General features: G+C 70.9%; 53 protein-coding genes and 1 pseudogene (1 of these 54 cut by a window edge). 22 read left to right on the forward strand and 32 right to left on the reverse strand.

The features are described 5' to 3' along the window. Positions 1-138: 138 nt before the first annotated feature. Positions 139-885, reverse strand: coding sequence for a GAF and ANTAR domain-containing protein (locus tag AB0F52_RS10590; protein WP_360167500.1), 747 nt, complete (start codon positions 883-885; stop codon positions 139-141). A 949-nt stretch (positions 886-1,834) separates the two neighbouring features. Here AB0F52_RS10590 and AB0F52_RS10595 point away from each other — a divergent pair. Continuing rightward, complete coding sequence (locus AB0F52_RS10595; protein ID WP_360167503.1) at positions 1,835-4,207, forward strand: BTAD domain-containing putative transcriptional regulator; 2,373 nt, start codon at positions 1,835-1,837, stop codon at positions 4,205-4,207. On the opposite strand, the gene AB0F52_RS10600 is transcribed toward AB0F52_RS10595, so the two are convergent. The 5 genes from AB0F52_RS10600 to AB0F52_RS10620 are packed head-to-tail and all read right to left on the reverse strand — an operon-like array spanning position 4,158 to position 9,628. Then, positions 4,158-5,096 carry a lysylphosphatidylglycerol synthase domain-containing protein gene (locus AB0F52_RS10600; RefSeq protein ID WP_360167506.1) on the reverse strand — a complete coding sequence of 313 codons (939 nt, stop codon included), beginning with the start codon at positions 5,094-5,096 and terminating at the stop codon, positions 4,158-4,160. The two genes, AB0F52_RS10595 and AB0F52_RS10600, sit on opposite strands and share 50 nt — an antisense overlap. After that, positions 5,093-6,214 (reverse strand): endonuclease/exonuclease/phosphatase family protein, encoded by a 1,122-nt coding sequence (locus AB0F52_RS10605; protein WP_360167509.1) that lies wholly within the window; start codon positions 6,212-6,214, stop codon positions 5,093-5,095. The genes AB0F52_RS10600 and AB0F52_RS10605 overlap by 4 nt, the downstream gene beginning before the upstream one ends. A 21-nt stretch (positions 6,215-6,235) precedes the next feature. Further along, positions 6,236-7,141 (reverse strand): UbiA prenyltransferase family protein, encoded by a 906-nt coding sequence (locus tag AB0F52_RS10610; RefSeq protein WP_360167512.1) that lies wholly within the window; start codon positions 7,139-7,141, stop codon positions 6,236-6,238. A 13-nt stretch (positions 7,142-7,154) separates the two neighbouring features. After that, positions 7,155-8,204 carry an NAD-dependent epimerase/dehydratase family protein gene (locus AB0F52_RS10615; protein WP_360167515.1) on the reverse strand — a complete coding sequence of 350 codons (1,050 nt, stop codon included), beginning with the start codon at positions 8,202-8,204 and terminating at the stop codon, positions 7,155-7,157. Next, positions 8,198-9,628: an aminotransferase class III-fold pyridoxal phosphate-dependent enzyme gene (locus tag AB0F52_RS10620; RefSeq protein ID WP_360167518.1), complete on the reverse strand. Its 1,431-nt coding sequence runs from the start codon at positions 9,626-9,628 to the stop codon at positions 8,198-8,200. The genes AB0F52_RS10615 and AB0F52_RS10620 overlap by 7 nt, the downstream gene beginning before the upstream one ends. A gap of 181 nt (positions 9,629-9,809) precedes the next feature. On the opposite strand from AB0F52_RS10620, the gene AB0F52_RS10625 reads away from it, so the two are divergent. The 3 genes from AB0F52_RS10625 to AB0F52_RS10635 all read left to right on the forward strand — a co-directional run bounded on the left by AB0F52_RS10625 (position 9,810) and on the right by AB0F52_RS10635 (position 11,933). Further along, positions 9,810-10,817 carry a glycosyltransferase family 2 protein gene (locus tag AB0F52_RS10625; protein WP_360167521.1) on the forward strand — a complete coding sequence of 336 codons (1,008 nt, stop codon included), beginning with the start codon at positions 9,810-9,812 and terminating at the stop codon, positions 10,815-10,817. A gap of 82 nt (positions 10,818-10,899) precedes the next feature. Next, on the forward strand, positions 10,900-11,400 hold the full coding sequence (locus AB0F52_RS10630) for a helix-turn-helix domain-containing protein (protein WP_360167524.1): 501 nt from the start codon (positions 10,900-10,902) through the stop codon (positions 11,398-11,400). Between the two features lie 2 nt (positions 11,401-11,402). Beyond that, positions 11,403-11,933: a pyridoxamine 5'-phosphate oxidase family protein gene (locus AB0F52_RS10635; protein WP_360167527.1), complete on the forward strand. Its 531-nt coding sequence runs from the start codon at positions 11,403-11,405 to the stop codon at positions 11,931-11,933. Between the two features lie 132 nt (positions 11,934-12,065). Here AB0F52_RS10635 and AB0F52_RS10640 read toward each other — a convergent pair whose 3' ends face one another. The 3 genes from AB0F52_RS10640 to AB0F52_RS10650 all read right to left on the reverse strand — a co-directional run bounded on the left by AB0F52_RS10640 (position 12,066) and on the right by AB0F52_RS10650 (position 15,499). Beyond that, positions 12,066-13,352 carry a GGDEF domain-containing protein gene (locus AB0F52_RS10640; RefSeq protein WP_360167530.1) on the reverse strand — a complete coding sequence of 429 codons (1,287 nt, stop codon included), beginning with the start codon at positions 13,350-13,352 and terminating at the stop codon, positions 12,066-12,068. Positions 13,353-13,733: 381 nt separating this feature from the next. Continuing rightward, positions 13,734-14,390, reverse strand: coding sequence for a response regulator transcription factor (locus AB0F52_RS10645; RefSeq protein WP_360167533.1), 657 nt, complete (start codon positions 14,388-14,390; stop codon positions 13,734-13,736). Continuing rightward, entirely contained in the window at positions 14,387-15,499 is a 1,113-nt protein-coding gene (locus AB0F52_RS10650) for a sensor histidine kinase (RefSeq protein ID WP_360167536.1), read from the reverse strand. Before AB0F52_RS10650 ends, AB0F52_RS10645 begins: the two co-directional genes overlap by 4 nt. 186 nt (positions 15,500-15,685) lie before the next feature. Here AB0F52_RS10650 and AB0F52_RS10655 point away from each other — a divergent pair, with 186 nt between their 5' ends. From AB0F52_RS10655 to AB0F52_RS10680, 6 genes are all read left to right on the forward strand, one after another. Then, positions 15,686-16,087, forward strand: a complete 402-nt coding sequence (locus tag AB0F52_RS10655) for a hypothetical protein (RefSeq protein ID WP_360167539.1) — start codon at positions 15,686-15,688, stop codon at positions 16,085-16,087. Between the two features lie 11 nt (positions 16,088-16,098). After that, entirely contained in the window at positions 16,099-16,545 is a 447-nt protein-coding gene (locus AB0F52_RS10660) for a hypothetical protein (RefSeq protein WP_360167542.1), read from the forward strand. A gap of 118 nt (positions 16,546-16,663) precedes the next feature. After that, entirely contained in the window at positions 16,664-16,888 is a 225-nt protein-coding gene (locus tag AB0F52_RS10665; RefSeq protein WP_360167545.1) for a hypothetical protein, read from the forward strand. A gap of 20 nt (positions 16,889-16,908) precedes the next feature. Next, positions 16,909-18,795, forward strand: a complete 1,887-nt coding sequence (locus tag AB0F52_RS10670) for a RiPP maturation radical SAM C-methyltransferase (protein ID WP_360167548.1) — start codon at positions 16,909-16,911, stop codon at positions 18,793-18,795. 11 nt (positions 18,796-18,806) lie between these two features. Further along, positions 18,807-19,439: a DUF5825 family protein gene (locus tag AB0F52_RS10675; protein WP_360167551.1), complete on the forward strand. Its 633-nt coding sequence runs from the start codon at positions 18,807-18,809 to the stop codon at positions 19,437-19,439. Then, complete coding sequence (locus AB0F52_RS10680) at positions 19,436-20,689, forward strand: MFS transporter (RefSeq protein ID WP_360167554.1); 1,254 nt, start codon at positions 19,436-19,438, stop codon at positions 20,687-20,689. Before AB0F52_RS10675 ends, AB0F52_RS10680 begins: the two co-directional genes overlap by 4 nt. Positions 20,690-20,919: 230 nt before the next feature. Here AB0F52_RS10680 and AB0F52_RS10685 read toward each other — a convergent pair whose 3' ends face one another. Further along, entirely contained in the window at positions 20,920-21,777 is an 858-nt protein-coding gene (locus AB0F52_RS10685; RefSeq protein ID WP_360167557.1) for a GDSL-type esterase/lipase family protein, read from the reverse strand. Positions 21,778-21,804: 27 nt separating this feature from the next. Next, positions 21,805-22,896 (reverse strand): glycosyl hydrolase 53 family protein, encoded by a 1,092-nt coding sequence (locus AB0F52_RS10690; protein ID WP_360167560.1) that lies wholly within the window; start codon positions 22,894-22,896, stop codon positions 21,805-21,807. Positions 22,897-22,960: 64 nt separating this feature from the next. On the opposite strand from AB0F52_RS10690, the pseudogene AB0F52_RS10695 reads away from it, so the two are divergent. Next, positions 22,961-23,269: pseudogene (locus tag AB0F52_RS10695) on the forward strand (hypothetical protein); the annotation flags it as partial. 102 nt (positions 23,270-23,371) lie between these two features. Here AB0F52_RS10695 and AB0F52_RS10700 read toward each other — a convergent pair. Next, positions 23,372-24,100, reverse strand: a complete 729-nt coding sequence (locus AB0F52_RS10700) for a GntR family transcriptional regulator (RefSeq protein WP_360167563.1) — start codon at positions 24,098-24,100, stop codon at positions 23,372-23,374. Positions 24,101-24,177: 77 nt separating this feature from the next. Between AB0F52_RS10700 and AB0F52_RS10705 the strand changes: the two genes are divergently transcribed. Genes AB0F52_RS10705 through AB0F52_RS10720 form a run of 4 tightly spaced genes read left to right on the forward strand, consistent with a single transcriptional unit; the run spans position 24,178 to position 27,988 of the window. Next, positions 24,178-25,452: an MFS transporter gene (locus tag AB0F52_RS10705; protein WP_360167566.1), complete on the forward strand. Its 1,275-nt coding sequence runs from the start codon at positions 24,178-24,180 to the stop codon at positions 25,450-25,452. A gap of 49 nt (positions 25,453-25,501) precedes the next feature. Then, entirely contained in the window at positions 25,502-26,869 is a 1,368-nt protein-coding gene (locus AB0F52_RS10710; RefSeq protein ID WP_360167569.1) for an acyclic terpene utilization AtuA family protein, read from the forward strand. Next, positions 26,862-27,185 (forward strand): DUF4387 domain-containing protein, encoded by a 324-nt coding sequence (locus AB0F52_RS10715; protein WP_360167572.1) that lies wholly within the window; start codon positions 26,862-26,864, stop codon positions 27,183-27,185. The genes AB0F52_RS10710 and AB0F52_RS10715 overlap by 8 nt, the downstream gene beginning before the upstream one ends. Then, complete coding sequence (locus AB0F52_RS10720) at positions 27,182-27,988, forward strand: alpha/beta hydrolase (protein WP_360167575.1); 807 nt, start codon at positions 27,182-27,184, stop codon at positions 27,986-27,988. The genes AB0F52_RS10715 and AB0F52_RS10720 overlap by 4 nt, the downstream gene beginning before the upstream one ends. A 50-nt stretch (positions 27,989-28,038) precedes the next feature. Here the strand turns inward: AB0F52_RS10720 and AB0F52_RS10725 are convergent, their stop codons facing one another. Beyond that, on the reverse strand, positions 28,039-30,645 hold the full coding sequence (locus AB0F52_RS10725) for a hypothetical protein (RefSeq protein ID WP_360167578.1): 2,607 nt from the start codon (positions 30,643-30,645) through the stop codon (positions 28,039-28,041). Positions 30,646-31,058: 413 nt separating this feature from the next. Here AB0F52_RS10725 and AB0F52_RS10730 point away from each other — a divergent pair, with 413 nt between their 5' ends. Together AB0F52_RS10730 and AB0F52_RS10735 are read left to right on the forward strand one after the other, a co-directional pair. After that, complete coding sequence (locus AB0F52_RS10730; protein WP_360167581.1) at positions 31,059-31,559, forward strand: SigE family RNA polymerase sigma factor; 501 nt, start codon at positions 31,059-31,061, stop codon at positions 31,557-31,559. Beyond that, positions 31,559-32,602, forward strand: a complete 1,044-nt coding sequence (locus AB0F52_RS10735; protein ID WP_360167584.1) for a hypothetical protein — start codon at positions 31,559-31,561, stop codon at positions 32,600-32,602. Before AB0F52_RS10730 ends, AB0F52_RS10735 begins: the two co-directional genes overlap by 1 nt. 399 nt (positions 32,603-33,001) lie before the next feature. Here the strand turns inward: AB0F52_RS10735 and AB0F52_RS10740 are convergent, their stop codons facing one another. Further along, a complete protein-coding gene (locus tag AB0F52_RS10740) occupies positions 33,002-33,904 on the reverse strand; it encodes an alpha/beta hydrolase (protein ID WP_360167587.1) in 903 nt (300 codons plus the stop codon). Between the two features lie 94 nt (positions 33,905-33,998). On the opposite strand from AB0F52_RS10740, the gene AB0F52_RS10745 reads away from it, so the two are divergent. After that, complete coding sequence (locus AB0F52_RS10745; RefSeq protein WP_360167590.1) at positions 33,999-34,454, forward strand: MarR family transcriptional regulator; 456 nt, start codon at positions 33,999-34,001, stop codon at positions 34,452-34,454. Positions 34,455-34,560: 106 nt separating this feature from the next. Here the strand turns inward: AB0F52_RS10745 and AB0F52_RS10750 are convergent, their stop codons facing one another. Beyond that, a complete protein-coding gene (locus tag AB0F52_RS10750) occupies positions 34,561-34,917 on the reverse strand; it encodes a helix-turn-helix domain-containing protein (protein WP_360167593.1) in 357 nt (118 codons plus the stop codon). A 104-nt stretch (positions 34,918-35,021) separates the two neighbouring features. On the opposite strand from AB0F52_RS10750, the gene AB0F52_RS10755 reads away from it, so the two are divergent. Beyond that, complete coding sequence (locus AB0F52_RS10755) at positions 35,022-35,861, forward strand: NAD(P)H-binding protein (protein ID WP_360167596.1); 840 nt, start codon at positions 35,022-35,024, stop codon at positions 35,859-35,861. A 173-nt stretch (positions 35,862-36,034) separates the two neighbouring features. Here the strand turns inward: AB0F52_RS10755 and AB0F52_RS10760 are convergent, their stop codons facing one another. Continuing rightward, a complete protein-coding gene (locus AB0F52_RS10760; protein WP_360167599.1) occupies positions 36,035-36,508 on the reverse strand; it encodes a hypothetical protein in 474 nt (157 codons plus the stop codon). A 154-nt stretch (positions 36,509-36,662) separates the two neighbouring features. Further along, positions 36,663-37,064 carry a VOC family protein gene (locus tag AB0F52_RS10765; protein ID WP_360167602.1) on the reverse strand — a complete coding sequence of 134 codons (402 nt, stop codon included), beginning with the start codon at positions 37,062-37,064 and terminating at the stop codon, positions 36,663-36,665. 168 nt (positions 37,065-37,232) lie between these two features. Between AB0F52_RS10765 and AB0F52_RS10770 the strand changes: the two genes are divergently transcribed. Further along, a complete protein-coding gene (locus AB0F52_RS10770; RefSeq protein WP_360167605.1) occupies positions 37,233-37,355 on the forward strand; it encodes a hypothetical protein in 123 nt (40 codons plus the stop codon). A gap of 169 nt (positions 37,356-37,524) precedes the next feature. Here the strand turns inward: AB0F52_RS10770 and AB0F52_RS10775 are convergent, their stop codons facing one another. From AB0F52_RS10775 to AB0F52_RS10840, 14 genes are all read right to left on the reverse strand, one after another. Beyond that, complete coding sequence (locus AB0F52_RS10775) at positions 37,525-38,277, reverse strand: ATP-binding protein (RefSeq protein ID WP_360167608.1); 753 nt, start codon at positions 38,275-38,277, stop codon at positions 37,525-37,527. Between the two features lie 59 nt (positions 38,278-38,336). Further along, positions 38,337-40,208 (reverse strand): CheR family methyltransferase, encoded by a 1,872-nt coding sequence (locus tag AB0F52_RS10780; protein WP_360167611.1) that lies wholly within the window; start codon positions 40,206-40,208, stop codon positions 38,337-38,339. A 10-nt stretch (positions 40,209-40,218) separates the two neighbouring features. Further along, on the reverse strand, positions 40,219-40,929 hold the full coding sequence (locus AB0F52_RS10785) for an ATP-binding protein (protein WP_360167614.1): 711 nt from the start codon (positions 40,927-40,929) through the stop codon (positions 40,219-40,221). A 50-nt stretch (positions 40,930-40,979) separates the two neighbouring features. After that, complete coding sequence (locus AB0F52_RS10790) at positions 40,980-41,987, reverse strand: chemotaxis protein CheB (RefSeq protein ID WP_360167617.1); 1,008 nt, start codon at positions 41,985-41,987, stop codon at positions 40,980-40,982. Between the two features lie 94 nt (positions 41,988-42,081). Beyond that, entirely contained in the window at positions 42,082-42,216 is a 135-nt protein-coding gene (locus AB0F52_RS10795) for a hypothetical protein (protein ID WP_360167620.1), read from the reverse strand. A gap of 247 nt (positions 42,217-42,463) precedes the next feature. Further along, positions 42,464-42,742 (reverse strand): hypothetical protein, encoded by a 279-nt coding sequence (locus AB0F52_RS10800; RefSeq protein ID WP_360167623.1) that lies wholly within the window; start codon positions 42,740-42,742, stop codon positions 42,464-42,466. A gap of 881 nt (positions 42,743-43,623) precedes the next feature. After that, complete coding sequence (locus AB0F52_RS10805; RefSeq protein ID WP_360167626.1) at positions 43,624-44,685, reverse strand: hypothetical protein; 1,062 nt, start codon at positions 44,683-44,685, stop codon at positions 43,624-43,626. Positions 44,686-44,778: 93 nt separating this feature from the next. Beyond that, positions 44,779-45,708 carry an alpha/beta hydrolase gene (locus tag AB0F52_RS10810; RefSeq protein ID WP_360167629.1) on the reverse strand — a complete coding sequence of 310 codons (930 nt, stop codon included), beginning with the start codon at positions 45,706-45,708 and terminating at the stop codon, positions 44,779-44,781. A gap of 74 nt (positions 45,709-45,782) precedes the next feature. Beyond that, entirely contained in the window at positions 45,783-46,643 is an 861-nt protein-coding gene (locus tag AB0F52_RS10815) for an NAD(P)H-binding protein (RefSeq protein WP_360167632.1), read from the reverse strand. A 140-nt stretch (positions 46,644-46,783) separates the two neighbouring features. Continuing rightward, entirely contained in the window at positions 46,784-47,707 is a 924-nt protein-coding gene (locus tag AB0F52_RS10820; RefSeq protein ID WP_360167635.1) for an endonuclease/exonuclease/phosphatase family protein, read from the reverse strand. A 163-nt stretch (positions 47,708-47,870) separates the two neighbouring features. Beyond that, positions 47,871-48,047, reverse strand: a complete 177-nt coding sequence (locus tag AB0F52_RS10825; protein WP_360167638.1) for a hypothetical protein — start codon at positions 48,045-48,047, stop codon at positions 47,871-47,873. A gap of 75 nt (positions 48,048-48,122) precedes the next feature. Beyond that, positions 48,123-49,988, reverse strand: a complete 1,866-nt coding sequence (locus AB0F52_RS10830; protein ID WP_360167641.1) for an RHS repeat-associated core domain-containing protein — start codon at positions 49,986-49,988, stop codon at positions 48,123-48,125. Between the two features lie 158 nt (positions 49,989-50,146). After that, positions 50,147-50,818, reverse strand: coding sequence for a hypothetical protein (locus AB0F52_RS10835; RefSeq protein WP_360167644.1), 672 nt, complete (start codon positions 50,816-50,818; stop codon positions 50,147-50,149). After that, a complete protein-coding gene (locus tag AB0F52_RS10840) occupies positions 50,811-51,098 on the reverse strand; it encodes a hypothetical protein (protein WP_360167647.1) in 288 nt (95 codons plus the stop codon). The genes AB0F52_RS10835 and AB0F52_RS10840 overlap by 8 nt, the downstream gene beginning before the upstream one ends. 125 nt (positions 51,099-51,223) lie before the next feature. Between AB0F52_RS10840 and AB0F52_RS10845 the strand changes: the two genes are divergently transcribed. Then, positions 51,224-52,351 (forward strand): hypothetical protein, encoded by a 1,128-nt coding sequence (locus tag AB0F52_RS10845; RefSeq protein ID WP_360167650.1) that lies wholly within the window; start codon positions 51,224-51,226, stop codon positions 52,349-52,351. A 42-nt stretch (positions 52,352-52,393) separates the two neighbouring features. On the opposite strand, the gene AB0F52_RS10850 is transcribed toward AB0F52_RS10845, so the two are convergent. Next, positions 52,394-53,359, reverse strand: coding sequence for an Lrp/AsnC family transcriptional regulator (locus AB0F52_RS10850; RefSeq protein ID WP_360167653.1), 966 nt, complete (start codon positions 53,357-53,359; stop codon positions 52,394-52,396). 115 nt (positions 53,360-53,474) lie between these two features. On the opposite strand from AB0F52_RS10850, the gene AB0F52_RS10855 reads away from it, so the two are divergent. After that, a protein-coding gene (locus AB0F52_RS10855; RefSeq protein ID WP_360167656.1) for an FAD-dependent monooxygenase crosses the window boundary here: on the forward strand, positions 53,475-54,628 show its 5' portion. It continues 298 nt past the right edge of the window; only the first 1,154 of its 1,452 coding nucleotides appear in the window; its start codon is at positions 53,475-53,477; its stop codon lies off the right edge, out of view.

A 54,628-nucleotide genomic window follows, 5' to 3' on the forward strand; every position in this document is an offset into this window, starting at 1 on the left:
CGGAATGCTGACGTACTGGGCACGGCACGACCGCCGGCAGCCGCGGCGGCAAGTCGCAGTGGTTCCGCCGCAGGAGTGATCCGTCGCCAGCGCTTGCCAGAGCCTCCTCGGCGCGCCCGACCGCCTGGGGAACGTGGGTCACCCCCGGTTCGGGGAAGCCGTGACCTCGGCGACGAAGTTGGCGGCGACGTCGCGCAGTTTCCTGTTCTGCTCCTGCGACGCCTTGACGAGCAGGTCGAACGCGTCGTGGGACTGGATGCTGTGCAGGGCCATGAGGATGCCCTTCGCCTGGTCGATCACCGCACGAGAAGTCAACGCGGTGCGCAACTGCCCCATGGTTTCGCGGGCGGCTTGGTGCCGGCGGGTGCTGCGCAGCGCGGATTCGGCGGCGGCGGTGTAGAGGTCCAGCAGCGCTGCGTCGAGCGCGCCGAAGCTGTTGCCGCCGGTGTCGTACAGGTTGAGCGAACCGTGGTACTGGTGGTCGACGAACAGCGGGGCGGACAGGTAGGCGACGACCGAGCATTCGTCCGCGGCGGCGGCGAACTCGGGCCACTGGTGTGCGGCCTCGGTCACGATGACGCGCTGGAGTTCGCCGGTCCGGGCGGCTTCCAGGCACGGCCCTCGGCCGGCGTCGTACTGTGCCTGATCGATGTGGTGCGCGCTGTCACCGGTCGCGGTCGCCGTGTAGGGGGCGCCGTCGCGGAGCAGCGTGATGCTGGCGATCTCCGCGTCCGGTACCGCGTGCATGACCTGCTGGCACACTCGCTGCAGGACCACCAGCAGTTCCTCTTCTTCTGCGAAGGTGCCGGCCAGGCGATCGAGAGCGTCGGTGACGTCGTCCACTCTCCGTGCGGCGTCCCGCTCGTACAGCAGGTTGTCTTCCATGTGGTGCTCCATCGAGGTGGGGACGGGAGTCCGGGACAACAGTAGATGTTGCCGGGCGGCTCGGCAGCAGAGGCCGGCTCGGTATCACCCGCCGAGCTCTTGTGGACCGTGCGGCACAATCGCCGGCCATGTCCGCGAAAAACCGGCGCCGGAGCAAGAACCGCAGGGCTGCCGCGCGCCGTTTCCTTGCTGGGAAGAGGAATGGCTCCTCTTCATCGCCAAGCGTGGGCAGGAAAGGCGTGCCGAAGACATCCGTGCGGCGGTGGGCGTGATCGGCCACCACGACATCCCGCCGGACACGAGCGCCTATGAATACTCCGTCGACCTGCGGCCCCTCGTCTCTCCGAGATGGACCTGGTGGGAATGACTTCATCGAAGCTCTCGTCGGGGCCAGTCCTGCAACGGCCGTTGAGTGAGGGGGCAGCTGCCGCGGTTGTTTCCGCTTGGTGATCTGCGTGTATCCCACTGAATCTTTCGCCGGTGAATATGCACCCGATCTCTTTCGGGCTGCTCTTCGGGATCCGAAGTATGACGGTTCAACTGGGTCGGGTACCTGAGCTGATCGCGGGCCGGTTCGCGCGGTCGATCGCGAGCTGTACCTGCCCGAGCCGTGGATCGCCGATGCCGGCGCGGGCCTTCGCCGCGAACGTGCCGCTCACCGGGCTTGCTGCCGACGAGGCGTGTGGGCGGTCGAGTACCTGCGGCTGTGGCCGGAGGCTCCCGAGGCCGCGCTACTCCTTTTCGGTGAACAACCCGAACTCGTTCCGTGATATCCCGGCGGTCGTCGCCGAAACCCCCGTCTGCACAGCAAAAGTCGCACCTCCGAGCGGCGTCGGCGGCCTTCCGGTCAAGAATTCACAAAGCCGGTTTCGCGGGTTACCATCGGCCCCTTGGGGTGGTTGTCCGATCACGCGGTGATCTCACTCGAGATTTTCGGCAGGACGCCGGAATGGGGGAATTCGTCATGGGTTTTCACGTCTTGGGCCCGCTTGAAGTCACCGGATCGCGCTCGCCGGTGAACCTGAGCGCGGGCCGTCAGCAGGTCGTGCTCGCCGTCCTCCTGCTGGAGGCCAACCGCCTGGTGCCGGTGCACCGGCTGGTCGACGCCGTGTGGTCGGACGCGCCGCCGACCACCGCCCGCGGGCAGATCCACACCTGCGTTTCCGCGCTGCGCCGCCGCTTCGAGGCGGCGGGCCTCGGCGGACGCATCGGCACCCGGCGGCCGGGCTACGTGATGCGCGTTGCGGACGGCGAACTCGACCTGCACCGGTTCGACAGCCTCGTCGCCGACGGACGCGCGGCGGCTGCCGCCGGCCGGCCCGCCGAGGCGGTGAACCGGTTCCGGACAGCGCTCGGGCTTTGGCGGGGCGAAGTTCCGTTGAGCGGTATTGAAAGCGATCTCTTGCGCGCGGCGGTGGCGAGCCTGACCGAGCGCCGGCTGAGCGTCCTGGAGGACTGCCACGCCGTCGAACTCGCGCAGGGCCGCCACCACGAGCTGGTCGATCAGCTGCTGCCCCTGGTCGAGCGCCACCCCCTGCGCGAACAACTGCACCACCAGCTGATGCTGACGCTCCACCGCTGCAGACGGCCGGGTGACGCGCTCGCCGCCTACCGGGCCGCCCGCCGGACGTTCGTCACCGAACTGGGCATCGAGCCGAGCGGAGCGCTGCGCGAACTGCACGACTCGATCCTGCGCAACGACTCCACACTGGACCCGCCCGCGCCGCGGATCGCGGTCGCGCCGGCGCCGGCGCCCGCGGTGATCCCGCGCATGCTGCCGGCCGCGAACCCGTACCTGGCCGGCCGCGACGACGTCGTCACGACGGTCAGCGGCCAGCTGCGCGGCGGCGGGCCGGACGGGGTGACCACGGCGGTCCTCGCCGGGCGCGCCGGGGTCGGGAAGACCGCGCTGGCCGTCTCCATCGCGCACCGGATCGCCCCCCGGTTCCCCGACGGTCAGCTCTACGCCCGCCTGGACGACGAACACGGCGCTCCGGTACGGGCCGAGGCGGTGCTCGAACGGCTGCTGCGGGCGCTCGGCGTGCCCGCGGCAGTCGGGAGCCGGGACGAACTGGCCGCGCGGTTGCGCAGCACACTGGCGGGACGACGGGTCCTCATGGTGCTCGACGGCGCGGTCGACGAGGCACAGGTGCTGTCCCTGCTGCCCGGCTCGGCCACCTGTGGGGTGCTCGTCACCAGCCGGCACCGGCTCACCGGCCTGTCCGGCGCCAAGGTCGTCGAGCTGGCGGAGCTCACCATCCAACACGCCACCGAACTGCTCATCCGCCTGCTGGGGATCGCGCGCGTCTCCGCGGAGCCCGCCGCCACGTACGACCTGATCGACCTGTGCGGCGGCCTGCCGCTCGCGCTGCGCATCGCCGGGGAGCGGCTGGCCGCCCGGCCGCACTGGAGCATCGCGGAGCTCACCGAGCGCCTCGGCGACGAGCAGCGCCACCTCGACGAGCTGAGCCACGGCCCGCTCGACGTCCGCCCCGGCATCGCCACCGCCTGCGACCGGGTGGGCCCGTCCGCGCAGCGGCTGTTCCGGCTGCTCACCCTGCTCGACGGGCCGGACTTCCCGACGTGGGTCGCCGGGCCACTGCTCGGCGACCCGGGTCACGGCGCCGTCGACGAGCTGGAGACCCTGGTCGACGCCCAGCTCGTCGACGTCGGGCGCCGATCCGGCCCCGGTGCCCACTACCGGATCCCGAAGCTGCTGCGCAGTTACGCCCAGGAACTGCTCGCCCGCGAGGAAACGCCGGCGACCCGGGCGGCCGCGGTGAACCGGCTGCTCGGGGCGTGGCTGCACCTGGCCGAACAAGCGCACAGCCGCGCCGTGGGTCATTCGGTGCCCGTCGTGCACGGCGACGCCGAGCGGTGGCCGCTGCCCGCACCGCTCACCGACCAGCTGCTCCGCCGCCCGCTGGAATGGTTCGAGGCGGAGCGCGCCGGTGTGGTCCGCGCCGTCGGGCAGGCCGCCGAACTCGGTTCCGCCGAGCTGTGCTGGGACCTCGCAGGCACGCTGGCCGGGCTGATGCAGGCCCGTGACCACCTGGAAGACTGGCGCGAAACGCACACCACCGCGCTCGCCGCCTGCCGGCGGACCGGCGACCGCCGCGGCGAGGCCGTCATCCTGCACTCCCTGGGCACCCTCGACATGGTCGAGCAGCGCTACAACGAGGCGTCCGGCCGGCTCGCCCTCGCGCTGCCCGCCTTCGAAGAAATCGGCGAGGACAAGGGCCGCACCCTTTGCCTGCGCAGCATCGCGTTCCTCAGCCGGGTCGGGCCGGGTTCGCCCCTCGGCGGCCGCGCCATGCGCTGACCAGCAGCCCGCCCGCACACAGCAGTTCCGCGACGACCAGGCAGGCCCGGCTCCCGATCGCCGCGACGGTCGCCGCGGGCACCGGCAGCACCGGCCCCAGTGCGGCGATGATCACCAGCTCCCGGACGCCCGCACCGTCGGGAAGGACCAGAACCAGCGCCCCGGCAGCCGACGCGAAGGCGTACCCCCCGACCCCGGCCGCCAGCGCCGGCCCGGGAGGTGCGCCCAGCGCGTACGCCAGGAGCCACAGGTGCAGGCCGCCCGCGAGCCACGCCGCGGTCTGCACCAGCAGCGCCCGCCGGAGGCCCCGCGGATCCGGCCGGTCGGCCGGCGGGGCGCGCCGGAGCAGCCGGGCCGCCCGATCGGTCAGCCGCAGCACCGTTTCCGGTCGCCACACGACGTACGCGCCGAGCAGCAGCGGCACGGCCAGCCACGGCCAGGACGCGCCCAGCACCAGCGGCGCGGCCAGCAGGCCGACGGCCGTCGCCGAGAGCAGGTTGACCACGGCGACCAGCAGGTAGGCGGCGACGACCCGGCCGGCCGGGACCCCGGTCTGCCTGCCGGTGTGCGCCGCGGCCAGCGCCTGCCACCACGGCCCGGGCAGGTACGTGCCGGCGATCGCCGCGAAACAGATCCGCGCCCCGGCGGCGAACCCCAGCCGGCTGCCGAGCGAAGCCAGCACCCCCCGCCAGGTCTGCACGCCCAGCAGCAGCCACGCCGCGAGCGCGGCCAGCGCCGGCACCAGGGACCACCTGGCCGCGGGCCGGGCGAGCAGCGCGGCGATCTCCGCGCCGTGCCCGCCGACGACGACGGCGGCACCCACCGCGACGGCCACGAGAAAAGCGGCCACGAGCACCTTCCGCAGCACCGCGCGAACCGGGCCGGTCATCGCGCGGACCCGCACGGCAGGGACACGGTCAGGTCCTGGGCCTGGTGGTCGGACAGCCGCGGGCTCGACCGGAACGCGTACCGCGCCAGGTCCACCTCGCCCCGGGTGAACACCCAGTCGAGCCGCCACAGCCGGGGCATCCCCCACCCCGTGCCCGCCACCGGGAACGACGCCGGCAGCGGCGCCCCCTCGGTGAGGTCCCGGGCTTCGACGCCGTCACCGAGCGGAATCAGGCTGCCCATCCACGGGGAGTTGAAGTCGCCCGCGACGAGCAGGGGATTGCGGTTGCCCGCCAGATCCGCGCGCAGCGCGGCCAGCTCGGTCTCGACCCGGTCGTACTGCCCGTGGGCGAACGAGTAGAACCGCCCGTCGAACGCGCTGAGCCGCGTGTCCACCGGCTGCGGCAGATGGACGTTGTACAGCGAGAACACGCATCCGCCGGCCCGGACGTCGGTGCGCTGCGCCTTGTTGCCGTGCCAGTACCAGTCGTCGGGCGCCGGCCCTTCCCGCCGCGGGTGGGTCCCCACGACCGGCAGGCGCGACAACGTGACCAGCTCGCCTTCGACGTTCACCTGGTAGCCCGGGAACCGGGCGCGCAGCGTGGGTTCGTCGTCGAGCCGGACCGGCCCGTCGTGCCAGTGCAGGTGCTCACCGAGCAGGTAGACGTCGGCGTTCTGCTGTTTCAGGTACGCGTAGATCGCTTCGGTGCTGTCGTCCCCGCGGAAGTCCTGGTACCCGGTCCCGGAGTCCCAATAGCCGGTGTTCCAGCTGAAGATCCGGAGCACCGGCGCGCCCGGCTTCGGCGCGGCGGCCGGGCCGAAGCCGCCGAACCCCGCCGGCAGGGTGCCGGCCACCAGTACCGCGGCGAGCACCAGCGCCGTCCACCGCGGCCGCGGCCGCACGAAGGCGGCGAGCACCAGGAGCAGCAGCGGCACGGCGAACAGCAGCAGTGGCGGGAGCGGCTCGACGAACATCCACAGCCACCAGTGCCCGGTGAGCAGCACGTGTGCGGCGAAGAACACCACCCACAGCGCGGTGACGACGCGGAGCGTCCGACTCCACCGCCGCCGCGACGGTGCGGGCGCTTCCGCGTCCACGGAGGACTGAACTTCGGTCATGTCGGTACCTCACGGGAGTCGTTACGGGGAAAGGAGACCAGCGGTGGCCAGCGCGGCCACGACCACCGCGCCGGTGCCGAGCAGGACCCGGTCGCGCAGCAGCCCGCGAGCCGGATCCGCGCCGCCGGCCCGCACGAGCACGACGTGCAGGTAGCGCAGCAGCCCGAACAGCACCGGTGGCAGGACCGCCGCCAGGACCAGATCGGCACGCGGACCCCAGAGTTCGAGGGCGAAGAACAGGAACGGCACGACGGTCAGCCCGGCCGTGAGGACGAGCAGCTGCTCGAGGAAGGCGGCCGGGTAGCCGCGCAGCACCGGGCGGCGCAGCGGCTCGGGCAGGTCCAGCTCACGCCGCCGCTTGCCCAGCACGGGCAGGAAACACAGCAGGAACACGCACAGCAGCAACCAGCCCGACGGCCGCACGCCCGTGGCCAGGTACCCGGCCAGCACGCGCAGCGCGAACCCGGCGGCGACGGCGAACACCTCGGCCACCGGCACGTGCTTGAGCCGGCGGCTGTAGGCGACGTTCAGCGCGATGTACGCGCCGAGCGGCGCGAACAGCACCGGCCGCGTGACCGCGGTGGCCACCACGAGGGCCGCGAGCAGCGCGGCCCCGAGCGCCACCGCCGTCCGCACCGGCACCCGCCCGGAGGCGATCGGCCGGAGCCGTTTCGCCGGATGACCCCGGTCGTACCGGGCGTCGGCGATGTCGTTGCCGATGTAGACGACCGAGGAGGCGAGGACGAACAGCACCACCGCCTCCGCCAGAGCGGCCGGCCGGGGCCAGGTCCAGGCCGCTGGGTGCAGCAGGACCAGCGGGACGACGAGCACGCTCTTCGGCCACTGGCCCGGCCGGACCAGCGTGAGCAGATCCCGCGGGGCGGTTCGCGAACGAACCGCCACCGCGTGCGGGTGAAGCGAGAACATCCGGGGCCTCCCGTCAGAAGAAGACCTTGGCGAGCTTCAGCGCGCCTTGGCGCCAGGGCTCACGGCTGGTCACGCCTTGCTTCGCCGGGGCGTGGACGCGGCCGGACCGCCACCACGTGAAGGCTTCGAGCAGGGCTTCGGAATTCGACAGCCGCGGCACGAACCCGAGGCGGCGCGCGGCCTTCCCGGTGCTGACGAACGAGTCGTCGAGCAGCTTGTGCAGCAGCCGTCCGTAGACCGGCGACAGCTTCCAGCGTTCGAGCAGCCCGAGCACCGCGACCGCGGGCCTCGCCGGAATGGGCACGACGTGCTTGCCGTGCCCGGCCGCGTCGAGCACGGCCTGGAAGTCCTCCCGGATGGTGCCGAACCGCTCCGCCGCGATGTTGTAGGTGTCGTCGGCGACCTCCCGGGGCGCCACCAGCGCGGTGACCACGGCCGTGACGAGGTCGTCGAGGCCCAGCATCTGGATGCGGACGTCCCCACGGCCGAGCACGGGGAAGTGCCGCCCTTCCGACGCCCATTCGAACAACATCGCGAACAGGCCCATCCGGCCCGTACCCACGAACGTCTTGGGCCGCAGGATCGTCAGGCACAGCCCCTGGGCACGCAGCCGCTCGGCGCACTCCTCGGCCTCGGCCTTCGCCGCGCCGTAGGTGTCGACCGGCTCACGGGGGTGGCTCTCGGGCGTCGGCACCGTCTTGGGCAGGCCGTAGACCGACGTCGACGAGATGTGCACGGCCCGCGCGAGGCCCGCCGCGGCGGCCGTCCCCAGCACGTTTTCCGCGCCGCCGACGATGATCGAGCGGATCTGGTCGGCCGGGTAGCTCGGCAGCGCCGCGGCACAGTGCACGACGGCATCGGCGCCGGTCATCGCATCGGCGACGACCCGGGGATCCCGGACGTCGCCGATGTGGTGGCGCAGCCCGGGCTCGGCCGGGATGTCGCGCAGGTCGACGCTGTGCACCCGGCAGCCCTCGTCGAGCAGCCGCTGGACCAGGCGGGCACCCAGCACGCCGGCGGCGCCGGTGACGACGACGGTCCCGGGCAGTTTCGCGTTCACCACAGCCGGCTCACCTTCTCCTGGACGAAACGGGTCAGCAACCGGGACATGCCCTGCTCCAGCACGGCGTCCAGGGCTTCGAGGAAGCGCTCTACGTCGGCGTCCTCGGCCACCAGCGGCGGGCTCACCACGAGCGGGCTCCGGCCGTTGAGGGTGTAGTAGGTGTAGATGTCGTGGTCGCGGTAGAGCGCGTCGATCACCGCGCAGGTGATCAGCTTGGTCCGCAGCAACGGGTCTTTCGCCAGGGAAACGGGCACCAGCCTGCCGATCAGGTCGAGCAGCTTCGGCCCGCCGGAGAGGAAAACTCCGTGCAGCGCACCGGTGCCGCGGACCTCGGCGACTTCGTCGGGATGCGCTTTCCGGATCCGTTCGAGCCCGGGCACCAGCAGTTCTTCGAGGTGGCGCGCGCGGGCCGGGAAGTCGTCGGTCACCGCGATCTCCACGGCTTCCAGTGCGGTCGCCGCCTCTTCGCCGAAGCCGTAGTAGGTCGTGCTCGTGCTCTGCAGCAGGGCGTCCCGCATGCTGTCGTAGGCCTTGCGGAACACCGGTTCGCGCGCCACGAACGCCGAGATCGAGGACTTTCCGCCGCCGAAGGACTTCGACGTCGTCACCACGTCCGGCACGAGCCCGGGGTGGCGCATGAAGTAGAACATCGTGCCCGTCTTGCCCCAGCCGGTGTAGATCTCGTCGAAGATCAGGACGATGTTCTCGTCCGTGCACAGCTTCCTGACCCCGCGCAGGAACTCCTCGGAACAGTGGTTCATCGTCGAAGCGCTGAACGGCTCGATGAGCAGCGCGTAGACGTCGCAGCCGCCACCGGGCCGCCGCGCCGCGGCGATCGCGTCCCGGACCGAGCCGAGGTCGCCGTAGCGGAACGTGCCGATGCCCGGGATGGTCGGGAAGGCGAACTGGCCCGGCGCACCGCCGGTGAGCCCGCCCGAACCGAGCAGCTTGCCGTGGAAGGCGATGTCCGCCCGCAGCAGGCGGCCGCGCTTGCCGCGGTGGTACTTGTAGGCGAGTTTCACCGCTCCCTCCACCGCTTCGGCGCCGGAGTTGGGGAAGAACGACATGTTCAGGTCGGCCGGCATGACCTGGGCGAGGTTGTGGCCGAGCGCCGCCAGGTACGGCGAGAAGTAGGTTTTGTGCACCTCCATCCGGGACCGCTCCTGGAAGCGTTTCCTGGCGGCCACGATCCGCGGGTGGTTGTGCCCGTGGTTGAGCACGCCCACCCCGCCGGTGAAGTCGAGGACGGTGCGCCCGTCCCGGGTGTGCAGGTGCGCGCCTTCGGCCCGGTCGACCAGTTCCCGGCCGAAACCGAACGACGTCATCAGCTTGACCTGGGATTTGTTGACGTACTTGCGATAGAGCTCGTGGACCTCGTCGACGTCGAGCCGCTCGGCCTGCTCGAGGGTGATCAGGTGTGGCATCGATCTCTTCTCCCGTCGGATTTTGTCGGCGACTCCGAGACTGGGCGGGCGATCTCCTCGACGGCTTTCGCGGACCTCTCACCGGCGGGCGAGGGGTGGGGGATCGCGGTGAGAGGGTTGTGGCAGACGGCAGGGCTGCACTCGGGGAGACATTTCTTCACCGAGCAGCTGGAGGTCTGCCATGGGGCAGCTGGTCTCGATCGTCGTGCCCAACCACAACGGGGCCGGGACGCTGCCGCAGTGCCTGACGGCACTGTCGGCCCAGACCTACCCGGACCTCGAGGTGATCGTCTCCGACGACGGCAGCACCGACGACTCGGTCGAGGTGGCCCGTGCCCACGGCGCGCACGTCGTCGCGACCGGCGTCAACGGCGGCTGCGGCGTCGCGCGCAACGCCGGCCGGGCCCGCGCGCGCGGCGAGATCATCTTCTACGTCGACTCCGACGTGGCGCTCGCCCCCGACGCGGTCGCCACCGCCGTCCGCATCCTCGAAGCGGAGCCGGACACGGGCGCGGTGTGCGGCATCCAGGATCCGGAACCGCTCGTCGAACCCACCCTGATCGCGCGGTACCGCGGACTGCAGTACCACTACTGGTCGGTGAGCTCCCAAGGCGCGGTGTCGTTCTTGTTCCCGTCGCTGTGCGCGATCCCGGCCAAGGTGCACGACGAAATCGGCGAGTTCAACCCGCGGCTCAAGCAGACCGAAGAGGTCGACTTCGGGCACCGGTTGTCGCGGCGCTACCGGCTGCGGCTCACCCCCGAAGTGCACGGGAAGCACGCCCACGACCGGCACCTGCGGGTCTTGCTGCGGAAGCTGTTCCACCGTGCCCGCCTGCGCATCCCGCTGTACGCCCGCCGGCGGCGGTTCGCCACCGGCTTCGAGACACCGGAGCGGGCGTGGGCGAGCCTGGCCGCCGCGGCATCGGTCCCGGCGCTCGCGACGGCGTTCGTGAGCCCGTGGGGACTGCTCGTGCCCGGCGTCCTCATCGCCGCGTCCATCGCGGGGGACAGCGGGATGTACCGCTTCGTCCGCCACCAGCGCGGCGCGGCGTTCGTCGTGTATTTCGCCGCCGTGCACTACCTGGTCAACCTGACGATCGTCACCGGAGCGGTGGCCGGGGTGCTGCAGTGGACGGCATCACGGGCGTTCCGCGGCCTTTACGACCACGCGACGCCCGCGAACGCCTGACGTCGCTCCCGCTCCCGGTTTGGCACCGGTCGTTCCGGGGTATTACTGCTCTCGTAACGCAACCAGTTTCGAGGTGAGAGCGGTGAAGGAAGCGCGGTCACGGTGTCCGATCAACCTGTCGCTGGAGATCTTCGGCGACCGGTGGACGCTGCTCGTCCTGCGTGACGTCGTTTTCGGCGGGGCGCGGCACTTCCGGGAGCTGCTCGGCGGTGAGGAACGGATCTCGTCGAACGTGCTGGCCGACCGGCTGGCCACGCTCGTCGAGCACGGGCTGCTCACCCGGGCCGGGGACGCGTCGCACAAGCAGAAGGTCACCTACAGCCTGACCGACCGCGCGATCGACCTCGTCCCGGTGCTCGTGCAGCTCAGCGCCTGGGGAGTGCGGCACCTGTCCGTGGCCGACGCCTACGCGGCCCGCGCGGAAGTGCTCACCGCCGGCGGTCCGCCGCTGTGGGAAGCCTTCATGGACGAACTGCGCGAGACTCACCTCGGCACCCGCCGCGGGGAGGCGCCGGACGGCCCGACCGTCGCCGAGCGCCTCGACGCCGCCTACGCGGCATCCGTGACCGACCGAACGGAGTGATGATGGAAACCCGGCTCGACGAACGGTTCAGTGACCCCGGCTCCAAGGCCACCGGCTGGGCCGAAACCACGCGGGCGCTGGAAGAGGCCCAGATCAGCTGGCTCACGACCGTCCGTGCCGACGGCCGGCCGCACGTGACACCGCTGGTCGCGGTGTGGCTCGACGGGGCGGTCCACTTCAGCACCGGCGAGAACGAACAGAAGTACCTCAACCTCACGACGAACCCGAACGTCGTGCTGACCACGGGCCGCAACGCCTGGGACGATGCCCTGGACGTGATGGTCGAGGGCGCGGCCCGCCGCGTCACGGGCCGCCCGACGCTCGAACGGCTCGCCAAGGCATGGCGGCAGAAGTGGGACGGCAGCTGGGCTTACGAGGCGACCGAGAACGGGTTCCGGCAGGGCGACCACGACGTCCCGGTCTTCGCCGTCGAACCGGCGAAGGTCCTCGTGTTCGGCCGGCAGCGGACGAAGCCCTCGGAGCCGTCGACGCATTCCTCCGTGGAGTTCACCCACACCAGCCACCGGCCCTGACGGGTCAAGCGGGCCGCGTCGACGCGCTCGTTGGTGTGATTGCGCGCGACCCGGCCCCGCACCCGTCATCGCGGCAGCGGTGCGGCATCAGCTGGATGGTGATCGTGCGCTACGTCGCGGCGGTCTGCTTCCTCACGGGGCCTTCGCGGTGGCGATCCGGTCGCGGCCGCTGTCCTTGGCGCGGTAGACGGCGTCGTCGACGGCCAGCAGCAGGGTGGTGAGGTCGCCGCCGTGGTCGGGGAACACCGCGGCGCCGATCGAGGCGGTCAGGGTGATCACCGCCGGCTCGCCGGTGCGGCGGTCGGTGGCGTCCACGGTGACCGCGGCGATCGTGGCCCGGGTCCGTTCGGCGACCGCGGCCAGTGCGGCGGGGTCGAGTCCGGGCAGCAGGACGACGAACTCCTCGCCGCCCCAGCGGCCGACCAGGTCGCGGCCGTGGCCGCGGACGCAGCCGCGGAGCGCGTCGGCCACGGCGCGCAGCACGGCGTCACCGGCGAGGTGCCCGAACCGGTCGTTGATCTGCTTGAAGTGGTCCAGGTCCAGCAGGAGCAGCCCGACGTGGTCGCCGAGCCGGTCCGCGCGCTGAAATTCCCGTTCGGCCACTTCGTGCCACCAGGCCGGGTCGGCGAGCTGGGTGCGCCGGTCGGTGCGGGCGGCGTGCTGGAACTGGGGGAGCAGCAGCCCGAGGTGCAGGCCGACGACGAGGACCAGGACGAACACCAGCGTCCAGGGCCGGGTGACGGCGACGAGGGCGTAGACGTAGCCCAGGCCGATCGCGGCGGCGATGATCAGCTGGTCGCTGGCCGGGCCGAGCGCGCGGTGCGCGGGCTGGTCGCGGTTGTCCATGATGATGGCGATGACGACCAGGCCGTAGTTGACCAGCCGGTAGATCGCCCCGGCCACCACGATCGCGGCCACGCCGCGCGGGCCGTCGAGCACGGTGATGTAGGGCGCGGCGGCGTCCGGGTAGAGGGCGGACAGTGCGAGTGTCGCGCCGGCCACCCCGAGTACCACGGTCGAGGCGGAGAACACCTTCCGGTGGACCGGGGCACGGCGGGCGAAGACGCGGAACCACTCGTAGGTGAAGGTGACGGCGATGAGGACGGCCTGCAGCGGCAGGGGCAGCAGGAGCAGCCCGGCGATGTACCAGGTGGACTGCAGGTGGGTGTAGGGCGTGCCCTCGGGCAGCTCCCGGATCCGCTCCAGCCCTTGGGTGAGTTCCAGGTGCGCGATCGCGCAGGCCAGCAGCAGCCCGAGCCACGCCCAGTCGGTGCCGGTCACCGCGGTGGCGGCCGTGGTGGTGGCCACGACGGCCACGGCCAGGCCGACGACGGCACCTACGTAGGCGATCAGGCTGTGGGGGAGGACGAGGAAGGCGCGCAGCGGGGATTCTCGATCGCGTGACGATGCCTGGCCCACGGCGTGCCGCCCCCCTCCCCGGAACAGAATATTCACTGTAACCGGATGACCACGCCCGGTCGTGCGTCATCCGGGTGACCACCACACCGGGCAACCATGCCCCGCCACCAGGAGGTACATCGTGATCATCACCCGCACCCAGACCCAGCCGACCCGTCGTCCGCGTCCCGGCCGCCCCACCGAGTGGAACCGCTGATCACCTCCTTTCGTCAGCGCCGCGGCCGCGGCCCGGTGAGCGACGTCTTCAGGTGAGCGGCGACATCGAGCCGCAGTCGGCCCCGGCGGCGAGGAACCCCCCGCCTTGCCGCCGGGCCCGTGAACAGCCGATCCATCCAGCGGCACGCGGGCAGCTGACCCCGGCGAACGTCGTCCTTCTTGCCGTCACGACCGTACGGCCAGCCCGGCCCGGACGGCGAGGACGACGAGCTGGGCACGCGTGCGGGCGTTGAGCTTGGCCATCGCCCGGGCCACGTGAGTGCGAACCGTTGCGGGAGAAAGGAACAGCGCGTCCGCGATCTCGTCGTTGGACCGGCCGGTGGCGACCCACGCGGCGATCTCGCGTTCCCGGCCGGTGAGGGTGTCGAGGCCGTCGACGGTCGCCGGCGCGGACCACCGCTCGGCGAAGGTGGTCACCAGCAGCCTGGTCACCGACGGCGAAAGCAGTGCGTTCCCGCCGGCGGCGGCGCGGACGGCGCGGGCCAGCTCGGCGGGCGCGGTGTCCTTGAGGATGAACCCGGCGGCGCCGGCGCCGAGCGCTTCGAAGACGTAGCCGTCGATTTCGAAAGTGGTGACGACGACGACCCGCACCGTGCGCAGCGCCGGGTCGGCCGCGACGTGGCGCAGCAGTTCGAGGCCGTCCATGCCGGGCATCCGGATGTCGAGCAGCAGGACGTCCGGCCGGTCGCGCCGCAGCCGGGCCAAGGCTTGCGTGCCGTTGTCCGCCTCACCGACGACCCGCATGTCGTCCTCACGGTCGATCAGGGCCCGCAGGCCCATCCGGACCAGCTGGTGGTCGTCGGCGAGCAGCACCCGGATCACGAGTCCGCCTCCGGCAGGGGAACCCGGGCCGCGACCCGGAACCCGCCGCCGTCGCGGGGACCGGTTTCCAGGTGGCCGCGCAGTTCTTCGATCCGGCGGCGCATGCCGGTCAGGCCCCGCCCGGGTGGCGCCACCGTCGACGGCGTCCCGCGGCCCCGGTCGGTCACTTCGACGAGCAGTTCGCCCCCGCGCCTGCCGACGGTCACGCGGGCGGTCGTGGGCCCGGCGTGGACCAGCACGTTGGTCAAGCTTTCCTGCACCACGCGGTAGACGGTGGCGGCCAGCGGCGCGGGGACGGGCCCCTCGACGGCGACGTCCACCGGGAGACCGCCGGTCCGGACGCGGTCGATCAGCGCGGCGAGCCCGGTCAGGCCGCTTTCGCGCGGGTGGAACGCCGCCAGCATCCCGCGCAGGTCGGCCAGCGCGCCCGCACTGGTGTCGCGGACGGCTTCCAGCGAGCGGCGTGCCTGGTCCGGTTGCTCGTCGAAGGCGAGCAACGCCAGCCCGGCCTGCATGGTGATCAGGGCGAACCCGTGCCCGGCGATGTCGTGCACCTCCCCGGCCAGCCGGATCCGTTCCTCGAGCGCCGTGCGCGCGATGAGGTCGTGGCGAGCCCGCCGCCGGGCCGCGTCCCGCACGTGGACCAGCGCGCCCAGCGACCACGGCAGCACGATCCAGCTGGACCAGGCCAGCGCCAGCAGGCCGGGATCGTGCCGGTCGCTTAGCACCCGGACGAGGATGGTCGCCGACGACAGCACGGCGGCCGGCGCGCACACCGCCGCCGAGCGGAGCGGCGTCCGCTGCCGTGCGGTCTCGAACACCGCGATCACCAGGCACAGCAGCACCGGCCCGTACGGATAGCCGGCCAGCAGATAGCCGTTGACCAGTACCACGGCGCCGGCCAACGCCACCGGCGGAGTGGTGCGGCGCAGGCCCGTCGTCACCACCGCGGCCGCGACCAGGAGCGTCACGCCGAGCGCGTCCAGCGGGATGGCCGGGGCGGTCGCCCGAGAGGGGACGGCCATCGTGCCGGCGACCACGGCGACCGCGAACAGCCCGGCGGACACGACGTCCGGCCGGGGGATCCGCGCGCGGAAAGCCATGGGCATGCCCGCCAGCATGGCGACCGGCCGGACGCTTGTCGTCGGCTTCGAAGCGACACCCGAGCTACGTCAGCTGACGTAGCTCGTCCGGCGGCAACGCCGCTTTGCGTCCGATGTGGTCACCGGGTCCAGGCCCCACTCTGGAAGCACCGAGGCGACGCCCGCTCCGGCCACCCCGCAGGAGGACATCCCGTGACAACGCGCGCAAACCCGCCGCCGGCCCGGACCGCGATCGGGCGGGCCACCGGCCGGCACCGGACGTTCCTGATCGCCACCTGCGCGGCACTGGTCCTGGCCGCGATCGCCGACGAAGCCACCGGCTACGACGGCCCCGGACCGTTCGTCTACCCCGCGTTCGCGGCGCTGGTCGCACTGCTGCCGTGGCGGTTCACCCCGCTGCTCGTGGTCCTCATGAGCGCGTTGTTCGTCTTCGGCGGACTCGCGTCGCCGGAGTTCGTGCACCGGCTGACCACGCCGGGCCAGGTGCTGGACTTCGCCTCCGCGTGGCTGCAACTGCTCGGTTTCGCCGCGGCCGCGGGCTTCGCGGTGGCCGCGGTCGTCGTTTCCCGCCGGACCCCCGGATCCCGTTCGTGAAGGAGCACACCGTGTCCCGTTTCCGCCGGCTCAGCCGGAGCACCCTCGTTTCGTTCGCCGGGCTGTTCGGCGGCATCGCCGGCCTGCTCGTCCAGTGGGCCGCCGACCCGGCCAGGTTCTCGGCGGCCCAGCAGTCGTTCGGGATCCCGTTCCCGCCCGGCATCCTGTTCATCGCCGGGGCCGGCTTGCTGATGCTGGCCACGTCCCGCTGGTGGTGGCACCCGATCTTCGCCGTGTTCATCGCGTTCTGGATCGCCGGCGTCGGAACCCTCGCCGGCCAGCTGACACCCAACCTGGTCTCACCGAACGCCGGCACCGTGGCCGGGACCGTCGTCATGGCCGCCGCGCTGCTCCTCGCCGCGGTAGCCGGTGTCGTCAGCATGGTTTCGGGACGGCGGAGGTCCGCGGTCCCGGCACGGAACTCGGGAAATGGCGGATCTTCGGAGATCCTCGGATGAGGAAACGCTTTACTGACGAGGCCTGCGGGAATTACCCTGTAGCTGCGGGCTGGCGGGCGGACGACTTCACCGGCACGTCACCAATGTTTCGGAATTCGTATCGTAATGAGGGGGAAAGATGAAATCCACGTCCGCTGCCACACCCACGGTGACGAATCTCGCGGAATCCGACGACCGTTCCGGTGCCGGCTGCGGCGTTCGGGTGGGCTTCGCTCCGGCGTCCGCGCTCACCGTGACGCCCCTTGCCGAGCGTGACCGACACGGCGGCACCGGCCGCGGCGTCACCATGTACAACGAAGCCGGAAAGGCCGGCCCCGGTTCGACCGCTGCGAAACCGCACTGAACGGCGGAGCAGGCGTTTCGATGCCCCGCGGGCATGTTCCCCGCACCTGCCTGGTGTCCATGCCGTGGCACTCGCTGCACCGCCCCTCCCTCGCACTCGGCGTACTGCGCGCGGCGTGCGAACGGGAGGGACTTCCGGTCCCGGTTTCCTACCACGGCAGTCTCGCCTTCGCCGACAAGATGCTGCGGGCCGGCCTGACCGTGGGCGACTACGCGGAACTGGCGGACACCGGGTTCCACCATTCGCTCGGCGAATGGATCTTCGCGGGCGCGCTCAACGGACCCGATTTCGGCTATGCGGGCATGCGGGATCTGGCCCGCCGCGCCGGCCTGCCCTTCCGCATCGCCGCGGCGGCTCGTGAGCTCGCCGACGAATTCACCGATCAGGCCGCCGACGCCATTCTGGCCCACGAGCCGGAACTGGTCGGCTTCAGCGCGACCTTCAGCCAGACCATCGCGAGCCTCGCGGTGGCCCGGCGGATCAAGGACCGGCGGCCCGGCGTGCGGATCCTGGTCGGCGGCTACTCGACCGACGGCCCGATGGGCGTGGCGCTGCACCGGGAGTACCGGTTCGTCGACTACGTCCTGCGCGGCGAGGCGGACGTGACTTTTCCGAAACTGCTTCTGGCCCTCGCCGAATGCGATGCGACCGGAACCCGCGACGGCCTCGACGACGTGCCCCAGCTGTGCTGGCGTGACGACGACGGCGCCACCCGGGTCAGCCCGTGCCCGTCCCGGCCGGTTTCGCCGACGTCGATCACGACACCGGACTACGACGACTGGTTCGCCGCCGTTCCCGCTTCCGTCGCGGCCCGCGTCGAACCCGAGCTGGTCGTCGAGTCCTCCCGCGGCTGCTGGTGGGGCGCGAAACACCACTGCGTCTTCTGCGGCCTCAACGGCACCGCGATGGCCTACCGGGCCAAGCCGGCCGAGTCCTTTGTGGATGAGGTGCTCGGGCTGGTGCGCCGGCACCGGATCCTCGACGTCACCACGATCGACAACATCCTGCCGAACGAGTACTACCGGTCGGCGCTGCCGGAGCTGGCCGACGCCGGCCACGACCTGCGGATCCACTACGAAATCAAGGCCAACGCGCAGATCGAGGACGTGGCCGCACTGCGGAGCGCCGGCGTGTGGGACGTCCAGCCCGGCATCGAGAGCCTGGTCGACGACGTACTGCACCGGATGCGCAAGGGCGTCCGCGGGGCACACAACGTGCGGATGCTGCGCGACGGTGCCTCGGCCGGGCTCAACATCACCTGGAACTGGTTGTACGGGTTTCCGGGCGAACGCGTGGCGGACTACGCCGCGGTCGTGGCCCAGCTGCCCGCCCTGGTGCACCTGCAGCCGCCCAGTGGTGCGGCACGGATTGCCCTGCAACGGTTTTCGCCGAACTTCGACGACCCGCGGCAGGGTTTCACCGAGCGTCGGCCGGCGGCGGGGTCGCGCCTCGTCCACGACATCGACGACCCGGAGCGGCTCGCCGAGCTCGTCTACTCCTTCGACACCCCGGACCAGGGACTCACGGCCGAGGAGGTCAAGCCGCTGGTCGACGCGCTGGCCGCGTGGACCGCGGGCTACGCGGGGAGTGCGCTGATCGTGCGGACCATCGGCGACGTCGTGGTGATCCGGGACCGGCGCCACGGCTGGGCACCGGCCGACCACGTGCTCGAGCACCCGCGGGAAATCGCGGCCTGGCGAGCGTTGGAAACCGGCCGCGCCCCACTCCGGGTACTCGCCGGCCAGAACCACGAATGGGACCCGGACGACTTCGGCCACTGGCTTCGCCGGCTCGCGGAGGCCGGTCTGGTCTTCACCGACGGCAGTTTGTGGATCACCCTGGCCACCTCGCCGGCCACGGCGCGGAGAACCCGCTTGCCCTTGCCGGTGCTCACGCCGTCCGCCTGAGAAGGAGCCACATGCGTACTCTGTCCGCTCCGCACCCGGCGTGGCCCGAAACGGTCGAACTCGACCTCGGCCGAATCGACGCCGATCCCGACGCCGCACTGGGGGTCGTGGCCGAACTGGCCGGGCGTGCGCAGCGGCTGCGGCTGCCGGAGCCGTTCGCCTTCGGCGAATCCGCGCGCCGCGACGCGACGATGGTGCGTTTGCTCGCGGCCGCCGCGGCGGCGTTCGTTCCGGTGGACTGGACCTTGCGGGAGTCGTTGCCGGGCACCGTTCCCGAACGCGCCTTGTGCCACCTGCCGCCACCACGGGACGACGGGGAACTCGGCCGCCGCTGGCGTGCGGCCCACGAAGTCGGCCTCTGCACCTACCGGTACGGCCCGGGGTTCGTGCTCATCCACGACACCCGCCCGGGCGGGCCGATCAACCGCGTCCACGTCGAAGCCGGCTGGGTCGGCACCTTCCGGACCCTGGCCGGCACGCACCGGCCGCCGGCCGGCGGGGCCGCGGCGGATCTCGTCGACCAGCTGGCGGCGCACCAGCTCGCCTTGCGGCTGGACGACCGGTACGCCGTTGTCCTGCCCTACCACGCCGATCGGCGGCCACCGCCCGGCCGGGTGGTCCCGTCGGTGAAGCCGGGCCCATGACCGACGCCTCGCCGGACGCGGCCACGTCGGCGGCCGGGCTGCGCGGGCATCGCGCGTTCCGGTTCCTGTGGACCGCGGACGCCGCCTCCCAGCTGGGCACGGCCGCCGCGACCGCGCTGGTGCCCCTGCTCGCCGCGACCACCCTCGGCGCCACTCCGCTGCAGATGGGACTGCTCACCGCGGCGGAGACCGTGGCGTTGCTGGTCATCGGCCTGCCCGCCGGTGCCTGGATCGACCGGACCCGCCGCCGCCGCGCGGTCCTCGTCGGCGCCGACCTCGTCCGGGCCCTGCTGTTCTTCGGCGTCCCGGTCGCGGGCTGGACCGGTGTGCTGGACTTCGGGCAGCTGCTCGTCACGGTGGTTCTCGTCGGCGTCGCGACCGTGTTCTTCGACGCCGCCTACCAGGCGTACCTGCCGGTGGTGATCGGGCTGGAGAACCTGGAAACCGGCTACGCGCGCCTGCAGGTCACCCTGTCGGTCGCCGCGGCCGCCGGGCCCGGCATCGGTGGGGTGCTCACTCGCGTGGTCGGTGCCGCTTCCGGCCTGGCGCTCACCGGAGCGGGCTACCTGGCTTCGGCCGCGCTCCTTTCGCGCGTCCGGGCCGAGGTGCCGCCGATACCACCGCGGCCGCGGAAGGTGCGGCTACGCACCGAGATCGCCGAGGGGCTCCACTACATCGTCGGCCACCCACAGCTCCGCCCGCTGGCCGTCGCGAGTTCCATTGCCGCGTTCTTCACCGCGGGCATCGTGTCCATGGAAGTCCTGTTCTTCACGCACGACCTGCACCTGGACGCGGCGGGCGCGGGCGTGCTGCTGGCCCTGTCCGGCGTGGGCAGCGTCATCGGCGCCGCGACGACCGGCCGCTGGACCCGCCGCCTCGGCGCGGCTCGCGCCAACTGGCTGGTGCCGGCGCTGACGTGGCCACCCCACCTCCTGCTCCCGCTCGCCCAACCAGGCCCGCTCGGCCTGGTCCTGGCGGCCACGGGAATCGTCATCCACGCCGCCGGCGGTACGACCTACAACGTGATCGTGATGACCCGCCGCCAGCACCTGACACCGGACGCACTGCGCGGCCGCGTCCACACGAGCATGCGCGTGCTCATCTGGGGAACGATGCCACTCGGCGCCCTGGCGGCGGGCGTCTTGGCCGAGTCAGTGGGGACGCGCGCGACCCTGACCATCGCCGTCGCCGGAATCCTCATCGCGATCGTGCCCGCGGCCTGGTCCGCCCGCGAGCAGCCTGCCCCCTGACGGCCGACATGTCCGCACTGCGCGGAGTCGGCCCCGCCGACGTAGCCGAACATGACGGTTGCGGGAGGTGGGCAGCGGCAGCCCGGTCTCGACCTCGATCACGTGCCGCCGATCCGAGGCTTTCGCGGGCCATGAATCGCGCAGGCAGCGCGCGGGAGCGGGTGAGTCGCCTGCGGACCTGCTGGGAACCAGCGGATCCGCCGGCCGCGACCCACCCGGCGTCGCGCCGCCTACTTGAGGTAGCCGGCGAGGCCGATCTGCTGATCGTGCAGCGCCTTGGCCACGACCCGCGCGATCTGGTCCGCGCCCGCGGCTTCGAAGTGCGTGTGGTCGTTGCAGAAGAACGCACCCACGGCGCCTTTGCTGTAGTCGCCGTTGTTGGGACACAGCTTGAGCGTGTTGTAGAGGGTGTAGCTCAGCTTGTGCAGGTCGATCACGGGCGCTCCGGTGGCGGCCCCCGCTGCCGTTGTCGGGGAAAGGAACCCCCGGTTCCCGACCGCCGTGCTTCCGCTGCACGTGATGGCCGCGACCGGGGTCAGCAGGACCGGGTGGGCACCTCGGCTCTTCGCCGCCTCGGCCATCGTGGTGAGCAGGCTCTGGTACCGGGCCGAGCCGACGTGCCGCGGGCAGTTCGGATCGCTGTCGTTGATGCCGAACTGGATGAACAAGTAGTCGCCGGGGTGCATCCCGTTCGCGGGGTCGAGCATGTCCAGCCAGCGCTGGGCGTAGGTGTTCGGGTTCACCACGCATTCACCGGCGGAGTTCTTGGTGCCGGTCACGTTCGATTCGTAGAGCCACGTTTGGATGCTGCGGCCCGACACGGCTTTGTTGACCACGGTCACCTGGTCGTTGAACAGCGGGTCGAACCGGCTGCCCCAGCCGACCGGGCAGGAGGACTTCGGATCCGCCATGGTCGAGTCACCGGCGAGCCACACCTTGACCGGGGCCGCTGCCGTGGCGGTCGACCCCGCCGGGCGGGCCGCGCAACTCGGTGCGGCGGTTTCGTGGAGCGAAGCGACTGCCGGAACAGTGCCCGCCGACATCAGTGCCGCGATCACCGTCACGAGCGTGAGAATGAGCCTTCGCATTGCGGTCTCCGTTCTGGCGGTGTGGGGCTACCGGAAGCCGTCCATGATGGCGGTGGGCTTGCGGGTGGCGGAGTCCCAGGCGACGTTGGCGTAGCCGGTGAAGGGGGAGTAGCCCTCCGGCTCCCAGTAGAAGAGGCCCTGGCCACCGGTGCTCTTGAGGGCGTTGAGGTAGGCCACCAGCGAAGCTTTGGTGGCGGACACCTTGCTCACCGGGCCGCCGAACTCGCTCTGCAGGAACGGTTTCCCGTACTGGTCGGAGATCTTCTTCATGTTCGCCACGATGCCGGAGGCCAGATCGGCGCTGCCGTAGGAGGAGAAGACGGACATGTCCCACTTGCCGCCGTTTCCGGCGTAGCGGCTGAAGAAGGTCTGCATCGAGTCCCACTTCTGCGGCTGGGCGAGGTGGATGCACACCGTCGTGCTCGGCGACACCTGCTTGACCTGGTTGTAAGCGGCGTTGAGCAGGCCCGTCATCTGGGCTCCGTTGGAGACGCTGCCGACCGGGCGGCAGATGCCGCTGTTGATCTCGTTGCCGATCTGCACCCACGTCGGCAGGACGTCGTTGCTCTTCATGACGTTCATGGTCTGGCCGACGTAGGAGTTCATCGCGCTGAGCAGCTGGTTGTAGTTCAGGTTCTTCCACGCCGCGGGCGGGTTCTGCACGCCGACGGAGTTCCAGGTGTCGCCGAACATGTAGTCGAGCATGATGGACATGCCGGCCGCCTTGACGCGTTTGGCCAGCGCGGCGACTTCGGTGATGCCGCAGTGGCCGTCGGTGGCGCTGCCGGAAGGGTTGACGAAGGTGCGCAGCCGGATGGCGTTGATGCCGTAGCCCTTGAGGATGGTCAGCAGGTCCTGGCTCTGTCCGCCGGAATTCTTCCAGGTGTAGCCGTGGGCTTCCATTTGCGGTGCCCAGCTGATGTCGGCGCCTTTGAAGAAGGCGGCCGCGGCGGGCCGCGCCGGGACCACGGCGGCCATCGCCTGCGTCGCGGCACTGGCGCCCAACGCGAGCGCGCCCACTCCCGCGGCGGCGCCGAGCAGCACGCTGCGGCGTCCCAGCGGAGGCGATCCGATTTCCGGCTCTTCGTCCAGGGGGAACTTCATTCCGTGCGTGGTCATCCGATCTCCCTTGATCGACGACGAAAGCCGCAAGACCGACACTCCGCTGGTTCCAAGCTCGACGATGATAGCGCTTTCAGGCGGAAGGCCGACAACGCTTCGACGAATTCGAAGTCGGCGCGGTGAACGTTCACGGAAACCGGCCGCGAGAGCCTTGCGACGTTCTCCGCTGTGCGGTTACGTTTCCAGGAACCGTGCGCCGCCGTGGGGGCGCCTCGACGGCGACAGCCGCACCGTGGCGCCCGAGCTCCAGTACAACGTCCGCTTCGCCACGGCCGGTACCTTCCCGGTCACGGTGTACCGGCGGCCCTCGCTGGACGAACGCGGCACCCGCCGGCTCGCCATCGGCCTCGATTCCGGCACCCCGATCCTGCTCCAGGGCACGGGGTCACGTCCGCCACCGCCGCGTGGTCGCGCAACGTGGTCGAGGGCCCGAACCCCGGCCGGTGGAGGCCACTCGGGCCGTGACGATCCCTCAAGCGGGGGCGACGGCGGCCGGCGCGGCGAGCAGGTCTCCCAGCCCGCCACGGGCGTCTTCGATGACGAGCGACTCGGCCACCGCCGGGTCGCCGGCCCGCAACGCCCGGACGAGCGCGCGGTGGCTGCCGTAGCGGTCCAGGCCGAACTGGTCGTTCTCGGCGATGCGTTCGATCAGGCGCGCCCGTCGCTCCGGCCAGGAGAACACCCGCGTCTGGCCGAGCAGGCGCACCAGAACCGGGTTGTGGGCGCACGACTCGACGACCTCGTTGAAGCGCTGCATGGCGTCCAGCAGCCGGTCCAGGTGCCGGGCCACGTCCTGCCCCGCCTGGTGCCGTTGCTTGATGACGATCAGCAGGTCGTCGGCTTCGTCGAGGACGGCGTCGAGGTGGTCCAGCTGGGCCGCGCTCGCGTGCCGCGCGGCGAAGCGGGCCACCATCCCCCGCAGGGCCACCTCCACCTCGGCGAGGTCCTGGATCGCGGCGTCCCCGAACGCGGCGACCTGGACGGTCCGCGGTCCGGTCCGTTCGAGGAGACCGTCCTGCTCGAGGCGCCGGATGGCCTCCCGCACCGGCGTCGGGCTCACCGACAGCCGCTCGGCCAGCCCGCGCTCGGTGACCTTCTGCCCCGGCCGCAGCTCGCCGGTGGTGACCGCGTCGCGGATGGCGCGGTACGCGCGGTCGGCCAGCGTGTCGGCCGTCAGGCCCTTCAGCGTCTCACTTGCCATGGCGTCACTCTATCCGCCATGGCAAAACCAATAAGAAACACTTGACGTTCTTGCTATAGCAAAAGTAGCTTGGCGGCATGACGACGACGTCGAGCGCACAGCGCGTGCGGACGGGCCGGATCACGTTCTTCGTGGCCCTGGCGGTCTTCGCGCAGGAGTCGACGTGGAACCTCTACGACTCGCAGGTTCCGCCGCTGCTGCGCGAGCACATCGGCAGCGCCGCGCTGATCGGTCTCCTGATGGGGATGGACAACGTGCTCGGCATCTTCCTCCAGCCGTGGATGGGGAACCGGTCGGACCGCACGCGCACCTCGTGGGGCCGGCGCATGCCCTACCTCCTCGTCGGCATGCCCGTGGCGGCGCTGCTGTTCGTCGTCATCCCGCACGCCGCGGCCTCGTTGCCGCTGCTGATCCTGACGATGTTCGGCTACGCGCTCGTCGCGAACTCGTTCAAGCCGATCGCCGAATCCCTGCTCCCGGACTTCGTCCCGCCCGAGCGGCGCAGCCGCGCCAACGCGGTCGTCAAGATCGCGGCCAGCCTCACGGTGATGGTCGCGGCGCTGATCAGCATCTTCCTGATCGACACGCACCCGAAGCTGTCGTTCGCGATCCCGGCGGTCCTCATGGTGGTGTCCTTGGTCGTGCTGGCCGCGAACGTGCGGGACAGCCGGTCGTCGGCCTACCGGACGGCCGTCGACGAGGAACGGGACCAGCGCGGCCCGGCCGCGCCTGCCGGGCGGGTGCGGGACACCGTGCTCGACATCGTGCGGGACGCCGACCGCAGCCGGCTGCTGCTCATCGCGTCCATCCTGCTGTTCGGCGGCGCGTGGGCCGCCTCGCGGGCGCTCATCACCCCCTACGGCATGGAGGTGCTGGGCCTGTCCCGCGGCGAAGCGGGCGGGCTGACCCTGCCCAGCGGCGTGGCCTTCATCGTGGCCGCCTACCCGGTGGCGCGGCTCGCCGAACGCTTCGGCCGGCTGCGGGTGATGACCGTCGGGATGACGGTCTTCGCGGCCGCCCTGGTGCTCGGCACCGTGGTCCGGACGCCCGCCGGGGTCGTCATCGGCCTCTGCGTGGCGTCCGCGGGGGCCTCCGCGTTCCTGGTCAACGCCGTCGTCGTCCTGTGGAACCTCGCCCCGTCCGACCGCGTGGTCGGGACCTACACCGGGCTCTACACCGTGGGTTGGGTGAGCGGCGGCTTCCTCGGCCCGGCCGCCGTCGGCGGCCTGGTCGACCTGACCGGCTGGTCCCTGCTGCTGCTTCACGTCGCGATCGTCGCGCTCCTCGCCGTGCTCGCCGTCGCGCGCGTCGGTGCCCTGCAGCGCCGGTCGTCCGCCGGGCGTGCGCTGTGAAAGCGCCCGGGCTCATCGGCTACGGGCCGAACGAAGAGAAATGAGGGACATGGACAAAGTGCGCGTGCTGGCCCCGAGCGGGATGCTCGGCGCCGGCTGGGACCACGCGACGGTCGAGCGCGGCATCGCCCTGGGCGCCGACGTCATCAGCATCGACGCCGGCTCGACGGATTCGGGCCCGTACTACCTCGGTGCCGCGACGGCCAAGACGACGGCCAAGGCGGTGGCGCGCGACCTGCGCAGCCTGTTCACGGCCGCCGCGGGCGCGGGCATTCCGGTGATCGTGGGCTCCTGCGGCACGAGCGGGACCGACCGCGGTGTCGACTGGGTCGCCGGGATCGCCGCCGGCGTGCTGGCCGAGGAAGGCCTGGACCTGAAGGTGGCGCGGATTTACAGCGAGCAGAACGCGCCCGAGCTGAAGGAGTACCTCGACACCGGCCGGATCCACCCGCTGCCCCCGCTGGGAGAGCTGCGGGCCGAGACGCTGGAGAGCTGCACGCACATCGTCGGTGCGATGGGGCACGAACCGATCGTCGAGGCTCTGCGCGCCGGCGCCCAGGTCGTGCTCGCCGGCCGCGCCACCGACACCGCGGTGGCGGCCGCCTACCCGCTCATGAAGGGAATGCCCGCCGGGCCCACGTGGCACGCCGCGAAGATCGTCGAATGCGGCGGCCAGTGCACGAGCAACCCGCGCGCGGGCGGGGTGCTCGCCACCATCGACGCCGACGGTTTCACCATCGAGCCGCTCGATCCGACGGTGTCGTGCACGCCGATTTCGGTGGCCGCGCACATGCTCTACGAGTCCGCGGATCCGCATCAGATGCGGGAGCCCGCCGGTACCCTCGACGTCCGGGACGCGCGGTACACCGCGGTCGACGACCGGATCGTCCGCGTCGAGGGGTCGAAGTTCGACGTCGCCGGCCAGTACACGATCAAGCTCGAAGGCGCCCGCACCACCGGCTACGAGACCGTGTCGTTCTCGGCGGTCCGGGACCCGCTCATCCTCGCCGACATCGACGCGTGGGCACAGCTGATGCGCACGATGATCACCCAGCGGGTGGGGCAGACGCTCGGGCTGGCGGGCGACGAGTACGCCTTCGATCTCCGCCTGTACGGCCACAACGCGGTGCTGGCCGACCTCGAGCCCGAGAGCGGGCCGCCGCGCGAGGTCGGCGTGATGCTGCTCGTCAACGCGCCCGACCAGGCGACGGCCACGGCGGTCGCCAAGGTCGCCAACCCCCTCATGCTGCACCTGCCGACGCCGGGGATGGACTACCTGCCCAGTCTCGCGTTCCCGTTCTCACCCGCGGAGGTCGAGCGCGGCGCGGCGTACGAGTTCGTGCTGAACCACGTCGTCGACTGCACCGGCCCCACCGACCTGTTCCGGACCGAGCTGGGGGAGAAGACCCGTGCCTGAAACGACTCTGGCGGATCTCGCGTACGAGGTCCGTTCCAAGAACGCGGGCCCCTTCTGGGTGACGATGGAGCTGTTCATGCGCGACACCGAGGGCTACCGGATCGCCGCGGACCTGGTGGACGAGCCGATGATCGCCCGGTTGTACCGCTTGGCGGAAAGCACCGTCCGGATCTTCCGGATCCCTTCGCTCAACGTCGTGAAGATCTCCTTCCCGCGCCCGGTGAGCCAGGGCTCGCTCCGGGACCGCGACGTCCACGCGGGACAGCACCACGTCCCGCTGGCCCGCGTCCCGGTCGTCGTCGGCCGCGTCTCGTGATCCGGGTCGCGGACCTGCCCGCCACGCACCCCGGCCGCCGGCTGCTCACCAAGCGCACCCCGTTCTTCGCCGCACCGGACGAGCCGCGCTGCAGCTACTGCGCTTACGTCCCCACGAGCTGGACCCCGGACGCCGAACTGCCCGTCCTGGTGGCCGTGCACGGGACCGGCCGCAGCGTCGGGGAACTGCGCGAGGGGCTCATCCCTTTCGCCGAACAGCACCACGTCATCGTCGTGACCCCGCTGTTCCCGGCCGGCATCGACGATCCCGACGACGTGCACGACTACAAGCTCGTCGACGCCAACGGAATCCGGTTCGACCGGGTGCTGCTCGGCATCCTCGAGCAGGTCCGGCTCCGGTGGAACGCGCGGGTCGGCACCGTGTTGCTGTGCGGGCACTCCGGCGGCGGCCAGTTCGCCCACCGCTTCCTGTACCTCCACCCGGACCGCGTCGCCGCCGTCGCGGTCGGCGCACCCGGCGGCGTGACCTTGCTCGACGGCTCGCTCGCCTGGCCGGAAGGCATCGGCGACACCCGGCAGCGGTTCGGGATCACCGTGGATCCCGGTGCGGTCGCCCGGGTGCCGGTGCTGCTCGTCATCGGCGGTGACGACGACGGGCGGGCCGACCTGGCCGCCATGGGCGACCACGGCCGCAGCCGGCCGGAGCAGCTCGACCGGCTGGCCGAAAGCCTGACCCGCCACGGCGCCACGATCCGGCGGGTCGTGGTCCCCGGGGTGGGGCACAGCGCCGCGGGGACGCGACCGCCGGTCGTCGAATTCTTCACCGGTTTGCTGCCCGGATGATCGGCCGGCGGCCCCGCCCCCTGTCGGGAGCGGGGCCGCCGGTCACGCGGTCAGTTGACGTACACCGAGTAGCCGATGCCACCCGACCTGGTGCCGTCGGCCGTGTTGCCGCGCACGATGACCGAGTAGATGCCCCGGTCCGGTGGGGTCCACGTCATCGTGCCCGCACCCGAACTGTCCGCCGGCACGGTGGACTCCGCTGTCACGGCGCCCCCGTCGTCCCGGACGGAGTAGGTGTACGAGACGATGCCCGGCATGCCCGGCGTGAAGGTGAACGTCCCCGGCACACCGGCACCGCCCGACCACTCGCTTTCCGGGTATTCCTTGGACGACACGTACGGCGCGCTCAAGACGCTGAAGTAGTACGTCTTTTCCTGCGAGGAGACGTTGCCGGCCGTCACCGTACGCACCCGCAGGTCGTGGGAGGCCGAGCCCTCCGGTGGCAGCGGCGGAGTCCATGGCAGCACGGCGCGCCCGTCCTGAGCGGCGATCTGCTGGAACGGGCCCCAGTCGAGCGAGTACTCGAACGCCACTGCGCCCGGCTGACGGGCTTCGAAGGTGAAGGTGCCGGGGAACACCCGCGCGTTCGCCTGGAACTCCTTCGAGGTCACCGCCGGATCGTTCGTCACCGTCCACGTGAGGTTGTCCGTCGCCGACCACACGCCCGCCGTGTTCTTCGCGCGCACCAGCATCTCGTAGTCGCCGATCTTCGGCGGGGTGTAGCTCACCCTCGCGGTGTTCCCGCTGACCGGCACGGTCCACCTGGTCGCCGGGTCCGCCGTCAGCCAGTACTCGAACTCCACGGCGTTCGGCATCGGGGTGGTGAACGTGAACGTGGCGGCTCTGCCCTCCGTCGCGATGTCGCCCTCGTGGCCGATCTCCGGTCGCCAGGTTTTGAGCGACAACCGTTTCTCCGTCACCGGGGACAGCCCGCCGGACGCGTCGCGGGCTTGGACCCGCAGGAGGTTCTGGTCAGCCGAGGTGAACTCGACCGGCAGCGTGGTGGTTCCGCCGGCGTTCGCCTTGACCGTCCACTTCGTACTCTCGGCACTCGCGAACCAGTAGTCGTACTCGACGACGTCCGGCATTCGCGGGGTTGCCGTGTACGTGGCCGAGGTGCCCAGGTCGACGTTCTCGGGTCCGCTCACCACCGGTGACGCATCGACGAGGAACCGGTACTCCCGGTCCGGCGACGTTGCGCCCGAGGCGTCGGTGCTGCGCACGAACAGCACGTGATCACCCCCGGTGGCCGGCGTGATCGTCACCTCGGCGACGCCGTCCTGGCCGGCCCTGACCGTGGCGGGCGCGCCGTCGTCCAGCCGGTAGTCGTACGCCACGACGTTCGGCATCCCCGGCGCGAACCGGAACACGCCCGGCACGCCGATGCCGCCGTCCGGGCCGCCCCGCGGCGGGTAGCGGTCGGACGTGACCGTCGGCCGCGTCTCCTTGACGATGAACGAGTAGTAGGTGCTGAGCGAGAGGTTGCCCGCCCGGTCCCACGCCCGCACGACCACCGACTGCCAGCCGTTGGCCGTCGGCGTGAAGCTGACAGTGGCCTTGCCGTCCGGGCCCGCGGCGATCTCCCGCGTGCCCGCGCCGAAGTTGTAGTCGTACCGCACGACGTCGGTGGAACCGTTGGGGGAGAAGGTGAACTGGCCCGCCACGCCGACCCCGCCGCCCTCGGCGTTCGCCGGGTACGTCGCGGAGAGGACGGCCGGCGCCTTCGGATCCGTGCGGTCGACGGTGAACCGGCACGGGCCCACCGTGGACGACTTCGCACCCCAGCTGTCCTGGGCGTACACCTCCCACGCGTAGGTGCCGTCGGCGAGGGCCGAAGTGTCCGGGTACGCCGCGGCGGAGCTGCCCGACCCGGTACCCGTGTGCCGTTGCGACGGGGCCGCGACCGGCCACCACGTGAACTGCCCGGACGTGAAGTCGCCGTCCGGATCGGACACCTGTGCGCTCAGCTTCAGCCGGCGGCTCGCCATCGCGCCGGTGCCGTCCTTGGCACAGGGTTCGTCGTTGGCGCGGAGGTCGGCCGGCGTCGCGGGCGGCGCGTTGTTTACCACGCGCAGCGTTGGCGGCGCCTCGATCAGCCGATAGAACGCCGGGTCCGCCTCGTGGGCTTCGGCGACGCGGAAGCCCAGCGTGAGGTGCCGGACCTTGTGGTCGACCGCGTCCCGCACCGCGGTGGTGACGTCGAAGGTGGCGTCGTTGTCGAGGCAGGTGCCGTCGGCGCCCCTGGACGCCACCCGGGTCCGCTCCGCCGGGCGGTTCCGCCAGGTCGACTGCTGGGTGTAGGCGGAGGTCCGCCACACCTCGGTGGCGCGGCCGTCGCAGCTGACGTAGTGCGTCTCGCCGGCCGACAGGAGCACCGTCGTGAACGGCGCACCCCGCAACGAGCTCAGGTCGAAGTCCACGTAGGAGCGTTGGAGGTGCGGTGTGTTGTCCCAGGTGCCGATCGGCAAGCTGCCGGACGGCTTGAAGTAGGCGGTGGCCGGTGCCGCCGAGTCGACGTAACCCCAGGACGTCGCGGGCAACGTCACCGCGGAACGCTGCTGACCGGCGGTTCCCGCTGCCGCCATCGCACCATCGGTGCCGGTGAGCGCGACGCCGAGCGCCACGGCGAGCAACGTCAGTGATCTTCGTAAGGTCATGCTGGCCCTCCCCTGTTGCAGGCATGCACGGCGTACACGCCTGAAGGGGAGGATCGGTTGCACTATGGTTCAGGCCGCTCGAGTGTCCGGCTAGAGGGGGAAGATCCGGGACGACGCGTAGTCAGGGAAGAGGCGCGGGTTCTGCCAGGCAGTGGGGTGAGTTTCCGAGGGGTGGAGCCGACCGTCGAGGAGGTCGGCGGCGCGGTTGAGCGGCTCGTGCCCGCGTTGCGCGAGGATTCGCCGCCGCTCCCCACCCGACCGCGGCCCTGGCCGAACGCGGAAGCCCGGCCCGCCGGTCGCTTCGGCCGCGCCGCCGGCGAGGGCCTGCCGGAGCACCCTCCGTCGTGCGCGGGTTCTGAAGGAAGTTCTGCGCGGAGGTACACGGATCGCGCGCGGCAGCAGTCTTCAGAGTGATGGCTGACTACGAGGACTTCGTCCGGACGCACCTACCGCGGTTGCTGCGCTACGCGACGATGCTGACCGGGGAGCGGGAGCAGGCCGCTGACCTGGTGCAGGACGTGCTGGTCAAGGTGTACCGACGGTGGTCGCGGATCAGCGACGCCGAGCACCCCGACCGTTATGTCCTGCGGATGGTGACCAACGACTACCTGTCCTGGCGGCGCAGCCGCTCGGCGCGGCTGATCGCCGTGGGCGACCCGCCGGACGAGGCGCGGCCGGATGACTTCGCGTCGGACCACGCGGCACGCGAGGACATGTGGCAGCGCTTGGCGCGGTTGCCGCGGCGCCAGCGCGCGGTCGTGGTGCTCCGGTACTACGAGCAGCTCGCCGACGCCGACATCGCCGGCCTGCTCGGCTGCGCCCAGGCCACCGTGCGGGCCCACGCCCGCAAAGCCCTGACAACCCTGCGACACGGCCTGAGCATCGATCGGATGGCCCAGGCCAAGGAGAGCTGATGGACATCGAGAACCTGATCAAAGATACCTTCACCGCCCACGAGCCCGACGCGCCCGACAGCGACCAGGTACTGGCGGCCACGCGTCAGCGCCTCGACCGCAGGCGCGCCGTGGTGAGCCCTCCGCTCGCGGCCGCCGCCGGGGTGGTCCTGCTCGCCCTGGCCGCGGCCGCCGTCGTCGGGCTGAACCGGCCCGCGCACGACAACCAGGTCGCCACGGGCGCCGGCCGGACCAGCGGTCCCGCCGCCCTCCAGGCACCGGCCGAGGCGGCCATCGCGGAGCTGACCATGCCCTACTCGCTCGGCTGGCTGCCGCCGGGCAAAGCGGACTACCTCGCGCGCCGGATCAACGTCGGTGGCAGCGCGGCGAACTCCGGCAAGCCGGTGTACGGAGGCGAGTACATGCTGACCGTCACGTCCGGGCCTCAGGTCCTGCTGGTGGACGTGCAGGAAATGCGGATGGTGCCGGTCGAGCAGGCCACCTTCAAGTCCGGTCCGGGCAAGCCCGTCACCATCGGCGGGCGGGCCGGCGTGGAGAGCTCGCACTCCGGCGGCCCGGGCGGTTACGAGCTGTACCTGACCCACCCCGAGGGCGGCTCGCTGTACGTCAACGTGGCCGCGCAGCCGGGCAGCACGGCGTCGGCGCAGCAACTGATCGACGCGGGCCGCCGGGTCGCGGAGAACGTCACCTTCCCGGGCAAGACCACGGTCACCCCGGCGTTCGGCCTCGGCAAGCTGCCCGACGGCCTGCGGATGTGCGCGTTCGACGTCGAGAAGAACGGCCCGGGCGGTCCGCGCACGGGCTACTCGCTGGGCACGTGCAGCACCATGCCGCCGGTCCAGGTGCGCATCGGCGAGGCCGGTCAGGTGAGCGGCACCGAGGGGCAACCGGTCCAGGGACACGCGACGCGCTACCTGGACGAGAACGGTTACCACACGCTCTGGATCCTCAAGGCCGTCCACGACGCGCCGATCGCCGTCGCGGGTCGCGGCGCGCAGGCGGAGTTGTACGCCATCGCCGACCACCTCGTCCTGCCCCACTGAGGTTCCGTGGGTCCTCTTCGGACGCGACCGAGGAGGACCCACGGTCGGCGGCAGCCTCCGGCGGAGGCGACTCGGTGCCGGAGGTGGTCGTCGGGTGCGGTGTGGGCGATCCGCACGGCCTGGCTCACCAGGTCGTGCAGTGCGTGGACACGACGGTGGCCATACGCGGCGATGAGCGGCTTCTGGCACCTCCGTGGCGTGGCGCGTGACGGCTTTGCCGACCTCCCGGCGGGCTCGGTGACGCCAGCTCGGCCGGGGGCCGGGCTCCTCGGCTGCCGGAAATTCCACACCGGCGAGGTCGAGCAGGTTTCGCAGCAGGGCCTCGTACTCGGCAGGAACGGGTCGCTCAAGGCGCTGATCGGTCGAGTGGGGTTATCGACCGTCAGAAGGGTCGCTTGTTCAGCGATGGCTCTCCGCGGCAGAAGCGGATGTCCGATCGATGTCCGTGTAGAAGGAGCGGAGGGTGGCCGCGAGCTGCTCGGGGGCCTCCATCGCCACGTAGTGGCCGATCCGTTCGATCTGAACGGCGGTCACGTCGGTGGCGACCTGCCGCAGCGTGGCGGGCGTGAAGTTCGCCGAGCGGCCGCCCACCGCGAGAACGGGCAGGTCCAGTTTGCGGGCCGCGAGCGTGCGGAGTTCTTCGCCCTCGGAGAGCAGTGATCGGTACAGGCCCGCGGCGCCGGCGAAGGCGTCGGGCCGGGCGTAGGAGCGGACGAGCTCGTCGATGTCGGCGTCGGTGAACGCGTCGGGGTTCGCGGCGAGGGACGGGATCGCGTAGTCGGTGAGGAACTGCCGCTCACGTCCGGTGAGGAGCATTTCCGGGATGCCGGGGGCGGCGAGTACGCCGATGTGCCAGGCGCCGCCGTGGGTGACGTCGGCGAGCATCTCGGCGCCGAAGCCCGGGAGTCCGGTCTCGATTCCGGTGTAGCTGCGGACGAGTTCGGGGTGGGTCGCCACGACCCGGAACGTCGTGGGGCCGCTGATGTCCTGGCCGGTGAGGTGGACGGGGCCGACGTCCAGGCAGGCGATCAGGTCGCTGAGGTCTTTCGCCGCGGTCGCGCTGTCGTGCTCGCGCGTGGCGGTGGCGGAGTCGCCGAATCCGCGAAGGTCCACAGCGAACACCCGGTGGTGCTCGCCGAGCAGGGGGATCAGCTTGTGGAACACCCACCAGGTCTCCGGAAAGCCGTGAACGAGCAGCACGGGAGATCCGGCGGTGCCGGCGGCGACGTAGTGCAGCTCGGTGCCGTTGAGGTCGACCCGGTGGTGGTCGACACCGGGAATGGTGGCGGCGAGGCGGTTCATGAGATCCCTTCGGGCAGATAGACAAGTAACTTGTCGAACCCTACAGGATAGACAAGTGCCTTGTCTATGTGGCCGGCCTCGTATGATCGGCCGCATGGCGCAGTCCAGCGGTGCCGAGCTCGCGCTTCTGCTGCTCGGCGGGTTCCACTCGATGGTCGACGACGTGAACGTGGAGCTCGCGAAGCGCGGCCACAAAGGCGTCCGCCCCGTGCACGAGTTCGCGTTGCGCGCGGTGGCGGCGGGTGCGGACACGGCGTCCGAGCTCGGTCGCCGGTTGTCGGTCACCAAACAGGCGGCGGCGCAGACCATCGCCGTGCTGGAGGAGTTCGGCTACGTCGACCGCGAGCCCGACCCGAGCGACGGACGCCGCAAGCGGGTACGGGTCACCCCGCGAGGCCACGAGCTGATGGCCATCGGCGGCGCCCTGTTCGACGACGTGCGCAGCCGCTGGGCAGCCCGCATCGGGCCTGAGCAGCTCGAGACCCTGGAAGCGCACCTGGCCGAGCTCACCGAGCGCCGGTCGTTCACCGCGGAAGACTTGCAGGACTGAGCCCGAAGCTGCCCATCGCTTCATGTCCGCTCGTCGGCAGGAGCGCGCGTTCGGCACTCGGATGGGGTAGAGGGGGGCGGAGATCTGGCAAGCCCTTGTGGTGAGTTCATCGGTGCTGCTGGTCGTGGTGGCGTTGGGCGGTGACGACGTCGATCGTGTGTTGCCGGATCCAGCCCAGGAACTGTTCCAGTGACTTGGTGAGGCCCTGGCCGAGTGGCGTGAGTGCGTAACTGACCCGCGGCGGCGTGGTGGGCTCCACTGTTCGCGCGACAAGCCCGTCCCGCACCAGGGTGCGCAGTGTTTGGGACAGCATCTTCTCGCTGATCCCACCGATCGTCGCATGCAGTTCGGAGAAGCGCCGCGGGCCATCTCCCAGTGCCGCCAAGATCAACGTGCCCCAGCGGGTGGTGATGTGCTCGAGCACCTCGCGCGCCGGGCACTCGCTGTTGAACGCGTCACCCATGCCCTGCCAGCCGTCCCGCCCAACCTGGGAACCTACCTCCATATCCGGAGCTTACCTGGAGGTAGGTCCTTTCGATCAGTAAGCTGTGGATCTACGCTCCCCGCATGGTCACAGTAGTTTTCGGAGCCAGCGGCAACGTCGGTCGTCATGTCGCGGCGGGCCTGAGCTTGGTGGGCGAGAAGATGCGGTTGACGAGCCGGAAGCCGCTCCCGACGGGCTTCCCGCCGGGAGCGGAAGTCGTCACGGCCGATCTGGAGCGCCCCGAGACCCTGCCCGCCGTTCTCGACGGTGCGCAGCGCGTGTTCCTCTACGCCAAGCCAGAAGGAATCGACGGCTTCGTGACGGCGGCCGAGTCCGCCGGCGTGGGGCACGTGGTCCTGCTGTCGTCCGGGTCCGTCATCCGCCCCGATGCCGTGCACAACCCCATCGCCCGGGCACACATCGCCGTCGAGTCCGCCCTCGAGAACTCCAGCCTGGCATGGACATTCATCCGGGCCGGGATGTTCGCCACCAACACCCTGTGGTGGTGGCGGAACTCGATCCGCGACGAGGGCACCGTCCGGGTGCCCTACCCGGAAGCGCTGACAGCGCCCATTCACGAGAAGGACCTGGCGGCGCTCGCGGTGACCGCTTTGACCCGGCCGGGGCACCGCGGCCACGCCTACGCCGTGTGGGGGCCCGAGTCACTGTCCATCCGGCAGCAGGTACGCCACATCGGTGCCGCCGTCGGTCGCGAGATCACCCTTGAGATGATCTCGGTCGACCAGGCACGCGTCGAACTCGGCAAGACCATGCCGCCTATCGGGGTCGACGCGATCTTGGCCGCATGGCAGGCCGGAACCACCGCACCGCCGCAGGTATCGACCGTCATCGCGGACGTCACCGGCCGTCCAGCCCACACGTTCGCGCAGTGGGCCGAAGACCACGCGAACGATTTCCGCTGAGATGGCACGGACGCTCACCTTGCGATCGCGCCTGAACGAAGCCGTCCAGACCTACCCTGACATCCGGTACTCGGCATGACAGGGCAATCGGATGATCGACAGGGTAGGAAGAGGGCGGCAACGCAGTACCCGACGTGTCCATGACGACGGGGCGGCGGCTGGACGTCGTTGGCTCAGTCGGCGGTCGGCCGCGGTGAGGGCTGGACCGCGCTACGCCAGGCCGTCCTGAGAACTTCCAGTTCGTGTCGGGGGAACGGACAGCCCCAGAGAGTTTGGTAGCCGGCCTCGCCCAGGTCGTTGGCGACGGTGTCGAATGCCCTGAGTACGGTTCTGGCGAGCGTGGTCGTTGGCTGCTCGCTTTGCCAGAGCAGACTTCCCTCGTGTTCCGGTGTCTTCCAGTCGGCTGCTTCGACAAGGCGGATCGCGATCGTGTTCGCGCGACGATGGAAGAACCAGCGGTACACGGTGGGTTCGGCCTCGAACTCGGCCTGGGTGTGGGTCTCATGGAGGATGATCCTGGCGACGGCCCTCAGCAGCTGCTCGGGACCGTCGGTGACGTAGGAAGCGAACGCCTCGGCGCTGGTGTGCTCGTCCTTGACGGAGCAGAGGGCCCAACCGTGGTGCTTGATCGTCCAGGCAAGTCGCACGTCCGGCATTCTGACCGGAAACGAAGCGCGCCGTCATCCCATTACCACCGTGGGGTTGCCAGCGGCAGCGGCGTCCGCCCATCGGCACGAGCAGATAATTCGTTGGGCACGGCCTGCTGAGATGACGCCGGAAGCAGCTCTTCTCGAGGGGCCGTCAGGGCCAGGTGTGCGCCGAGGCGGCGAACGTCTCGGGCTTGCTGTGCACGGGCACCACGCAGAGCAGGTGGCCGCCCGGTGCACGTAACGTGTGGGCATCCAGCCAACCGGATACCGGCTCGGCACCCAAAGCTGTGAGGCGGGCAACCTCCGCGGCCAGGTCGTCGGTCTCGATGTCGACGTGGTAGCGCGGCGCATCGTCCTCGACTGCCTGGACGACGGTGAACAGTTCGGGCACGGCGCCGACCAAGACGGTGAACTGTTCCTGTCCCGGCGCGGGATGGGCCGGGACGCCCAGCGCCGCGGACCAGAAGTCGGCTGCCGCGCCGGCCTGGGAAGCGGGTGCGTCGATGAGGATCCCGACCAGTCGACTGCGATGCATGGTCTCGACGCTATCCACAACTCAGGAGCCTGGCAAAGCTCGTCGGACCAGCTCCGGTGTCAGCACCTGCGTCGTGGCCGCCACCTGATCTCGACGGCTTGACCAGTTCAGGCTGCCTGCGACACGTCGGGCAGTAGCCATCCGCTCATGCTGTCGTTCGCTCCTCGGCAGGAGAGGACGTTTCGAGTGGCGGCAGGAGCCGGCGATGCGGCGAAGACGACCGAGACCGCCGCGGTGCGCGGCGCCACGCTCGCCACCCGGCGGATGGCTCCGGACCTGCCACGGGTTCGGGCCGGGCCGGTCACGTGAGAAGTCGAGAAGGCCGGCACATGCACGCTGCCGCCGTCTCGTCCCGGGCGGTGAGGCTGATGGACGGCAAGGCGCTACCGGGGCGACCCCGCGTGGCTGCGTGCCGACGACGATCCAGGAAGTCCACCGGCCGATGCCTGCGCTGTCGAATGCACCGGACGCGCCGGTTTCAGCTGTGGCTGCCGGAGCTGAGGGTCGCCCAGACGACCTTGCCGCCGGACCAGCGGCGGCTGCTGCCCCAAGCCTGTGCGGTCTGGGCGATGATGCGCAGGCCGAGTCCGGGGTCGCGCAGGTCGGTGCGCTCGATGAGCGTCGCGGGCCGGGGACTGTCGTCGGCGACCGAGATCGTCAGCAGGTCGCGGCGGAGGTCGAGGCGTACCTCGGGTGCGGACGTGGTGTGCCGAAGCGCGTTGCCGACGAGCTCTCCGACGATCAGGGTGCCGTCGTAGACCAGCGTCGGTATGTCCCAGTTCGCCATGATCTCCCGGAGGAACGCGCGGGCGAGCTGCGTCGCGCTGTCCGTGCGGGGAAACGCCCGCACGGCCCACCGGCGGATCGGGATCGCCTGCTGTCGTTCGGCTGCCTCCACGTCGGTGTGCACGGCGACGAACCGGTCGATGCCCGAGCGGTGGAAGGTGTCCCGGTGAGCCGGCTGCCGGGTGATCAGGGAGAACGGAATGCCGGGCCAGTTGCCGATCCGGCGGGCGACCAAGGGGAACACAGCGGCCGGGGACAGTTCGCCGATGCGCAGCCCGTCCACGTCGGCGATCAAACCGGGTGGACCGTCGGCCGCGACCTTCAGCAGGCCGTCGCGCAGGAACCCGTAGCCGGAGAGGTCGAGTTCCCCGGTGACGGTGACCAGGGTGCTGGCCAGCCGGGCCGAGGGCTCCAGCGTGACACTTCGGTCACGGCGTCCGGTCACGTTCCCCCGCTGCCGGATCGAGGTCGGGAGTCCACCGTCTCAAGCTACTCCCCGCCGAGTCACCGCGATACCGGCTGGGTGGCGGCCGGGGTCTCCTCCATGAGCAGCAGGGCGCCCTGGCTCTGGCCGCCGGCGGACCGCAATGCGCTGCACAGCAGCCGGACGACCGCGGGCCGCCCCCGGCGGTTGATCGCCTTCAGCGTCAGTTCGGCCTGGAAGCCGGCGTCGGCCAGTGCGTCGCGAACGGCCGGCCGGAGCTCGGTCAGTGGCAGCCCGATGTCGAGGTTGAGCAGGTGCGTGCCCTCGGCCTCCTCGCGGCGCACTCCCCAGAGGTCCTCGGCGCCGCGGTTCCAGGCCCTGATCCGCATTTCGGTGTCGATCACGACGATCCCGGCTTGGATCGAGGTCAGCACGGACTCCAGGAAGTCGTTCAGCTCGTCCAGTTCGACGCTGCGATCACGGAGGGCGTCGTTGATGGTCTGCAGCTCGTCGTTGGTCGACTGCAGCTCTTCGTTCATGGTTTCGAGCTCTTCGTTGGTGGACTGGAGCTCTTCGTTGGTCGTCTCCAGTTCCTCCACAGTGGACTGGAGCTCTTCGTTCGTGGTCTCGAGCTCCTCGTTGGTGGACTGGAGTTCCTCGTAGGCGGATTCGAGCCGGCGGTTGGTGTGTTCCAGTTCCAGCAGCAGCAGATGCGCCCAGCTGACGTCGTGGAACACGATCGAAACGCCGAGCAGGCTCTTGTCCCGGCCCACCAGCGGGTTCACGTGCACTTCGTACCAGACCGTGTCGCTCCCGCGCCGCCACTCGACGTCCTTCACCCGCAGCGACCGCCGTTCCAGCCGAGCTTGCTCCACGTAGGGGCGCAGGCCGACCGGCCGGTAGGACACGTCGAGGTTCCACAGCTTGCGCCCGATGTCGCGGTCGTTGAGCCCGAACGAGAGCTCCGCCTGCCGGTTGATCAGGGCGACCACCTCGTCGGCGGTCACCACCAGCTGGGCCACCGGGCTCGCGGAGAAGGCGTGTTCCCGCAACTCGTCCAGACCCGACCCGTCGATCGGCCTCCGCCCGGGAGGACCGGGGGAGGCGAGATGGCTGTAGCCGGCCGCGCTGCCCGCCACTTTGCGGAAGACGCGCCGTTTGAGGTCGAGCGGCTCGAAGATGCGGGAGTGGCTGAGCAGCATCTCGGCCTTGCCCAGGAACATCAACCCGTGTGGTGCCAACGCGAAGTGGAACCGCTCGAGGATCTTGGTCTGCGTCTCGGCGTTGAAGTACATCAGCGTGTTGCGGCACACGAGCAGGTCGATCCGCGAGATCGGGGCGTCCTGGACCAGGTCGTTGCGGCCGAAGATCACCGACCGGCGCAGATCCTTGCGGAAGCTGTACCGGCTGCCCTGGAGTTCGAAGTACTGCTCCAGCTTGTCCTCGGGCAGCCCTTCGATCTCAGCCGGGGTGTAGGTCGCGTGCCGGGCCTGGGTGAGGGCTTCCTCGTCGACGTCGGTGGCGTAGATCTTGACGCGCTGCCGGAACGCCTCGACGCCGATCGCGTCGGCGAAGGCGATGGCGAGGCTGTAGGCCTCCTGGCCGGCGGCGCAGCCGGCGCTCCACACGCGGATCGGCTCCGCCGGGCTGCGCTCGGCCAGCAGCGCCGGGATCGCGTGGCCGCGCAGGTACTCCCAGGCCTCCGGGTCGCGGAAGAACCCGGTGACGTTGATCAGAATGGTGTTGAACAACGCGACGAACTCGTCGGCGTTGACCTGGAGCTGGTCGATGTACTCGGCGTAGCTCCCGGCCCCGGCCTGGGTCATCCGGCGCTGGACCCGCCGTCGCAGGCTGCTGCGCTTGTAGCCGGTGAAGTCGAAGCCCCGCGACTCCTTGAGGTACCCGAGAACCGACTCGAATTCACTGTCGTCTTCCGGCTGGGACTCCGTCACGCTCCGCACGCTACCCGCCGAACTCGTGGTGGGAGCGGCCGCGCCGGGCCAGCACGGCCCAGACGACCTTGCCCCCGGTCCAGGACCGGCTGCACCCCCAGACCCGGGAAGTCCCGGCGACCAGCCGCAGCCCGAGGCCGCGGTCCTCCCGGCCGGGCAGCTCGAGCATCACGGCCGCCCGGGGATCGTCGTCGGCGACCGCGACGGTGAAGACACCGCCCCGCAGCTCCAGCCGGAGCCGCGGGCGCGATGTCGTGTGCACGATCGCGTTCTCGACCAGCTCGGTGGCGATCATCAAGGCATCCTCGGTGTGGTCCGGCACGCCCCACTGCGTGCAGACCCGTTCGACGAACGCCCGGGCCAGGGCGGACGAACGCGGCGACGCGGCCAGCAACTGCGCCGCCCGCCGCCGGAATGGCCGGTCGCGAGCCTGCTCGGCCGCGGCAACGTCGGCGTGGACCGCCACGAACCGGTCCACCGCCTGCGCCGCCAACCGGGCGAGGTGGTCCGCGCGATCGGTCACCACCGCGAACGGGATCCCCGGCCACTCGCCGATCCGCATCGCGATCAGCGAAAACACCGTCACCAGGGTGTCGTCGCCGACCTCGAGGCCCTGGATGTCGGCGACGACGCTCTCCGGCGCGTCCGCGGCCAGCTTGAGCACACCATCGCGCAGCCGCGAGTAGCCGGCCAAGGTCAAGAGGCCGGTCAAGGTCGCCACGGTCGACTCCGGCCGGTACTGCGGTACCAGCCTTAGGTCGCTTTCGGCGTTCACGAGTGTGCCTCGGTCTCCGGGGAGAAGGACAACAGGAAGCGGCGCAGCGTTTCCGCGGCGGTCGCGCATTCCCGGGCGGTGCCGGCGTAGCGGCCGGTGAGACCGGGGTGCCCGCGTGCGGCGGCGTCGTGTTGCATGCGCCGGGCGAGGGCCGTTTTTTCGTCCAGCGAGCGCAAGGCCGTCCCCAGCGCACGTTCCAGTTCGATGTCGCGCGCGGCCAGCAGGGCGTCGGCCGACCAGGCGTGACCGATCCGGCAGCGGTACCGGCCGGGCTGCCGCCCGATCTCGAGCAGGGAGCCCTGACAGTCCGGGCAGCTGTACCCGGACGCGGCCGCGACCTCCTCGGCGACCGCGCCGCGCCGGACACCGTCCCGCGCGATCCGGTCTTCCAGCAGCAGAGCCGGCGAGGGCGGCTCGACCGGCTGCGTATCGGCCGCCGTGCGGACCACCTGGTCGAGCACCTTGCCGAGCACGTCGGCCGGGTAGACGTGATCCGTGCGCACGCAGGCGAGGGCACTTTCCGGCATCCCCGGGTAGAGGGCGTCCGCCGGGTCCTGCACCATCGCGAGACCACCGCGTTCCACGACCGCGCCCAGACCGGCGGCGCCGTCGTGAAGAGCACCCGAGAGTATGACGCCGATCGCCCGCGACCCGGCGGCGACCGCCGCGGACCGGAAGGTGGCGTTGATCGCGGGGCGGTGCCCGTTCTCGGTGGGACCGTGGCTGAGCATGAGCGCGCCGCCGTCGATGAGCAGGTGGTGATCGGGCGGAGCCACGTGGATCACGCCCCTGGTGAGCGGCGCGGCGTGCGTCGCCTGGACCGCCCGCAACGGCCCGGCGCGGCTGAGGATCTGGGGGAGCGCGGTCGGCGCGCCGGGAGCGAGGTGCATGACCACCAGCACCGCGGCGGGGAAGTCGTCGGACAGCGACCGCACGGTCTGGCGCAGCGCGTCGACACCACCCGCGGAGGCACCGATCACCACGACATCGCGTCGGAGGGCCACGGCGGTCACCTCCTCACCCCAGTCACGGTAGTCGCCTGCGGGTGACTTCGCCGACGGGGGAATCGGAACACGGGGCTCGGCTCCTGCCGGGCGGTCACGACTCGAGGACATCCCGCGAGGCGACCGGGCCGGTGCCGGCCCCGCCGCGCAGGCGAGTGATCCGGTCGAGGATGTCGCGCGCATCGGCGTTGCCGGGATGCCGGGCGGCGGCCGCGGCCGGCGGTGACATCCGTTGCTTCGTCCGCTCTGACCGCAGTTCGGTGGCCACGTCGATCGCCTGTCCGGGACGACACCGGACAACATCAGGTCCGCGTGAGGCAGCAGCAGTTGCACGGTGCCACGGCAGGATCCGCCGCCGTACTGGTAGTCAGCGCCCGGAATGCCCGGTGGTGGCCTCGAGCCTGTCGACGTCGGCCGCGCCGATCCTGATGCCGCGCGGGTGTCCGGCTGGTGGCTGGACGGGCACGGGTGCCTGCTTACTCTCCGCCGGGCGCGGCATCTGAGTGCTTCGAGGGGGTGTTCGCGCCGCCCAGCACTCCGGTCGTGGACAGCACGACCCCGGTGGCGGTCTCCGCGATCTTGGTGGCGGCGAGGAAGCCGGCCAGCGCCAGTGCCCTGCCCAGCCCGGGTTCGTCGCCGTGCCGCACCCGAAGATCCTGCTTTGGACGCCGTGGTTCCGGGGCGCTCACACCGCGCTCTTCCCGGTCTCGACGGTATTTGTCCTGCATGAACGCCCATTGCAGGCGCACGCCCATGATGCGACCTCCCGAACCTTGCCAAGGGATCGTGCACCGCCGGGGTCCGGGACGAGACACCTTCTCACCGAGAGGTTACCGAGCCCGCACAGATCGTTACTCCGCCGAACGGTCGAACTGAAACCCTTACCTGACAACGATTTGTCGCCGGCGCGGGGTCTTTTGCGTGCGTGTGCAGATTCACGCGAGTACGGAACCGTCGTTCTCCGGCAATCGTCGGCGCCTGGGAGAAGCTCTCGATCGACAGCACCGTCCACACGGGAACCGCAAAACGCCCAGGAGGACGCGGTCGGATGCGCTGGGCATCCGCGAAGGGGCCTTCGGGTACCGGGTGATCCCGGTGATCGGGCCGGCGTTCCTGGCGCAGGCGTCGGCGTCGATGGCACTTGCCTTGCGACGGAAGAAACGCCGTCTTGACTTCGATGACGGAATCTGCGGTTCTCCGTCTCCGTTACGATGAGTGCGTTGTTGTCGTTTCCGATGGTGCCGGGGCGTTGTCCGCCCGTGCCGGATATCGTGTGGTCGCTCAGTGCTGCCGAGCAGGGGTCACTGACCCTCGGGACCAAGACCACCACCAGGTACCGCATCGTCGGCCGCTCACGACTGGTGGGGGCGGAGATAGCGCGCACCTACCTGTACTGCTGGCTCGTCGCCCCCTTGGTCGGTGCCGGCCCGGCCGCGCTCCTGTTGTCCCAAGCCGACGGGACCGAGTTCCTGGTCAAGTCTGGCCGGCCGGTCATCGAGGAGGCGAAGGATCTCCGGCGCGGAGCCAGGTTCGGGGAAGTCCCGCCGGATCCGGCGTTCCAATCGTGTTTCGCCCGTGGTCATGGGTCTCATTTCAACCTCCCCGGTGCCCGGCGCCCAGAGAATCGACCCGCCGCCTAACTCGCCCCCGTGGACCACCTGACCGCGTGGAAGTGGCCGTCCGCTGTGGTGGCGTAGCCTGCCACCTGTCCGTCGTCGTTGACAGCGTAGGCGTTGGCGTCCTTGCCGTCCGCGAGCGGGGCGAGCCGCGAGACCGTGCCGTCGGCGTCCCACCGCGCTGGATGCCCGGTGTTGCCCGAGGTGAACGACAGGCCGGCCATCACCCCGGAGGCCGCGATGCCCGACGCCCAGCTGGTGGCGTCGCCCGGCAACGGGTTCAGCAGGGTGATGGCACCGGCGCCGTCCCAGCGCGCGACGCGAGAGGTGTCCGTCGTCTCGTAGCCGGAGACCACGCCGTCGTTGTTGATCCCGGTGGCGATGCTGGTCGACGAGCCGGAACCGATGCCCAGCGCGACGATCGTGCCGTCCGGGGCCCACTGCACGGCCCTGGTGCCGGGGCAGCAACCGTATGAGTAACCGACGATCGTGCCGGTGTCGTTGATCGAGTTCGCCTGACTGCTGCTCTGGCCGGGAAGAGTGCCGAGGTTGTCGATGGTGCCGTCGAGGTTCCACCGCACCGCGTGCCGGACACCGTCCGGCTGCTGGGAGAAGCCGACGATGACGCCGGCGGAGTTGATCCCGCGTGCCTCGCTGGCGATGTCACCGGGCAGCGTGCCCAGGTCGTCGATGGTGCCGTCGAGGTTCCAGCGCACGGCGTGGGTGTGGAAGTTGTGCGCCGCATCCCGCATGCTGCCGTGGCCGGCGATGACACCGGCGTCGTTGATGGCCATCGCCGTGCTGTCCACTCCGGTGGGCAGGATGCCGAGGTCGGTGCTGGTGCCGTCCGGGTTCCAGCGCGCGGCGTGGTCGCTGATTCCCACCGCGGACTCGCCTACGACGGTTCCACTCGAGTTGATCGCGAAGGCGAAGCTGGAGCTGCCGCCCGGGAGAACGCCGAGATCGGTGACCTGCGTGGTGGCCGTGGCCGGCGCCGGGAGGACGACAGCGCCCGCCAGGAGCGTGACGAGGCTGCCGACCGCCAGGATGCCGGCGCGCGACAGTACTTGTGGACGTGCCATGGACGTTCCCCCAAGACGTGACGCGTGCCGATTGCCCGCACGCGGTGGCGTTCCGCACCAAGTCAAGCGGTGACCAACTGCGGGGGCAATCCGTCATTCGCCGTAACGCACGGTGCCGGTGGCGAGGGGATCGAGCAGGTGGCGGTGCAGGAAGGACAGTTCGGCCTCGACCGCCCGCTCGTGGCCGTCCAGGAAGGGGCCGTAGTGGCCGCCGGGCATCCGGACGAGCTCTCCGCGGGGTGCGCGCCGGGCCGCGCGGACGCCTGGTTCGGCGAACGCTGTCTGGTCCTGGTCGCACACGAGGACCAGCAGCGGGCACCGCACGCGGGGAGCGGCACGGCCTGGCCGGTAGAAGCCGAACCAGAGCGGGGTCCGGGCGGCGATCGCCTGCTGCCATTCCGGGTACCGGTTGCCCGGGTTGAGCGCCCGGTCGCCGTCGAGGCCGTCCGGCGTGGTCACGAACGCCACCGTGCCCGGCTTCCCGGCGAGCGGCACGAGCAGGGGCTGCCTGCCGAACAGGCCGCCCACGGCGTCCCGGAGACCTCGGCCGAGGAGACGCAGCATCGGGAGTGGCTTCCGGTGCCGCATCGTCCTGAGCGCGGCCGCCCGGCCGTCGGCCAGCGGGGTTTGAGCGATCGCCGCGGCCAGCCGGGGGTGGCGCGCCGCGAGGCGGAGGGCGTGGCCGCCGGACAGCGAGAAACCCCAGATCGCCAGCTTCGCCGGGTCGACGTTCGGCAAGGTGGGGGCGAAGTCGATCGCCGCCTGCCAGTCGGCCAGTTGCTCCTTGACGCGGATGACCTGGCGCGGCCGGCCTCCGCTCTCCCCGAAGTGCCGGTAGTCGAGGGCGAGGACGGTGAACCCAGCCTCGTGGAAACGCGTGGCGAACGGGTCGGTGCCCGGTTCCTTGGTCACCCCGCCGCCCGGTGTCATGATCACGCAGGCGCCGTTGGTGCCCGGATAGTGCCAGGCGACGCACTCGGCGTCACCGCTGACGAAACGGACCTTTTCCCGGTCCTCGGACATGCGCACAACGACCTCCCGGTTGAGGCGACTCGGCGGTGGCGAAGCTTCCCCGCGGAAACGTCCGTTTCCGGGGGTCACCCGGCCGCCTCGAAGTCGGCGACGTGGTCGGCGGCCCATTCGGCGAAGGTGCGCGGCGGGCGGCCGAGGATCTTCTCGAGTTCCGCCGTCGGCGGGAACTGCGGGCGTGTGCGGTGCGCGGCGTAGCGAGCCATCATCGCGGTGACGAACGGCTCCGGCAGCCCGTTGGCCACCATCCCGCGTGCCGCGGGTTCGGCCGGGACTTCGTGGAACCGCAGCGGCCTCCCGAGCGCGACACCGATCTGCCGGACCATCTCCTCGTGGGACAGCGACTCCGGGCCGGTGAGGTCGATGCGCCGGCCGAGCAGGTCGTCGCCGGTGAGGGCCCTTTCCAGCACCGCGGCCAGGTCGCGTTCGTCCAATGGCGACTCCTCGAAGCCGGCGTACACGTAGCGGACGTCGTCGCTCGCACGGATCTGGCCGCCCCACGCGGTCAGCGCGTTGCCGGCGAACGAGCTGGGCCGCAAGCTGACCCAGCCGAGACCGCTCGTCGCGACCGCGTCGTCGGCTTCTTTGTTGCGGTCGCCGCGGAAGCGCGACGGCTGCGCGTCGAGCCGGTCGTCCACATTGGCCGCGGCGAGCGCCACGACCCGGCGGACGCCGAGTTCCCGGGCCAGCGCGACGACGTCATGGGCGGCATCGCCGACGGCGCGCGAGTGGAGGAACAACGCGTCCGCGCCGCGCAACGCGTCCACGAGGGTGCCCGGCCGTTGCGGGTCGCCCTCGACGACCTCGACGCCGGCGGGCAGCCCCGCATTCCGCGGCGAACGCGTGACGGCGCGGACCTCATGGCCTTCGGCGAGTTCGGTGGCCAGCAGGCGTCCGACGAGTCCGGTCGCTCCGGTGAGCACGATCATGGCAAACCCTTCCCCCCGGGGCGGCTTGCTCCGGAGTTCCTCGATGCTCGACAGCTAATACGAGGAACATATCATATGAATCTCATAGTATGTGGGCAGGAGTGTGCCGACGCTCGGGAAGCCGGACCCGGGACGTGCGGTCAGTGTTCCCAGGCGGCGGCGCCCCGAAGCAGGTGGTGGTCCGACATCCCCGCCGTGCAGGCCGCGGCGTCGCCGCGCACGGTGGTGAACCAGTAGGCGCTCAGGAAGATGTAGTCGATCTTGCCGGGCTCGGACACACGCGGTGAGCACGACGGTTCGGCGGTCGCTTCCCCGCTGCGGCACCGGTCGCCGGACTGGGGGCAGTCCGCGCCGGTGAACTCGGACTTGTCGTTCTCGTCGGCTTCCTGGAATATCCCGGTGCCGCCGCCGTGGTCGTAGAGCGGGTCCAGCCGGGCGTCCTTGGGGAGCACGTTGAAGTCCCCGCCGAGGACCACCGGCTCGCCCTGGGCCGCGTAGTCGCGGGTGAGCGCGGCGACCTGGGCGATCTGCGCCTCCGGGTCGCGGCCTCGGTAGTCGATGTGGGTGTTGCACGCGCGGACACCCCGCCCGCCGATGGTCGTCTTGGCGCACAACAGGATCCGCTGTTCGCCCCCGCTGGGGTTGGGGAGCATGACGACGCTGCGGGAACCGTTGTCGATCGTGCCGGATCCACCCTTGCTGAAGGTGGCCAGGCCGTACCGGGTGTCGCTGCCCCACTTCTGGCAACCGGCGTTGGCCGGCAGTGCCGCGCCCCAGACCGAGTCGTAGGCCGGGCCGGACGAGCGGTTTGCCAGGGTGCCGCGCAGCAGGGTCCATTGCCCGTAACACATTTCCTGGAACGTCACGAGATCGGCGTCCCAGTGGTCCATGGCGTCGATCATGGTGTCGCGCCACGCGGTTTTCGAACCCTGGTAGATGGCGCAGACCCCGCCGCAGACGTTGTAGGTGACGAACCGGGGGTGCGGCCAGTTCTGGGCGTCGGGTTCGTCGGCTCGGGCCGGTGCCGTCACGAACAGGAGGCCGAGGGAGAGGAGGAGGGACATGATCAGTTTGCCGGCTGGGCGCACGAGTCGTGCCTTTCCGGAGCGTTCGGGAACCGAGGTGGTCGTCGCGAAGTGAACCACGTGGTTCGCAAACTGTCCAGAACGCGGTGCGGCGGTCAGTCAGGTCGGCCCGTGTCGCCCACCTCGGGCCCCGAGCGTCCGGTCAGTTCGCCCGGCGGGAGATCAGCGGCGTCAGGCACGCGATCGCCGCGCAGAAGAACCCGATGGCCACGTACTGCAGGAAAGCCGGCCCCGTGGCAACCGCGATGACCGCGCACACGACCGCGACCAGCGCCAGGAGCCCGCTGACGAGGTACGTCCTCTTCCGGTTCGCCGACACCGCGGCCACCCTCTCCGGTCGATGGTCCGTTCCCTGGTCCGGGCCGGCACCGGCCCGGACCAGGGAACGGGATGATCACTTGTTGTAGGGCGAACCCACTGCCTTGCCCACCTTGCCGAGGCCGAACCCGACGAGACCGGTGGCGGCCCCGATACCGCACCCGGCGGCGAGGTTCGACTTGTCGAGCGCCGCCGTGGCGAGGCCGCCGACGCAGCCGCCGATGGCCGCTCCGCCGAGCGGACCGAGGGGACTCGCGCTGAGGACGAACGTCACCGCGCCACCGATCAGCGCACCGGCCAGCGCATGCAGGAAGCTGTCCCCGTTGGGGTCGCTGTTGTTGATCGGGTCGCTGTTGCCGTAGGCGTAGGCGTTGTCCTCCTGCCCGGTCGGGTCGGGCTGGGTGAAGCGGGCGTAGACCGGGCTGTAGTGCCGGTACCCGGTGAGGTACTCGCTGCTGGCGAGCTGGTAGCTGCCGAGCCAGCGCAGCCGGTTCGCCGAACCGGCGGTGCCGGTGACGCTCGTGTTGAACCCGTAGGGCGTGTAGCCGTAGGTCGCGGTCACCGCGCCGGTGTCGTCGACCAGGGCGACGACGCTGCCCTGGTAGTCGGTGACGGCGTTGTGGTGCTTGCCCGCGGCGTCGACCAGGCCGGTGAGCTTGCCGTCGACGTCGTGGGCGTAGGTGGTGCTCGCGCCGTTGTCCACGGTGCGGGAGATGCCCAGCGCGGTGTGGGTGAAAACGTGCGTCAGGCTGTTCGAGCCGGACTGCTCGGTGACCGACGCCGGCTGGGTCTGGTCCAGCGTGTCGTAGGACGCGGTGAACAGGGTGCTCGTGCCGGAGGTGACCGACGTCAGCTGGTTGGTGTCGCTGTAGTGGGCTTGGCCGCCGGGGTTGGTCGTGCTCAGGTTGCCCGCGTTGTCGTAGCCGACGGTCGTGGTGTCGATCTTGGTCATCTGGTTGGCGTCGTTGACGGTGTAGGTGCGTCCGTCGCCGCTGGTGACGTTGCCGGCGTTGTCGTAGGCGTAGGTGCGGGCACCGGCTTTGGTGAGGCGGCCGAAGCCGTCGTAGGTGTTGTCGGCGGTGCCGGTGGCGTCGGTGCGGGACTGCACCTGGCCGGTGTCCGTGCCGTCGGGTTTGGTGTAGCGGTAAGTGGTGGAGTAGACCGTGGTGCCGGCCGGGTTCTTGACCGTGATGCCGGTCTGCCGGCCGGACTTGTCGACGCCGATCGTCTGCGTGCTCCCGCCCGGCAGGGTCGTCGAGGTGCGGTGGTCGGCGTTGTCGAACCCGTAGGTCGTGGTCTTGTTCGCCTGGTCCTTGACCGAGGTCAGCCGGTTCGCGGCGTCGTAGCCGTAGTAGACCCAGCCGGTCGGGTCGTCGACGGCGGTGAGGTTGCCGGCGCGGTCGTAGTGGTAGGTCGCGGTGCCGGTGGTCGTGCCCGCGGTGCGCGCCACGCGGGTCAGCAGGCGTCGTTCGTAGCTGTTGGTGAGCGTGGCCCCGGCGGTTTGGGCGATGGTGCGGTTGCCGGTCCTGTCGTAGGTGTAGGCGGCCAGTCCGGTGCCGTCGGCCTTCGCGACGGAAACGACCCGGTCGAGCTTGTCGTAGCCGTAGACCAGTTTGACGCCGTTTCCGTCGGTCACGCTGGTCAGCCGCGACAAGGAGTCGTAGCCGTAGGTGGTCGGCTTGAGCGGCAGTGGCGGAGAGACCTTGGTGAGGTTGCCGGCGGTGTCGTAGCCGTAGGTCGTGGCGTGGCCGTTGCCGTCGGTCGCCTCGGTGACCAGGCCGGTGCTGTACTCGTACTTCGCGACGTCGGCGTTGAGCGCGCCGGAGTGGACGGTGGTGAGGTTGCCGGCGTCGTCGTAGCTGTTGTCCACCTTGTCGCCGGAGAAGTCGGCGATCTGGGTCGGCAGGTGCGGATGGGCGGTGTCGGTGTAGCCGACCGACATCGAACACGCCCGGCCGCGGCATCGAGCGCGTGGACGCCTGCCGTACCCGGGCGGGCGGGCCGGAAGTCCGAAATGGACTCGGCGGAGGTTCCGGTCAAGTGCCGTTCGCCGGCGTTTCCGAGAGAAAGCACGGGCCTCGGCGACGGTGGGTCTGATGGTCATGTCGCGGTCGAGTGTGTGGTCAGCTTTAGATCGGCGATCACCGCGGTCGGCGGCCCGGCGAGGGTTGATTCGAGGTGCCGGACGAACATGCGTGCCGTGGCGAGGTCGATCTCGCCGGACGCGGTCGCCAGTACCACGCCCGCGTCGCGGGTGATGGGCAGAGCGAGTTCATCCCCGTGGGAAGGGCTCACCGAGCAATCAGGGAAGAGGTCCCGGCCAGGTGCGCGTTCGCCGTCCAGCACAGCGAATTCGGGCCGGAAGGTCGCCTGCACCTGGTGCGGTGCGGCGGACGAATCGGACAGACGACGTATTTCCGTGCTCCGTCCCGCTGGCGGCCGCACTGCGGATACCCTCGCCCGCACGCGCGCACCGTTCGTTGTCTGGGAAACTCTTGGTTCAGTCCACCCGGTCAGTACTGTCCGACCGCCGGCGTGCGGGCGGCGGGAACGCGGTATGTCCAGTGGGGTGCCCGGCGTTCCCCGCCGCGACCGCCGGACCAGGACCACGCCGAGGAACGCCGACGCCAGGCGAAGGCTCAGCACGAAGTGCTCGCGCGTGCTCCACGCGAACAGCAGCCCGCCCAGGATGGCGGTCCACAGGCCGACCCCGTCGTCATCGGAGTCCTGAAAGGTCTCGATGTCGAGGGCTTCCGCGGCAAACTCAGTCATGAGCTCGCGCCAGGTGCTGGCCGCGAAGGATGGCGTAGAGGTGGTCCGGGTCGTGGGGGAAGGGAAATCCCATGGCGCAGGCCCGTTCGGCGTCCTGCCGGATGCCGCGCAGCGCACCGGGGGACAGCTCCCGGACGCCCGGGCCTTCGGAGCGCAGCCAGTCGAGCAGGTCGTCCCACCCGGCCCAGTCGCCGGCCGCCAGCACCGTCCCGACCGTGGCGCGGTCGAACTCTTCGGCGCGCAGATCGTCGTCGGTCGTCGTTTCGTCCTTTTCGGTCATGGAATGGCCGTACCCGGTGCTCCGGACGGCAAACGCCGGCCGGGTGGGAGCGCCGAAAGAAGCTGGGCGTTTGCCGGTGGTCAAGCCGGGAACCCGAAGACCTTCCTTCGAGGAAAGGCTCGAGCATGACCGCCCAGCGTGCGCCGGAGGCCCTGGTGGTGGGCCTGCTGACCGATGACGGGTTGCCCGGGCAGCTCGCCGGGAGAATCGCGGACGACCTGCCCGCCCGCCTGGCCCGCGACCTCGGCGAGGAGACGACCTGGCGCGTCGAGCACGAGACGCAGTCCCTTCCCCTGAACGAGGAGGGTGACATTCCCATGCTGGCCCTGGCGGAGGAGCGCCGGGCCGAACACGGCTGGGACCTGCTGGTGCTGATCACCGACCTCCCGCGGCGAGCCGGGACGGTCCCGATCGCGTCGGACTACAACGGCGACCACGGCGTGGCGATGGTGTCGCTGCCCGCGCTCGGTGCCCTTCGGCTGCGCGGCCGGGCGTCCCGGCTGGTCGTCCACCTGCTCCGGCACCTGGTGGCGCACCGCGCGGAGAAGGAGGCCGATCCGCCGCGGGGAATCCTCGACCGGCTGCGGGAGCTGGTGGCGCCGACGCGGCACATCCACGGCCGCGGTGCCGCCGACGAGCACCTCGCACTGGTTGGTGTGCGCGGCCGCCTGCGCCTGCTGGCGGGGATGATCCGGGACAACCGCCCGTGGCGGCTGGTGCCCAACCTCGCCGGAGCCACCGCGGCCGCGGCGGCCACCGCCGCGTACGGCATCATCACGACTTCGTTCTGGAAGCTCGCCGAGGCTCTGCCCGCGCTGCGGCTGGCCGGGATCACGGTCCTGGCGATCGTGGTCATGTCGGGCTGGCTGCTGGTGCACAACCACCTCTGGGACTCCCCGTCCGGGCACTCCGAACGGCAGAAAGCGTTGCTGTACAACGCCTCGACCGCACTGACGCTGTCGATCGGCGTCGCCTGCATGTACGCCATCCTGTTCGTGCTGGCACTGGTGGCGTCGATCGTCCTGATCGAAGGCTCCTACTTCGGGCAGGTCCTCGGCCATCCGGCCGGGCCGGCTTCGTACCTCAAGCTGGTGTGGCTGTCGACTTCCGTGGGCATCGTCGCGGGGGCGGTGGGTTCGAGCGTCGAAGACGAGGATCGCGTTCGCCGGGCGACCTACAGCCGTCGTGAGCGGGAGCGGCAGCAGCGTAACCGTGAGCGCGCTGAGGAGGCCGAAAACCGCGGTGACGACTGAGCGGGTCACCGTCACTTTCGTGAAGGTGGGGGCAGCCCGCCGCTAGGTCCGGTTCGCGGCCCGCTTGACGGTCTTGATCACCGGTGCGGTCTCGATGTGGGTGATGGCGGGCAGCGCGGCCACCCGGGTGGTCAGGTACCGGTACAGCTCCTGCTGACCCGCGCACACAACGCTCGCGAACAGGTTCGTCGGCCCGGTCGTGGCGGCGGCGAACGCGATCTCCGGATGCCCGGCCAGTGCCGCGCCGGCTTCTTCGAGATCGGTGGGGCTGACCGAAAGCCAGAGCAGGGTCCGGGGGCCGACGCCGAACAGGCGTCCGTCGACGTCGATGTCCAGGTACAGCACGCCGCGTTCGCGGAGCTCGGTCATCCGGCGCCGGACCGTCGTCGGCGACCAGCCGGTCACCGCGGCCAAGTGCTCGAACTCGGCGCGGCCGTCGGTGGCCAGCGCGGCGAGGAGCTTGCGGTCCCCGTCGTCGAGCCGGACCGGTCCCGGGCGGTGCCGCACCGGGCGCGGCCGCAGCCGCTCGATCGCTGCCTCGTCCAGCGACCCGAGCTTGGCGACCAGGCTGTCCGGGCCGCCGTAGAACGCGTGCAGCACGGAGTGCGCGGTCACGCCCTCCACCCGCGGGGTGCGGGGGAGCTTGGCCAGCAGCAGCGCCTCGCTGTCGGCCGCGCTTTCGGTGCGGACCGTGCAGGTGATCTCCGTGCCGCCGGAGGTGATGCTCACCCAGGACGTGTCGGGGCGCCGAGCCAGCGCTTCGGCGACCGGGACCGACGCGGCGGGCGCGCAGCGCACCCGCAGGAACCACAGCACCGCGCCGAGCGCCGTCGGGTCGACCCCGCCGACGACGCGAACCGCCCCGGCCGTCCGCAGCCGGGCGTACCGGCGGGCGATGGTGCGATCCGACACGCCGAGAACTTCTCCGATGGTGCTGAACGGGGCGCGTCCGTTGACTTGCAAGGCGTGCACGAGCCGACGATCCAGGTCGTCGTAGTCGGATTCCACCGGACCGAGCCTAATCAGTGTCTGATATCGACGCGGATGAGCGTGTTTCTGGCGCCTCTGCGTCGGCGGGCGGAGCGTTGCCCACGTCCTGATCGACACAACCCGGGGAGAACCCATGGACACCGAGGTACTCGTCGTCGGCGCCGGTCCGACCGGCCTGGTCCTGGCCGATGAACTGCGGGTGGCGGGGGTGCCGGCCGTGCTGGTCGACAAGCTGCCCGAGCGCAGCGCGCTGTCGAAGGCGGGCGGCGTGCAGTCCCGCACGCAGGAGGCCTTCGACCAGCGCGGTCTGCTGGAAGCGTTGCTGGCCACCGGAGACCACCCGATCGGCACCGCCCACTTCGCCGGCATCACGCTCCCGCTCACCAGGGACAGGCACCGCCATCCGTGGCGGTCCATCCCGCAGGTGGTGATCGAGGGTTTCCTCGAGCGGCACCTTGCCGCACACGACATCCACGTGCGGCGCAGCCACGAACTGACCGGCCTCACCCAGGACGCGGAGGGGGTCACCGCGACCTTAGCCGGCGGCGGCGTTCTCCGCTCGCGTTACCTGGTCGCGGCCGACGGGGGCCGCAGCACGGTGCGGACGTTGCTGGGGGCCGAGTTCCCCGGGAGGCCGGGCACGGTGACCTTGGTCGCCGCCGACGTGCGGCTGGGTGGTGACGACCAAGCCATGACGCACACCCGGAGCGAGACCGGGCACTGGGTGTCGGTGTTCCCGCTCGGCACCGATCCGCAGGGACGGCCGCTGCGCCGGCTTTCGCTGGGCGGGCCGGGCCGATCACGGCCGCGAGAGACTCCGGTCACCGAAGACGAGATCCGCGAAGGCTTGCGTGCCGTCTTCGGTGACCGGGTGCGATTGCTCGAATTGCGCTACGCCCGCCGCATCACCAACGCCGCCCGGCAGGCGGCGCGGTACCGGCACGGGCGGGTGTTCCTGGCCGGCGACGCCGCCCACGTCCACCTCCCGATCGGCGCGCAGGGGATGAACACCGGGATCCAGGACGCGCTCAACCTCGGGTGGAAACTCGGAGCCGCGGTGCACGGCTGGGCCCCGGCGCACCTGCTCGACACCTACCACGCCGAACGCCACCCGGTCGCGGCCGGCGTCCTGCGCAACGTCCAGGCGCAGAGCCTGCTGATGGACCAGCAGGGCACCCGCGACCCGGATGTGGCCGCCGCCAAGCACTTGTTCGCCGCCCTGACACAGCTGCGAGACGTGCAGTACCACCTCGACGACACGTTGTCCGGAATGGGAATCCGCTACCC

It is taken from the genome of Amycolatopsis sp. NPDC024027 (assembly GCF_040638975.1).
GTDB lineage: Bacteria > Actinomycetota > Actinomycetes > Mycobacteriales > Pseudonocardiaceae > Amycolatopsis.

What these genes read in the sequence shown, in the direction of transcription:
- AB0F52_RS10595 (WP_360167503.1), top strand. Translation starts at nt 1,835, where the DNA reads ATGGGGGAATTCGTCATGGGTTTTCACGTCTTGGGCCCGCTTGAAGTC.
- AB0F52_RS10665 (WP_360167545.1), top strand. Translation starts at nt 16,664, where the DNA reads ATGAAATCCACGTCCGCTGCCACACCCACGGTGACGAATCTCGCGGAA.
- AB0F52_RS10685 (WP_360167557.1), bottom strand. Translation starts at nt 21,777, where the DNA reads ATGCGAAGGCTCATTCTCACGCTCGTGACGGTGATCGCGGCACTGATG.
- AB0F52_RS10750 (WP_360167593.1), bottom strand. Translation starts at nt 34,917, where the DNA reads ATGGGTGACGCGTTCAACAGCGAGTGCCCGGCGCGCGAGGTGCTCGAG.
- AB0F52_RS10735 (WP_360167584.1), top strand. Translation starts at nt 31,559, where the DNA reads ATGGACATCGAGAACCTGATCAAAGATACCTTCACCGCCCACGAGCCC.
- AB0F52_RS10705 (WP_360167566.1), top strand. Translation starts at nt 24,178, where the DNA reads ATGACGACGACGTCGAGCGCACAGCGCGTGCGGACGGGCCGGATCACG.
- AB0F52_RS10745 (WP_360167590.1), top strand. Translation starts at nt 33,999, where the DNA reads ATGGCGCAGTCCAGCGGTGCCGAGCTCGCGCTTCTGCTGCTCGGCGGG.
- AB0F52_RS10605 (WP_360167509.1), bottom strand. Translation starts at nt 6,214, where the DNA reads ATGACCGAAGTTCAGTCCTCCGTGGACGCGGAAGCGCCCGCACCGTCG.
- AB0F52_RS10610 (WP_360167512.1), bottom strand. Translation starts at nt 7,141, where the DNA reads ATGTTCTCGCTTCACCCGCACGCGGTGGCGGTTCGTTCGCGAACCGCC.
- AB0F52_RS10710 (WP_360167569.1), top strand. Translation starts at nt 25,502, where the DNA reads ATGGACAAAGTGCGCGTGCTGGCCCCGAGCGGGATGCTCGGCGCCGGC.
- AB0F52_RS10620 (WP_360167518.1), bottom strand. Translation starts at nt 9,628, where the DNA reads ATGCCACACCTGATCACCCTCGAGCAGGCCGAGCGGCTCGACGTCGAC.
- AB0F52_RS10755 (WP_360167596.1), top strand. Translation starts at nt 35,022, where the DNA reads ATGGTCACAGTAGTTTTCGGAGCCAGCGGCAACGTCGGTCGTCATGTC.
- AB0F52_RS10680 (WP_360167554.1), top strand. Translation starts at nt 19,436, where the DNA reads ATGACCGACGCCTCGCCGGACGCGGCCACGTCGGCGGCCGGGCTGCGC.
- AB0F52_RS10730 (WP_360167581.1), top strand. Translation starts at nt 31,059, where the DNA reads ATGGCTGACTACGAGGACTTCGTCCGGACGCACCTACCGCGGTTGCTG.
- AB0F52_RS10845 (WP_360167650.1), top strand. Translation starts at nt 51,224, where the DNA reads ATGACCGCCCAGCGTGCGCCGGAGGCCCTGGTGGTGGGCCTGCTGACC.
- AB0F52_RS10650 (WP_360167536.1), bottom strand. Translation starts at nt 15,499, where the DNA reads ATGCCCATGGCTTTCCGCGCGCGGATCCCCCGGCCGGACGTCGTGTCC.
- AB0F52_RS10690 (WP_360167560.1), bottom strand. Translation starts at nt 22,896, where the DNA reads ATGACCACGCACGGAATGAAGTTCCCCCTGGACGAAGAGCCGGAAATC.
- AB0F52_RS10700 (WP_360167563.1), bottom strand. Translation starts at nt 24,100, where the DNA reads ATGGCAAGTGAGACGCTGAAGGGCCTGACGGCCGACACGCTGGCCGAC.
- AB0F52_RS10725 (WP_360167578.1), bottom strand. Translation starts at nt 30,645, where the DNA reads ATGACCTTACGAAGATCACTGACGTTGCTCGCCGTGGCGCTCGGCGTC.
- AB0F52_RS10740 (WP_360167587.1), bottom strand. Translation starts at nt 33,904, where the DNA reads ATGAACCGCCTCGCCGCCACCATTCCCGGTGTCGACCACCACCGGGTC.
- AB0F52_RS10635 (WP_360167527.1), top strand. Translation starts at nt 11,403, where the DNA reads ATGGAAACCCGGCTCGACGAACGGTTCAGTGACCCCGGCTCCAAGGCC.
- AB0F52_RS10820 (WP_360167635.1), bottom strand. Translation starts at nt 47,707, where the DNA reads ATGTCCCTCCTCCTCTCCCTCGGCCTCCTGTTCGTGACGGCACCGGCC.
- AB0F52_RS10590 (WP_360167500.1), bottom strand. Translation starts at nt 885, where the DNA reads ATGGAAGACAACCTGCTGTACGAGCGGGACGCCGCACGGAGAGTGGAC.
- AB0F52_RS10675 (WP_360167551.1), top strand. Translation starts at nt 18,807, where the DNA reads ATGCGTACTCTGTCCGCTCCGCACCCGGCGTGGCCCGAAACGGTCGAA.
- AB0F52_RS10805 (WP_360167626.1), bottom strand. Translation starts at nt 44,685, where the DNA reads ATGGCACGTCCACAAGTACTGTCGCGCGCCGGCATCCTGGCGGTCGGC.
- AB0F52_RS10600 (WP_360167506.1), bottom strand. Translation starts at nt 5,096, where the DNA reads ATGACCGGCCCGGTTCGCGCGGTGCTGCGGAAGGTGCTCGTGGCCGCT.
- AB0F52_RS10795 (WP_360167620.1), bottom strand. Translation starts at nt 42,216, where the DNA reads ATGTCACCGCCGGCCGCGGCCGCCGCCCGGCATCCCGGCAACGCCGAT.
- AB0F52_RS10810 (WP_360167629.1), bottom strand. Translation starts at nt 45,708, where the DNA reads ATGTCCGAGGACCGGGAAAAGGTCCGTTTCGTCAGCGGTGACGCCGAG.
- AB0F52_RS10800 (WP_360167623.1), bottom strand. Translation starts at nt 42,742, where the DNA reads ATGGGCGTGCGCCTGCAATGGGCGTTCATGCAGGACAAATACCGTCGA.
- AB0F52_RS10670 (WP_360167548.1), top strand. Translation starts at nt 16,909, where the DNA reads ATGCCCCGCGGGCATGTTCCCCGCACCTGCCTGGTGTCCATGCCGTGG.
- AB0F52_RS10815 (WP_360167632.1), bottom strand. Translation starts at nt 46,643, where the DNA reads ATGATCGTGCTCACCGGAGCGACCGGACTCGTCGGACGCCTGCTGGCC.
- AB0F52_RS10835 (WP_360167644.1), bottom strand. Translation starts at nt 50,818, where the DNA reads ATGACTGAGTTTGCCGCGGAAGCCCTCGACATCGAGACCTTTCAGGAC.
- AB0F52_RS10830 (WP_360167641.1), bottom strand. Translation starts at nt 49,988, where the DNA reads ATGTCGGTCGGCTACACCGACACCGCCCATCCGCACCTGCCGACCCAG.
- AB0F52_RS10840 (WP_360167647.1), bottom strand. Translation starts at nt 51,098, where the DNA reads ATGACCGAAAAGGACGAAACGACGACCGACGACGATCTGCGCGCCGAA.
- AB0F52_RS10625 (WP_360167521.1), top strand. Translation starts at nt 9,810, where the DNA reads ATGGGGCAGCTGGTCTCGATCGTCGTGCCCAACCACAACGGGGCCGGG.